Origin of the sequence: Pseudonocardia zijingensis (assembly GCF_042657305.1) — a bacterium.
GTDB lineage: Bacteria > Actinomycetota > Actinomycetes > Mycobacteriales > Pseudonocardiaceae > Pseudonocardia > Pseudonocardia zijingensis.
The window spans coordinates 229,137-286,807 of record NZ_JBHSKO010000003.1; the positions used below are offsets into that span (position 1 = coordinate 229,137).

39 protein-coding genes (2 of these 39 cut by a window edge) are annotated in these 57,671 nt (G+C 73.6%); 16 read left to right on the plus strand and 23 right to left on the minus strand.

The window, feature by feature from the left end:
* The 6 genes from ACFPL3_RS08220 to ACFPL3_RS08245 all read left to right on the plus strand — a co-directional run.
* Positions 1 to 25,146: the 3' portion of a sigma-70 family RNA polymerase sigma factor gene (locus ACFPL3_RS08220; RefSeq protein WP_343943264.1), read on the plus strand. Its footprint begins 18,792 nt before the window's first position; the window shows 25,146 of its 43,938 coding nt (coding positions 18,793–43,938); its start codon lies off the left edge, out of view; its stop codon occupies positions 25,144 to 25,146.
* 175 nt (positions 25,147 to 25,321) lie between these two features.
* Positions 25,322 to 26,026 carry a hypothetical protein gene (locus ACFPL3_RS08225; protein WP_343943263.1) on the plus strand — a complete coding sequence of 235 codons (705 nt, stop codon included), beginning with the start codon at positions 25,322 to 25,324 and terminating at the stop codon, positions 26,024 to 26,026.
* Positions 26,027 to 26,416: 390 nt separating this feature from the next.
* Positions 26,417 to 26,893 carry a chorismate--pyruvate lyase family protein gene (locus ACFPL3_RS08230; protein ID WP_343943262.1) on the plus strand — a complete coding sequence of 159 codons (477 nt, stop codon included), beginning with the start codon at positions 26,417 to 26,419 and terminating at the stop codon, positions 26,891 to 26,893.
* Positions 26,890 to 28,155, plus strand: coding sequence for a flavin-dependent oxidoreductase (locus ACFPL3_RS08235; protein ID WP_343943261.1), 1,266 nt, complete (start codon positions 26,890 to 26,892; stop codon positions 28,153 to 28,155). Before ACFPL3_RS08230 ends, ACFPL3_RS08235 begins: the two co-directional genes overlap by 4 nt.
* A gap of 118 nt (positions 28,156 to 28,273) precedes the next feature.
* Entirely contained in the window at positions 28,274 to 29,260 is a 987-nt protein-coding gene (locus ACFPL3_RS08240) for a hypothetical protein (RefSeq protein ID WP_343943260.1), read from the plus strand.
* A 128-nt stretch (positions 29,261 to 29,388) separates the two neighbouring features.
* Positions 29,389 to 31,311, plus strand: coding sequence for an ABC transporter ATP-binding protein (locus ACFPL3_RS08245; protein ID WP_343943259.1), 1,923 nt, complete (start codon positions 29,389 to 29,391; stop codon positions 31,309 to 31,311).
* A 350-nt stretch (positions 31,312 to 31,661) separates the two neighbouring features.
* Here ACFPL3_RS08245 and ACFPL3_RS08250 read toward each other — a convergent pair whose 3' ends face one another.
* The 4 genes from ACFPL3_RS08250 to ACFPL3_RS08265 all read right to left on the minus strand — a co-directional run bounded on the left by ACFPL3_RS08250 (position 31,662) and on the right by ACFPL3_RS08265 (position 34,677).
* Entirely contained in the window at positions 31,662 to 32,186 is a 525-nt protein-coding gene (locus ACFPL3_RS08250; RefSeq protein WP_343943257.1) for a peroxiredoxin family protein, read from the minus strand.
* A gap of 49 nt (positions 32,187 to 32,235) precedes the next feature.
* The gene (locus ACFPL3_RS08255; protein ID WP_343943256.1) at positions 32,236 to 32,751 is read right to left on the minus strand and encodes a MauE/DoxX family redox-associated membrane protein; all 516 of its coding nucleotides are present in this window, start codon (positions 32,749 to 32,751) and stop codon (positions 32,236 to 32,238) included.
* 115 nt (positions 32,752 to 32,866) lie between these two features.
* Positions 32,867 to 33,781, minus strand: coding sequence for an NADP-dependent oxidoreductase (locus ACFPL3_RS08260; RefSeq protein ID WP_343943255.1), 915 nt, complete (start codon positions 33,779 to 33,781; stop codon positions 32,867 to 32,869).
* Complete coding sequence (locus ACFPL3_RS08265; RefSeq protein ID WP_343943254.1) at positions 33,778 to 34,677, minus strand: LLM class flavin-dependent oxidoreductase; 900 nt, start codon at positions 34,675 to 34,677, stop codon at positions 33,778 to 33,780. Before ACFPL3_RS08265 ends, ACFPL3_RS08260 begins: the two co-directional genes overlap by 4 nt.
* A 53-nt stretch (positions 34,678 to 34,730) precedes the next feature.
* Between ACFPL3_RS08265 and ACFPL3_RS08270 the strand changes: the two genes are divergently transcribed.
* Entirely contained in the window at positions 34,731 to 35,375 is a 645-nt protein-coding gene (locus ACFPL3_RS08270; RefSeq protein WP_343943253.1) for a TetR/AcrR family transcriptional regulator, read from the plus strand.
* Here the strand turns inward: ACFPL3_RS08270 and ACFPL3_RS08275 are convergent, their stop codons facing one another.
* From ACFPL3_RS08275 to ACFPL3_RS08310, 8 genes are all read right to left on the minus strand, one after another.
* Positions 35,376 to 35,726: a DUF202 domain-containing protein gene (locus tag ACFPL3_RS08275; protein ID WP_343943252.1), complete on the minus strand. Its 351-nt coding sequence runs from the start codon at positions 35,724 to 35,726 to the stop codon at positions 35,376 to 35,378.
* A complete protein-coding gene (locus ACFPL3_RS08280; RefSeq protein WP_343943251.1) occupies positions 35,723 to 36,097 on the minus strand; it encodes a YidH family protein in 375 nt (124 codons plus the stop codon). The genes ACFPL3_RS08275 and ACFPL3_RS08280 overlap by 4 nt, the downstream gene beginning before the upstream one ends.
* Before the next feature lie 72 nt (positions 36,098 to 36,169).
* Complete coding sequence (locus ACFPL3_RS08285; protein WP_343943250.1) at positions 36,170 to 37,309, minus strand: acyl-CoA dehydrogenase family protein; 1,140 nt, start codon at positions 37,307 to 37,309, stop codon at positions 36,170 to 36,172.
* 1 nt (position 37,310) lies between these two features.
* Positions 37,311 to 38,132 carry a class I SAM-dependent methyltransferase gene (locus tag ACFPL3_RS08290; RefSeq protein WP_343943249.1) on the minus strand — a complete coding sequence of 274 codons (822 nt, stop codon included), beginning with the start codon at positions 38,130 to 38,132 and terminating at the stop codon, positions 37,311 to 37,313.
* Between the two features lie 7 nt (positions 38,133 to 38,139).
* Positions 38,140 to 41,094 carry an AfsR/SARP family transcriptional regulator gene (locus ACFPL3_RS08295; protein ID WP_343943248.1) on the minus strand — a complete coding sequence of 985 codons (2,955 nt, stop codon included), beginning with the start codon at positions 41,092 to 41,094 and terminating at the stop codon, positions 38,140 to 38,142.
* 54 nt (positions 41,095 to 41,148) lie between these two features.
* The gene (locus ACFPL3_RS08300; RefSeq protein ID WP_343943247.1) at positions 41,149 to 41,406 is read right to left on the minus strand and encodes a hypothetical protein; all 258 of its coding nucleotides are present in this window, start codon (positions 41,404 to 41,406) and stop codon (positions 41,149 to 41,151) included.
* 78 nt (positions 41,407 to 41,484) lie between these two features.
* Entirely contained in the window at positions 41,485 to 41,805 is a 321-nt protein-coding gene (locus tag ACFPL3_RS08305) for an AzlD domain-containing protein (protein ID WP_343943246.1), read from the minus strand.
* Positions 41,802 to 42,488, minus strand: a complete 687-nt coding sequence (locus ACFPL3_RS08310; protein ID WP_343943245.1) for an AzlC family ABC transporter permease — start codon at positions 42,486 to 42,488, stop codon at positions 41,802 to 41,804. The genes ACFPL3_RS08305 and ACFPL3_RS08310 overlap by 4 nt, the downstream gene beginning before the upstream one ends.
* Positions 42,489 to 42,618: 130 nt before the next feature.
* Between ACFPL3_RS08310 and ACFPL3_RS08315 the strand changes: the two genes are divergently transcribed.
* From ACFPL3_RS08315 to ACFPL3_RS08335, 5 genes are all read left to right on the plus strand, one after another.
* The gene (locus ACFPL3_RS08315; protein WP_343943244.1) at positions 42,619 to 43,014 is read left to right on the plus strand and encodes a helix-turn-helix domain-containing protein; all 396 of its coding nucleotides are present in this window, start codon (positions 42,619 to 42,621) and stop codon (positions 43,012 to 43,014) included.
* On the plus strand, positions 43,011 to 43,472 hold the full coding sequence (locus ACFPL3_RS08320; RefSeq protein WP_343943243.1) for a protein-tyrosine phosphatase family protein: 462 nt from the start codon (positions 43,011 to 43,013) through the stop codon (positions 43,470 to 43,472). Before ACFPL3_RS08315 ends, ACFPL3_RS08320 begins: the two co-directional genes overlap by 4 nt.
* 182 nt (positions 43,473 to 43,654) lie before the next feature.
* A complete protein-coding gene (locus ACFPL3_RS08325) occupies positions 43,655 to 43,945 on the plus strand; it encodes a DUF1905 domain-containing protein (RefSeq protein WP_343943316.1) in 291 nt (96 codons plus the stop codon).
* Between the two features lie 51 nt (positions 43,946 to 43,996).
* The gene (locus tag ACFPL3_RS08330; protein ID WP_343943242.1) at positions 43,997 to 44,323 is read left to right on the plus strand and encodes a TFIIB-type zinc ribbon-containing protein; all 327 of its coding nucleotides are present in this window, start codon (positions 43,997 to 43,999) and stop codon (positions 44,321 to 44,323) included.
* A gap of 7 nt (positions 44,324 to 44,330) precedes the next feature.
* Positions 44,331 to 44,987, plus strand: coding sequence for a P-loop nucleotide/nucleoside kinase family protein (locus ACFPL3_RS08335; protein ID WP_343943241.1), 657 nt, complete (start codon positions 44,331 to 44,333; stop codon positions 44,985 to 44,987).
* Position 44,988: 1 nt separating this feature from the next.
* Here the strand turns inward: ACFPL3_RS08335 and ACFPL3_RS08340 are convergent, their stop codons facing one another.
* Both ACFPL3_RS08340 and ACFPL3_RS08345 read right to left on the minus strand, forming a co-directional pair.
* A complete protein-coding gene (locus tag ACFPL3_RS08340) occupies positions 44,989 to 45,381 on the minus strand; it encodes a DUF4189 domain-containing protein (protein WP_343943240.1) in 393 nt (130 codons plus the stop codon).
* Between the two features lie 72 nt (positions 45,382 to 45,453).
* Positions 45,454 to 46,020 (minus strand): dihydrofolate reductase family protein, encoded by a 567-nt coding sequence (locus ACFPL3_RS08345; protein ID WP_343943239.1) that lies wholly within the window; start codon positions 46,018 to 46,020, stop codon positions 45,454 to 45,456.
* An 82-nt stretch (positions 46,021 to 46,102) separates the two neighbouring features.
* Between ACFPL3_RS08345 and ACFPL3_RS08350 the strand changes: the two genes are divergently transcribed.
* On the plus strand, positions 46,103 to 46,672 hold the full coding sequence (locus ACFPL3_RS08350; protein ID WP_343943238.1) for a TetR/AcrR family transcriptional regulator: 570 nt from the start codon (positions 46,103 to 46,105) through the stop codon (positions 46,670 to 46,672).
* Here the strand turns inward: ACFPL3_RS08350 and ACFPL3_RS08355 are convergent, their stop codons facing one another.
* Both ACFPL3_RS08355 and ACFPL3_RS08360 read right to left on the minus strand, forming a co-directional pair.
* Positions 46,673 to 47,221 carry a TetR/AcrR family transcriptional regulator gene (locus ACFPL3_RS08355; protein ID WP_343943237.1) on the minus strand — a complete coding sequence of 183 codons (549 nt, stop codon included), beginning with the start codon at positions 47,219 to 47,221 and terminating at the stop codon, positions 46,673 to 46,675.
* A complete protein-coding gene (locus ACFPL3_RS08360; RefSeq protein ID WP_343943236.1) occupies positions 47,218 to 47,541 on the minus strand; it encodes a DMT family transporter in 324 nt (107 codons plus the stop codon). Before ACFPL3_RS08360 ends, ACFPL3_RS08355 begins: the two co-directional genes overlap by 4 nt.
* Positions 47,542 to 47,633: 92 nt before the next feature.
* On the opposite strand from ACFPL3_RS08360, the gene ACFPL3_RS08365 reads away from it, so the two are divergent.
* Positions 47,634 to 48,917, plus strand: coding sequence for an adenosylmethionine--8-amino-7-oxononanoate transaminase (locus ACFPL3_RS08365; protein ID WP_343943235.1), 1,284 nt, complete (start codon positions 47,634 to 47,636; stop codon positions 48,915 to 48,917).
* Between the two features lie 75 nt (positions 48,918 to 48,992).
* Here the strand turns inward: ACFPL3_RS08365 and ACFPL3_RS08370 are convergent, their stop codons facing one another.
* From ACFPL3_RS08370 to ACFPL3_RS08400, 7 genes are read right to left on the minus strand one after another with little or no spacing between them, the layout of a single operon-like run.
* Positions 48,993 to 49,682 (minus strand): RraA family protein, encoded by a 690-nt coding sequence (locus tag ACFPL3_RS08370; protein WP_343943234.1) that lies wholly within the window; start codon positions 49,680 to 49,682, stop codon positions 48,993 to 48,995.
* A complete protein-coding gene (locus ACFPL3_RS08375) occupies positions 49,679 to 50,833 on the minus strand; it encodes a mandelate racemase/muconate lactonizing enzyme family protein (RefSeq protein WP_343943233.1) in 1,155 nt (384 codons plus the stop codon). The genes ACFPL3_RS08370 and ACFPL3_RS08375 overlap by 4 nt, the downstream gene beginning before the upstream one ends.
* Before the next feature lie 45 nt (positions 50,834 to 50,878).
* Positions 50,879 to 51,628 (minus strand): SDR family NAD(P)-dependent oxidoreductase, encoded by a 750-nt coding sequence (locus ACFPL3_RS08380; RefSeq protein ID WP_343943232.1) that lies wholly within the window; start codon positions 51,626 to 51,628, stop codon positions 50,879 to 50,881.
* A 30-nt stretch (positions 51,629 to 51,658) separates the two neighbouring features.
* The gene (locus ACFPL3_RS08385; RefSeq protein ID WP_343943231.1) at positions 51,659 to 52,540 is read right to left on the minus strand and encodes a carbohydrate ABC transporter permease; all 882 of its coding nucleotides are present in this window, start codon (positions 52,538 to 52,540) and stop codon (positions 51,659 to 51,661) included.
* Positions 52,528 to 53,448 carry a carbohydrate ABC transporter permease gene (locus ACFPL3_RS08390; protein WP_343943230.1) on the minus strand — a complete coding sequence of 307 codons (921 nt, stop codon included), beginning with the start codon at positions 53,446 to 53,448 and terminating at the stop codon, positions 52,528 to 52,530. Before ACFPL3_RS08390 ends, ACFPL3_RS08385 begins: the two co-directional genes overlap by 13 nt.
* Positions 53,449 to 53,465: 17 nt before the next feature.
* Positions 53,466 to 54,761: an extracellular solute-binding protein gene (locus ACFPL3_RS08395; RefSeq protein WP_343943229.1), complete on the minus strand. Its 1,296-nt coding sequence runs from the start codon at positions 54,759 to 54,761 to the stop codon at positions 53,466 to 53,468.
* Entirely contained in the window at positions 54,751 to 56,049 is a 1,299-nt protein-coding gene (locus ACFPL3_RS08400) for an AGE family epimerase/isomerase (protein WP_343943228.1), read from the minus strand. Before ACFPL3_RS08400 ends, ACFPL3_RS08395 begins: the two co-directional genes overlap by 11 nt.
* A gap of 134 nt (positions 56,050 to 56,183) precedes the next feature.
* Here ACFPL3_RS08400 and ACFPL3_RS08405 point away from each other — a divergent pair, with 134 nt between their 5' ends.
* Positions 56,184 to 56,960: a FadR/GntR family transcriptional regulator gene (locus tag ACFPL3_RS08405; RefSeq protein WP_343943227.1), complete on the plus strand. Its 777-nt coding sequence runs from the start codon at positions 56,184 to 56,186 to the stop codon at positions 56,958 to 56,960.
* Between the two features lie 55 nt (positions 56,961 to 57,015).
* Positions 57,016 to 57,671 carry the 5' portion of a Gfo/Idh/MocA family protein gene (locus tag ACFPL3_RS08410; RefSeq protein WP_343943226.1) on the plus strand. Its footprint extends 478 nt past the window's final position, so only the first 656 of its 1,134 coding nucleotides appear in the window; its start codon is at positions 57,016 to 57,018; the stop codon falls past the right edge of the window.

Below are 57,671 nucleotides of genomic sequence, written 5' to 3' on the forward strand. Positions count from 1 at the left end.
GAGGAGATCACCGCCGAGGTGGGGCGGCGCCGGGCCGGTGTGCTGGCCGCGCTCGACGAGCTGGCGCAGCGGCTGTACCCCGACGACCCGGACGAGTTCGCGCAGAAGCTCCGCACGATGGCGGAGGAGCCCGCGGCGCCGGCGGTCGGCGAGATCGCCGGGGAGGAGGTCCCCGCGCTGACCGACTGGCTGATCCTGCCGACGCTCGAGGTGCTGCGGCGGCTGGGGCAGCGGGTGACCTTCCGGGGCAGGAGCATCGTCCTGCAGCAGCCTGAAGGCACCGAGGTCGACGAGCGCGTGCTGCGCACCGTACTGGGCGTCACGCGGTTCGCCGACGGGCACTACCACCTGCACGGCTACCCGTACCAGCGGGAAGTCCGGATGGGCACGCTCGTCCGGCAGCACCTGCACGAGGGCCGCGACGTGGTGATCACCTACCACCCGATCCCGCAGCGGATCAGGGGGCTGGCCTACTACGGCGACGTCGACGCCCTCCAGGCGACGAACCTGTTCGGCGTGAACATGCTGGACATGCGCGGGAAGCTCACCGACGCGCACCTGTTCCGGCAGCTCAGGGACCTGCCCGCGCAGCAGCGCCGGCGGGTCGTCGCCGGGATCACGGGTGGGCGGTTCGACGTGCCCGGCCTGCGCCGGTACATGCTGGCGATGCTGGTCATGGAGGGCGACGACGCGTTCTTCTTCGGGGAGCAGACCCTCAACAAGGAGAACGTCGCCCCGCAGCTCGCGCTGCAGTCCGCCGGTGTGCTCGACCCGGAGTACATCCGGACGCTGGACCGGCTCCGGGTGATCGCCACCCACCTGCGGGAGCAGCTGGCGGCCGGCTCGTACCGGGTGGCGTACCCGCAGCTCGCGGTCGCCGTGGACGACCTCTTCGCCGCCGATCCCGCCGACGTGGTGCTGCGCCTGCACGAGCTGGCCGATCCGGAGCGGGCGGACCCGGAGACGATCCGGCAGCTGCGGAACATGCTGATCGAGCAGGAGCTCGTCGAGCCGGCGCACGTCGACCGCTACCTCATCGGCCGGACCTACGGGCGCGGGCTGGAGGAGTACCTGCAGGCGCTGGAGGAGTCCGGGGCGGCCGGGGTGATCCACAACGACGCGGGCAAGCCGAGGCTGGACGAGAACGGGTTCCTCGTCGCGGGCGAGCCGGACATGCGGTACCTGATGGCGTTCCTCGCAGCGCTGCGCGAGCACCCCCGGGTGCGCGTGATCATGGCGCACGTCGGCGTCGGCAAGTTCACCACGCTCTCGCCGGCGTACCTGGAGTTCCTGGACCGCGAGGTGTTCGCGGTGCGTGCGGAGCGCTTCCCGAACCTGCACGTCGACGTGTCCTGGAACGACCTCGCCCAGCACATCAAGCGGGACCCGGGCATCCGGCAGCGGTGGGTCGAGATGGCGGCGCGGAACGCCGGGATGCTGATCTTCGGGACCGACAGCATCAAGTCCCCGACCACCCACCACCACATGCGGCACGTGCGGGACATGACGGACCTGCTCGCCGAGATCGAGGCCGTGGCGCCGGGCGCGCGGGACGCCATCCTGTACGGCAACCTCATCCGGTTGCTGTCGGCCGCCAAGGACGACGTGCGGGCCTGGCGGTTGCGCAACGTGCGCTCCGGGCTCTGGGACGGCGTCATCGACGAGTTCCCCCGGGAGTACCGCGACCGGGTGCGCGACGAGGTGCACCTGCGGTGGTTGCAGGGCTACCGGTACCGCCAGGCTGTGCGGCTGCCCGAGTCGCAGGCCCGGGACGCCGACGCCTCCGCTCTCCCCGCCACCCCCTTCGCCGGGGACGACGGCCGGCAGCTCGCGGACATGTTGGGCTGGCGCAAGGTGATCAACGACCGGACCATGGTCGGGCGCAACACGCTGCGGCTGTGGCGGCGCGGCATCCAGGACTCGCTCAGCGAGCGGCGCAAGTTGCGGCGTGCGGCGGCGCTGCGCACCCCGATCCGGGAGGCCAGGCCGGCCGGTGAGGCGCTGCCCGGCGGCTCCACGTCGCTACCCGCGCTGCTCGCCGCGCACCACGTGGCCCGGGTCGTCGAGCCCGAGCAGGCGCCGAGGTGGCAGGCGACGGTGCTCGAGCTGGTGTCGGAGCGGGACGCGAAGATCGAGGACGTTCGCGAGACGATCGCAGGGCGGTCGGCCGCCACCAGGCGCGCCATGAAGCGGCTGGTGGTCGTGGACGCGGTGGCCATCACCGTGATCGTCGTCGTGGCCGTGGTGTGGGTGCCCGCTGTGGCGCTGGCGTGGGCTGCCGCGATGGCGTTCGTCGTGCGAGGGCTGGTGACCCTGTGGCGGGTCTGGGACCAGTCCGAGGTCCGCGTGACGCACGAAAGCATGATCGAACGCGCCGACGTCGCCCCGTGGAAGATCGCACGCCTGCGCGACATGGTGCTGCGCAACGCCCGCTGGTTCGGGATCGACGAGTGGCGGATCGAGATGTTCCGCGCCATCGTCGACCGGTTCCTCGTGAATGCCTTCCACCCCGTTCACGGGCTGGCGAACCGGCCGCTCGGGCCGGGGGAGACCCGGCACGACCGGAACGGGCAGCTGGTGGCGGAGTACTCGACCACCGCGGACGAGGGCACCCGGGCGCTCGGACCGACGTTCACCTCGCTGCTGTCCACCGCCGCGCAGACCCCGCTCGGCCGGGTGATCAACGCGATCATCACCGTCACCTACGTCGTGCACATCGCCTACCACGCCGACAGCACCCTCGCCGGTGGGTTGCTGCTGGCCGTAGCGACCTTCGGCCTGTACGCGGTGGCCGACGTGCTCCTGCTGCTGCCCGCGCGGGCCTCGCTTCGCTCGGGCAGGTTCAAGTTCAACTCGGGGGCGTGGCCGTGGGCGCGGACGCTGACCAACCTGTTCGCCTATCCCGTGGTGACGGTGGCCAACCTCGGCCTGACCGCGATCTTCGTCGGCAGCGGGCTCGACGCGCCTGCGTTCACCGCGGGTCTCCTCGCCGCGGTCGGCGCGGTGATCTCGGCGAAGGTGGTGGCCGCGTTCGTCCTCACCGGCTCCACCGGCTACCTGACCCACCTCGCCTGGCAGACCGAGCTGGGGCTGGGCGCGAAGCCCAGCAACCACATCCCTTCCGCGACCGCCTACTTCGGCCTCACCCTCGTCCTGCTCGGGCTGATGACCGCGCCGATCCCGCTCATCCCGTCGTTCGGGGCGCTCATGCCGCTGCTGATCACTGCGGCGATGGTGGTGATGGTGAACCTGGTGCGCCAGGGCCGGCCCGACGTGAGCCGTGGCTGGGCCGGCGCGCTCCGCTCGCTGCTCGACCGTCGCATCGCCGGGGGCGCTCTGCGCCTCCTCCTCGTGGCACTGCTCGTCGTGCAGACCGTGCCCATCGGGCCGGGCGTGTCCTGGGCCACGGCGATCACGCTGGTCGTCGTGCTGCCGGTGGCGCTCGTGGTGCTGGCCGTGGCACGCCGCGGGTTCCACAAGGCGCGCGCCGCAGCGGCCGGCAGGCACCTGATCCGGGCCGACCCGCACGGCTACGCGCGCAGCGCGCTGCGCGGCGGCCTCTCGGTCGACGTCGTCGCCCGCCGGACGGGCCTCGACCCCGTCGAGGTCACCGCGATCGCCGAGACCGCCGCCGAGCGCGCGCGGTACCTCGGCGTGGTCGGGCCCGCCGCTCTTCTGGTCGCGCACACCTCGGTGTCGAACGCGACCGCGAGCGGGGAGCGGACGATGATCGGGCTGGCCGCCATCGCGGCGATCGGCCTGGTCGTCGCGGTCCTGCCGCAGCGATCGACGGCCGATGGGCAGCGGTCGTGGATCCGTCGTGCACTGCCGGGCCTGCGGAACGCGATCTCGCGTCGGGGTCCGCCGGGTGGGCGTTCGGCCGACGAGGCCCGGTCGAGCCACCAGGAGAACAACCCGAACGCCGCGGTCCTGTTGCCGTTGTCGCTGGGCGCCGCCCACTTCGGCGCGCAGACCCCGATGACGGACGTCCTGGTCCCCGAGCGGGTGATCGGGATGCTGATCATCGCGGCGGTGGCTGGCGTCGTGCTCTGGCGACACCGCGCGGAGGTCCGCGCGCGTCTTGCGGGCGTCACGAGCTGGGCGCGCGCACGTGTCCAGGCCGTCTGGCGCAGCAAGCCCGAACGTGCGCTCCGGCGCACCCTGACCGCGGCGGCGCGGCTGGACTCCCGGATCGGCAGCGCGCTACCACGCGGTCTCGAGCGCGACGACGTCGCCGAGGTCGCGCTGGCGAACCGACAGTCGTTGGCGCCGCTCCAGGAACACCTCTCCCAGCTGGTGTCGGACAGCCAGGTGGGGTTCGCGGACAGTCTGCTGGGCACCGAAGAGCCGCTCGCGCGGGCCACGGTGGACGCCGACCTCGAGCGGCTGTGGCGGCTCGGCGAGTACGTCGACACGCTGCAAGAGATCGACGAGGTCCAGCGGCAGAACCCGGAGCGCCTTCCGGCGAAGATCGACGAGCTGCGGTCGACGATGGACGAGGCGCAGCACGCGGTGGAGGACGGTGTCGACGAGAAGCTCCTCGCCGAGAACCTGGCCGTCCACCTGCACCGCCGGAGGGTGGCACGGGTCAGGTGGGAGATCGCCGCCGCGTACGCGAGGACTCCTCCGGAACCGGCGGTCACCCGTGAGCTGCTCCTGCTCGGGGTGCGCCAGCGGCACCGGGTGCTGTCCGCGCTGAGGACGAAGCTGGCGGATCCCGTTCTGCGGGGCCGGGTGGCCGCCGGGATCGCCGACTACGAGTGGGCGGTGTTCGACGCGACCTTCCCCGACGGCCCGTTCGGGGACGGCGCGCAGGCACACCCGCTGGGCGACCTCCCGGCCGAGGACGTCGCACTGGCCGCGGCGGCGTTCGGCGCGGTGTGGGCCGCGAGCGGGCGGCCGGCGGTGCACCGGCCGCAGGAGCGGCGCGCTCGGGCGCCGCCGGCGGAGGTGTGGACGCCGGACCTGGCGGAGGTCGCGCACGAGCTCCGGCGGCGCGACGCCACGCCGGAGCAGGTACGCCGGATCGTGGGGCTGTGGGCGTTCCGGTGGCGCGCGGGCGACGGCACGGTCGTGGTGGCGGTGTCGGAGCGACGGTTGGCGGTGCTGCGGCGGATCGGGATGTGGGAGGAGGTCCTCGACCACGAGCTGCGCGACACCGACGCGGGCGGCGATGCACACCGTGCCGACGTACTGCGGTTGATCAGCCGGATCCACCGGGCGATCGTCGCCGAGTACCGCGCGTACGCCGGACCGGAACAGGTCGCCGGGGTGGCGGTGCACCCGCTGCACGGGGGGCGCTACACCGCGGAGCGCGTCCTGACGGAGGTGGTCGACGAGCACGGCCGGTCGAAGGTCCTGCTGGTGGTCGACGGGAACGGGACGCGGGAGGTGGTCAAGCGCCTCGGCGAGATCGCGGTGCCCGCCGTGACGGCGGCGACCGTCTACCGGATGGTCGGCGGGGACGTGGTCGCGCCCGTGGACGTCCGGCTCGCGGTGGTCCTCGATCCCCTCCGGGATGCGGCGGGCAGGACGGTGGCCGAGGTGGGCGAGATCGTCACCGTCGAGCCGTACCTCGACGGTCCGGCACCCGACTTCGACGCCGCCGCGGACGTTCCGATCCGGGACGCGCTGGCCGCGGAGTACGGGATCACCGCCCTCATGGCCGATTTCGACGGGACCAGGCCGCGCAACCTGGTCACCCAGCAGCCGGAGGCGGCGGTCGCCCGCCGTATCGACTTCGACGTGGCGTTGCGCAAGACGAACCGGTTCGCCACGCCGCGGCCCGTCGACAGCGTGATCTTCCACCGGCTCACGACGGAGGACGTCCTGGCCCAGTTCGCGGATCTCGTGGCCGAGCACGAGGCCCTCCTGTCGGTGCTGCCCAGCGAGGACCTGGCGGCGCGCGTCGCGGAGCGGCTGGACTGGTTCGCCGACGTGCTCGAGGCAGGGCACCTGCCCTCGGACCTCGACTCGGCCTTCGGGTGGGCCGAGGAGATCCGCGCGCTCACCCGGCCGGACCCGACCGTTCCCGCCGGCTCCTACCGCCTCCCGCCGGTGCGGGACCCGGAGGCCGTCATGGCCGACGCCCGCCCGGTCGGGGAGCAGCAGGACGTCACTCGGGAGGAACTCGCCGACCTGGTGCGGGCGTCCCGGCGCGTGTGGGTGCACGGCCGGTTGAGGAACGACCTCTGGGAGGTCACCCTCGCGCCCGCCCCGGAGATCTCGGCTCGGGCTGCCTCCGGGCTCGTCGCCTCAGGGGGCGATCCGGTCCGACGGTGGTCGTCGAACGGCGAAGCGGGCCGGGCGCCGACGGCCGACGGGCTGACGCCGGACGAGCGGGCCGACCTGGAGTCGGTGTTGCGGGCGCACCGGCACCGGATCCGCAACGGCCGCGCACAGCGGAAGGTCGTGGCGGAGATGGACGCCACCACGCAGAGGCTGCAGGAGCGAGGGCTGCTGCACAGGAGAGAGGAGCTCTTCCTCCCGACCGCGTGGGACGTGTACCGGGACCTGCGGCGGATGCGGCGCCCGGAGCTGTCGGCGCGCAAGATCGCTCTGGGGCTGGTCGAGTACTCGTTCTGGGACGAGGCCGACGAGGTCGGGGTGCATGCGATCACCCGGGAGCGCCTGGCGGATCTGGAAGAGCTGGAGCTGCTCCGTCGGGTGCTGCGGCACGGCCGCGAGCACCACGTCGTTCCCGGGCGGACCGGGGTTGCGGTCGCAGGGCACGACGAGGACGCGGGTCGCGTCCTCGCCCGGTTGGAGGCGGCGGGCCGGCTCACCCTCGGTTCGGCGGTACTGGCGCCGAGGCAGCACGCGTCGCAGGGCTCCGAAGCGGAGCTCGAGGCGGCGCGCGAGTCCGCGGTCGTCGTGACGTCGGGCGGTCGGGTCGTGGGCGCAGGCGTGGTCGTCGGGCGGCAGCTGGATCGTGCGTACGTGCTGACGATCCGAGACCTCCTCGACGCGGTCGACCTCGAGCGGTTGCGGATCGACGGGAGACCGGTCGATCGCTGGGTGGCGGAGTCCGACATGTCCGAGTTCGGTCTTGCGGTCGTCGAGGTGCGGGGACTGAGGAATCCAGTGGCACGCGTGGTGCACGGGGCGCGGGCGAAGGTTCCGCACCGGCTGGTGCTGGCCGGGCCGGATCCGGTCACGGCCTGGACGGAGTCCTCCCACGCGAAGGACGGATTCTTCCGGGCCCGGTTGCGCGGCCCGGCCAGGCTCGGAACACCGCTGTTCGCGCCGAGCGGCGCCCTGGCCAGCCTGGTCGCCCGCATCGAGGACGGAGGCAGCTTCGGCCACGCCGTACACGTGCGGTCGGTGGCCGATTTCGTCCGCCGGGCCCTGGCCGGCCCCGCCGCCACGACCGACCCGTCGGGTCGCGTCGAGCCGATCTTCCGGCATCGCGGTCGTGAGCTCGGTGCGGGCGTGTTCCGGTGGGTCGAGGACGGGCGGGGCCTGGTGACCACCCGCACGCTCGTGAATGGCGTCCCGCTGGACGAGATCACGATCGACGGGTACGAGGTCCTCGACCGGATCGTCCTCCCCGAGGTCGATCGCGGCCGGGTCGACCTGGCGTTCGTCGTGGACACGCCCGACGGTTCGGCCGACACCCGAGGGCCTCGTGACGAGGCCGGCCGTGCTCGTCCGGATGTGCTCGTTGCGGTTCTGGGCATCGCGACCATCGCGGCCGGAGCGTTCTGGTCGGCCGGGCCGTCAGCAGCTGCCGTGGCGACGCTGCTGGCGGCCGGGGTGGCGGGCGCCGTGGCGTGGCCGGCCCGACGCGGGTGGATCGGGGGCCGGGGTGCTCGTTCCCCGCCCTCGGATCCGGCCGACCCCGCCGGTGCGCGGGCGCGGGCCTGGCTCGACGGGCTGTCCGCAACGGCCACGCCGGCGCTGACGCGCGCGTTGCGTGGGCCGCTGAGCCCGGGGATGCGAGCGGGCGCGCACGCGATCCAGATCCTGCTGCGCCGTCGCGGCGTGCGGCTGCTCAAGCTCGACACCGTCGGCCGGGGGCACACCGTCATCGCGATCGGGGACGTCGCCACCGCACAGAACGTGGTGGTCGGGCTCTCCGGGATGGGCCAGCGGCTGCCCAGGATCGGCACCGAGATCGAGTACGCCCGCATGGTCCTCAGCTCCGTCGATCGGGCCGACACCGCGTACGTCATCTGGCAGGACGACGACATGCCGCGGCACCTCGCCGCAGCGGCACGGCTGGCTCCCGCTGTGGATGCGGCGCCACGCCTGCACGCGTTCCTCACCGAGCTGCGGGACGTGCGTCCGGAGGCTCACCTCACGGTGGTCGCGCACAGCTACGGCGCACTGGTGGCCGGGTACACCGCGCGGACCCTGGGCCTCCCCGTCGACGATCTCGTCGCCGTCGGCACGGTCGGGCTGGCCGTCGACCGCGTCTCCGAGCTGCAGCGGGTGCCCGGCGAGCCGTTCGAGACCGACCACGTGTTCGTGACCGCTGCGGCCCGCGACCCCGTCTCGGCGGTGGCGCCGTTCCGGTTGGGCGCGGACCCGCTGCACCCGGCGTTCGGCGCCACGGTGATCGACGCGGGGACCGGGAGCTGGAGGCGTCCCATGGACACCCACAGCAGCTACTTCCGCGTGTACTCGGAAGCCCGGGGATCCATCGGGCTGGTGATCGCCGGGAAGGGGGCGCAGGCGCTCGTCCGTCCGCGGTCCGTCGACCCCGTCACGGTGCCGGCCGCGCTGTCCCGCGACATGGCCGCGTTGCGGGAAGCGGTGGCGAACCCGATCCGCCGCCCGGTCGCCCGAAGGGGCGAGGGCGAGGTGCGGTGGGAGTTCGTCGGTCCGTCCGCGACGGTGACCCTGCGGTCAGCTCGCGGGCCGTCCGAGCCCGGTGCCGTCTTCGCGTCCGGGACGCGCGTGCACCACCCGGTCCGGCGGGGTGCGCTGACGGTGCCCGCACGGCTCGGCCCACGCGGTCAGGCCCTCGCGATCGGCGGGTTGATCGCGGTCCTGCTGACCCGGGTGGTGCGCGCAGGCCTGCACCACCGGGGTGCGCGGTCGACGACTGGTGAGGCGCTGCTGCAGGCCCGGCCCGACAACCACCCGGCGGTGGCCGGCCCCGCGCTGGTGGCCGTTGCGGCCTGGCTCGGCGGCGCGGACGCGGTTGACGCCGCACCGGCGGTGTGGATGGCTGGTGCGTTCGCGGCCGCCGTGGCGGCGCTCGTGGCTCGGTGGGTACGTGGCCGGCCGGCCGGGCCGGCGGGCGCCGCGAAGCGAGGTGGACCCGCGGAGCCGTTGCGGGAGCGGCAGGTCCGGGCGGTCGCCGAGGCGTTCGGGATCACGGCGGCCGAGGTCGAGGGGATTCTGGCCCGGTACGGGGTGCCCGCGGACGCCACGGCCGCCCCGGAGAGCTTCGACGCGCGGCTCGCCGACCTCGTGGCGCGGTACGAGGCGCACATCGCCACGACCGAGCGGCGGCTCGCGCAGACCCGGGCGGCTGCCGCTCGGGCGACGGTGGCCGCAGCGGATGACACCACCAGCGGCGGTGGGCCGGGCGGCCCGGCCGCGGATGTGCCCGACGAGGGCCGGGACGGCTCGGCGGCGACGGGGCACACGTTCGGAGGAGCACGCAGCGGCGCGGCGAACGCGCCGGCGGACGTGCGGGCGCGGGGCCCGCCGGCCTCACGTGAGCTGGTCGGCGGTGTGACGCGGCTGAAGGCTCTGGTGCGGGCCGCGCACCGGCGGCTGCGCGCAGCTGAGGCCGGCACGGCAAGGTCCGTCTTGCCATGGGTTCTGCACCGGCTGACGCTGATCTTCCGGGGCGCCCAGGCCGAGCACGCCTCGGTGCACCGGCTCGGTGTGGCAGCGCTGGTGGTCGGAGTCGGGGTGGTCGCCGGGCTCGCCGCGGGATCGTGGTGGGCCACGGTCGGAGTGGTCCTCTTCGCAGCGGTGAGCTCGGCGCTCGTGCTCGGTGCGTCGGCGGCCGTGACGGCCGGGTGGCGCCGACTGAGGTCGGTGGTCCACGGGTGGGCGTCTCGGGCGCCGCCGGGTGGTGTCGACTACCGCCCGGCCTACCGCCTTCGTGTCGGTCTCCTCGGGGCGATCGCGGTCAGCGCGATCCTGCTGTCGCACGTCGTTGTTCCGGCGTTCCCCGGTCTTCGGACCGTGGTGCCCCTGCCGTTCGACCTGTTCTCGCACGCCAGAAATCTGGCGGAGCCGGCGGGGTCGATGGTCGTCTCGTTCGCGTTCGCCGTGCTGGTGAAGTTCGGTACCGGGTTCGTTCATCGCCTGCGAACGGGTCTGACGGGTGCCACCCGCGATCAGGTGCGCTACTTCCGCTTGGTCGTCGCCCCGGCCGTGGTCGTCCTGGTGCTGGCGGCCAACCTCATGGCCGAGACCAGGTGGGGTCTCGAATTCATGGGACATCAGGTGCTCGGTTTCCGGTCGGACACCGTGCCGGACATCTGGGATCTGATCTACAGCGTCGGCATGGCGGCCGTGGTGTTGGCGCTCGCGTGGAAGCGGGCGCCCGCGGAGATCTCGACCCGGCGTCGCATCGGCGATGCCGTGATCTTCTTCGGCGCGGGGGTGGTGGCCGTGGCGTTCCTGGGCTACGCCCTCGCGTACGGGGTCGCGACCGTCGCGGCGGCAGTGCCGCCCCTCGGGTGGCTCGCGGCCGTGACGGCGGTCGTCGCAGACGTCCGGTGGCGGGCGCCGATCCGACGGCTGGTTCGGGCCTGGCCGGCTGCGTTCACGGGTGCGCTCCGCAGCCGGCTGTCCGGGGCGGGCTCTGCGCACAGCCCACCGGCGCCGGCCGACGGCGACCTGCGTGCCCAGATCGACGCGCGGGTGCGGGCGATCCAGGCGATCCGCGAGGACCGGTGGACCGACGAGCAGCTCCCGCTGACCGAGGACGGTGCGCTCGACCTGAGCGGTGGCCTGGTCGGCGGGTTGCTGTCGCGCCTCGACCGGACGCCCGCGGAGTCGCCCGCGCAGGACGCCGAAGTGCTGGCCGAGCTGGACCGGCACATCGAGTCGGCGCGGACGGCCGGGTGGAACGCGCGGTGGCGCGGCGGCACGTCGAGGTCGCATTCGTGGGCGCACCTGGTGGTGAGCTCGGTCCTGATCGGGATCACGATCTCCGTGCTCCACCTGATGAACGTGTTCGGTCATGACGCGGTGTTCGAGCACGTCCCCGGTGGGTCGCTGTTCGCGACCGGCGCCGCCGGTTACGCCGTCGGGTCCTTCACGCTGGGGCTGTTGTTCGACCGGGTGCAGGACCGCAAGGTGATCATGGGGGTGCTGCTGCTCGGGGCGGTCGCCGTCGCGCTGTTCGCGTCGGGTACCTCGTTCCTGCCGCTGTACTACGTGGCCGCCCTGCTGGTCGGGTTCGTCATGAGCGCCAACTCCCCGCTGTTCGGCAAGCTCGGTGACGAGATCGCCGCCATGCCCGCGTTCGCGGGGCACCGGGGCCGTGCCACGGGTGTCGCGAACGTCGTCGTCGTCACCACGCTCGGGGTGGTGCTGAACGTCAGCCACCTGCTGGTGCCGGTCTCGCTGACGCTCGCCGCGGGTGTCCCGGCGTTGATCGCCCTGATCGCGGTGATCGGGGCGTGGTGGACCACACCGCCGGACCGGTGGTGGGACCAGCAGCAGGCCATGCCTGCGGTGAAGGCGTGGCGCACCGTGCTGACCAGCGGTCTCGCGCTGTTGCTCGTCGCCGCCTATGCGGCCTACCCGTTCGCGCTGGCGATCCCGGACTCGGTGTGGCGCGACCACCTCGAGGAGGTCGGCGCCGCGGCCTGGGTCTTCACCGTGTCGAACTTCGCGTTCCTCGGCGGCGGGATCGTCTCGCTGGTGATCCTGGAGATCGGTGACCGGGCCAGGGGCGGCGGCATGATGGAGAGGCGGCCGTACGCGCTGGCGGCGGTCTTCGCGGTGGCGATGGTCGTCGGTGCGGGCCTGATGTTGTTCGTCCCGACCCCGCTCGGGGTGGCCATCGGTCTCTACCTTGCGGAGTCGGGCTCCACCGGCATCCTCGTGACGCTGAACCGCGTCTTCAAGAACCCCGAGTGGGTGGCGCCCGGGCATCAGGGAGCGATCGAGCGTGCGCTGGGCCAGACCAGGGCCGTCTTCTACGGGCTCGGGGGCATCAGCGGGGCCGCGCTGTTCAACGTCGGTGGCTGGGGGCTCGCGGCAACCGTCACCTTCGCCGCCGCGGCGATCACCCTCGCCTCGGTGGCCGGGGTCGCGCGGCGTGTCGCGGCCGGATCCGGGAAGGCCGCGGGGACCACGCGGACCGGTGACGGGCCGGGCTCCGCACCGGTGGACGGTGCGCTGGCCCTCGAGCCGCTGGACCGGGCGGAAGAGGCGGCGCTCGTCGCGGTGCTGCCGCGGCTGGCGAAGCTGGATCCGCTCGCGTCGGGGTGGTCGGGCCGCGGTCCACCTCCGGCCCACGTCGCCGTCGTGTCGGCCGAGGCCCTTGCCGACGCGCTGGCGGCGTTCTCCACCCTCCAACCCGTCGCCGCCGGCGGCTGGACGACGATCGGCAAGGTCGGCGCGTACACGGTCGACGGCACCGTCCACCTCACCGACGAGCGGCTGCGGCACCTCGACGCCGACCTGCTCGCGGACGTCCTGGCCTACGAGGACGAGTACCGGGTCCGGCCGACCGGCGACGTCGCCGACCTCGAGAACCGGCGCCGGGAGCTGGCGGCCCGGGTGCGGCAGGCGGAGTCCATCCGCCCGGCTTCGCACGGGGTGGAGTCGGCCGAGCGGATCGGCCGGGACCGGTGGCACGGCGGGTCGCTCGCCACGACCCGGACGGGTCAGGTCGGGCGGCGGGTCCGGATGGCCCTGGAGGCCCCGGGCAGCGAGTTGCGGCAGCGGTTGGACGCCGCGTGGGCGTCGGCCGAGTGGGTCGGTGGCGTCCGGGTGGTGACGGTGCCGAAGGAGGGGCTCCCCGGCGCGCGTCACCTGCTGGCCTACACGCTGGAGCAGCGCGGGGAGCGGGTGATCGTGCTGTTCACCGAGGCGGTGGAGGAGATCGCCGACCTGACGGCGCGCGGGTTCCTGCCCCGGAACCACCGGGATCTGCTGATCTCCTTCGAGCGCAGGCACCGGGTGCCGGCCGCGCGTGACGGCTGGGTGGGTCAGCTGCGTGGGTGGCGGGCCCGGACCGAGATGGCGCAGCAGCGGGTCGCGGAGCTGCGCCGGGCGCGGTCCTACGCGAGGAAGGCCGAGCGGCCGAGGTCGGGCTGGCGCAACCCGTTCGTCCCGGTCACCGACAGCGCTGGCGCTCCGCAGGGCGTCCAGCCGGCCGTTGCCGATGTGTCGGCCGCGGAGCCGCAGGCCGTGGCCGACCTGCGGGACGCGGTGCAGGAGGTGGGCACGGAGATCGCCACGTTGGAGGAACGGGCATCGGCGGTCCCCGCCCGGGAGGACGCCGTTGCCGAGGCCCGGCGGCAGCGCGATCTCGCCTTCGGTCCGGGTGGCGCGTTCCTCGCCCGCGGTGCGGAGGCGCAGGCGAACCTGCAGGTGGCCCAGGAACGCCTGGCCGACGCCGAGCTGGCCCTGGCCCACGCCCGGGCGGCGGAGGAGGCGCTCGAGAACTGGCACTGGAAGCTGGCCCCGGCGATCCGGCGCGCGCGCACCGACGGCGTGTCGCCGCAGCTCATCTTCGAGATCGCCGCCGGGCTCACCGGCGAGCAGGTGGACCTGTTCCTCGCCGACCACGAGCAGGCCGCCCCCGATACGCCGTTCCGCGAGGGCCCGGTCGACGACGGCGCCCGCCGCGGGGAGCGGGGTGCCGCCGAACCGTTGGCGGTCCTGCACGTCGCGTCCGGGTCGGTCGTGCTCGGATCCGTGGTGGCGGCGGTGCTGCTGACCCCCTGGGCGGTCCCGGTTGCCGTGGGGGTCGCGGTGGTGTGGCTCGCGGTCGCGTTCGGTGGGAAGCGGCTCGTGGAGGCGGTGCAGGCCGGGCGGGCGAAGGGGTGGAGCGCGCGCGGACCGCCGGCGAGGTCGCGGTCGGTCGTGGTGCGTGCGGTGTTGGCGGCGGCGTTCGCGGTGCCGGTGGTGGTGGCGGGTTGGGGTGTCGGGGCGGCGCCTGCACACGGTGTGGAGCCGGGTGAGCGGGCCGTGTCGACGGCCGTCGCGGCTCCGGCCCCGATCACGCGGGCGTCCGACGAGGTGGTGGTGCGGCCGGGCGACTCGCTGAGCGGGATCGCGGAGGTCTTCGGCGGAGCATGGCCGCAGCTGGCTGACGTGAACGTCGGGCGGTACCCGTCGCTGGCGTGGAACCCGGATCACATCGAGCCGGGGTGGCGGCTCGCGCTGCCGAGCGGGTGGGGTGGTGCCGCGGTCCAGCGGTCCCCGTCGGTGGCTGCTCCGTCGTCGGAGCCGGTGATGCCGGTGATGCCGGTGCGGCCGGTGAGACCGGTGGATCCGTCGTCCGCGGTCGGCCCGTCGGTGCCCGACGGCGGGGTCGGCCAGCCGGCCGGTGGCTGGGTGACGTACATGCCGTTCGTGGTCGTCGGTGTCCACGCGGCCGCGGTCGGGTTGTTGCTGGCGCTGCGGAACGGGCGCGCTCGGGCAGGGCTGGGCGCGCAGTGGAAGCGGGTGCGTGCGCTCCTGGCCGGTCGTTCCGGGACCGGTGGCGGTGGAGCCGGCCCGGCGGCGAGCACGCCGCGCACGCCCGGCCGGGCGCGGCTGGTGGTCGCGGCGGCTGTGCTGGTGGTGGCGCTGCCGATGACGCTCACGGCCCTGTTCGCGGCAGCCATCAGCAGCGCGGCGTTCATGGTGCGGGGCGGGTTGAACCTGATCCCGCACCGGCCGGGCCCGGCGGGCGCGGTGCGGACGGTGGTGTTGCTGGGCACGTTCGTGGTGAACGTGGCGTGGACGGCCTTCTCCGCGTTCACGGCCTCCGGTACGGAAGCCTGGATCTTCGGTCTGTACGCGGTGACGGTGTCGCTGTTCGGCCTGTCCGCGGCGAACCTGGCCTACAACGACCTGCGTCACCGCGGGGCCGAGGTGCACCGGGTCGTCGACGGGTTGGTGACGTGGGTGGCGTACCCGGTGACGTCGAACCTCGGGAACCTGCTCTACATCCACCAGGTCGGTTGGGTGGCCTTCGACCCCGTCCTGCTGTCGGTGACGGCGGCGCTGGCGGTCGCGTTCGGCTACGTGAGCGTGCTGGGCATCGTGGACGCGCTCCGCCCGGGCCGGATCGCGCCCCGCTACCTGGCCGTGATGGGCGGCGCGGGCTCCGTGAGCCTCCTCTACTGGGGGGCGCTGGCCATGTGGCCCGGGCACTGGGGGCCGCTGGTCGTCATGGGGCTGGTCGTGGTCCTCGGGGTGGTCGCGGTGCTCGGGGTGTCGCGGTTCGCGCAGTGGCGCGCCCGGTTGGTCCACAGCCCGCCTGCGGTGCTCCGATCCCTGCTCGAGACGGTGGTCCCGCTCGCGGCGGTGGCGGTGCTCGGCGCCGTGGTCGTGGCGTCGGTGCCGAGTCCGCCGGTCGCGATCACGGTGGTCTCCGGGCTCGGTGCGGCTGCCGTGCTGTGGGGCCTGCACCGGTTGGCCGGTGGCACCGGCGTGATCCCGGTCGTGCGGGCGTGGCCGTTGCGGTTGCGGCAGGTGGGTGGGATCGGCGCCGAGGGTGAGCCGTCCCTGGGCCCGGTGCTGGCCGGCATGGCCGTTCTCTCGGGGATGTTGGTGGGCTGGGCGACCGGGACGCTGCACGCCGTGCTGGTCGGGGATCTCCTGCTCGGCGGCTGGCTCGCCCGGCACCAGGTGGTGGCGTGGATTCGTGCGAGATCCCCGCGGCCGGTCGCGCCCCCGTCGGTCCGGATGCCGGGGTCGGAACCGCTCTGGGGCGACCCCACCGGCCTGCGGCCGCTGACCACCGGGCAGACGGCGGCGCTGGAGGCGGTCCTCGTTCGCCTGGCGCGCATCCCCTCGTCGGCTCGGGGCCCGGAGGAGCGCGCGGTGGTGGCCCGGCTGGCCGAGCTGGTGCCGCGGTTGCGTCGCGGCTCCGACGTCGTGTCCGGCGAGCGCGGGTGGCTCGAGGTGTTCGATGCAGGCAGACCCGCGTGGGTCGCGGCGGACCCCGCCCGCGGTGGCGCCCCGTGGATGCACGACTACCTGCTCGGCGCGACTCCGGCGAAGCGCGCCGCGCTGACGATGGCCGTGCTCGCCGCAGGCCCGGACGTCGCCCGGCTGCCGGGGACCCGCCGCACCCCGGACGAACTGTGGGAGCTCGCGGCTGCCGATCCGGCGAACCCGGTGCACGCCGGGCCGTCGGCCGCCGCCACCACCCGTTCGGCGGTGCGTCGGGCCCTGGCCCGGCTGCGGCACGCGATCTGGCCGCAGGGCCCACCTGCTTCCGCGGAACCGAACGTGGACGTGCGGTCCGGGGAGGAACTGCGGGCGGCGATCGACCAGCGGCGGGCCGCGATCACCGCCGTCCCGGCGGACCGGTGGACCGACGCGCAGCTGCCTCTGACGACGGGCGGCGAGCTGGACCTCGGATCGGGTCAGGTCGGTGCGCTGCTGAAGCGGCTGGACACGCTCGCGGGCCGGATCGGTGCCGGGCTCGACGGCGACCAGCTCTGGTACCTCCGGACGGCTCGGACGCATCTCGCCGCGCTGGACCGGCACATCGCGGTGGCCCGGACCTCGGGGTGGAACGCCCGGTGGCGCGGCGGCACGAGCTTCGCGCACCGCTGGCTGTTCACGCTCACCGCGGGCGCGTCCAACGCGATGCTGCTGATCGGGATGTACCTGATGGCGGTGTTCCAGGAGGCGCCGGTCCTCGAGGACGTCTCCCTGCTGATCTCGCTGGCACTCGCGGGGACGATCGGCCAGGCCGTCGGGATGTTCACGCTGACCCCGTTGTGGAAGCGCTTCTCCCCGCGCGCGATGACGGTGGGGTCGTTGCTCGGCGGTGTCCTGGTGTTCACGGCGATGGCGTTCGTGGGCACGTGGGCGCCGGGGTGGGTGGTCGTCGGCCTGCTCGGAGGCGTCGTCGGGTCGATGAACTACGGACACCTGAACGCGGCGGAGATGCAGGTGCTGTGGGCCACCGAGCAGCGCAGGCGCAACGGGGACCGGATCGTCGTGGGCGAGGCGCACGCCGGTGTGCTGGAGGCCGTCCTCGGTGCGGTGGCGGGTCCGGTGCTGGCGCTGGTCGGCGTGCTGGTCGTGTCGTCCGTGGTGCGGGCCGACATCGTGGTGGCGACGGCGTACGGCGTGCTGCTGGTGCTGTCGTGGTTCGTCACCCCGCCCCGGCGTGCGGACGCGGCGGCGGCCGAGCGGGTCCGGTTCCTCCCGGCGATGCGCAGGCTCCCCGGCACCCTGCGGCGCAGCCCCGACGCGGTCGCCTTCATCGGCGGCCTGGGGTTCTACGCGGCCACGCTCGCGTTCCCCGACCCGGTGTGGCGGGCGTTCTTCGGCGAGACCCTGTCCCCGTCGTCGTGGCAGACCCTGCTGGCGAACCAGGCGTTCGTCATCGGCGGGTTCGTCGTCCTCGGCTGGTTCGTCGTGCAGGCGGCGAAGCGCTGGGTGCTGCACCGGCTGGGGCGCGCGCCCGCCGGTGAGGTCCTGAGCACGAATCCGGGGCGCTTCGGCTGGGCGTTCGCCGTCGGGATCCTCGCGGGCGCGACGATCATGACGGGCGCGCACCTCCTGGGCGTCCCGACGGACGGTGCGGCGTTCGCGCTGCTGCTCCTGGAGGCTTCCACCACCGGGATGCTGGTGGGCCTGTTCGCGCTCCTCGAGAAGTCCCGGGAGCTGAGCCACCGGGACAAGGCCGAGCTGCTGTTCCTCGGGGGTCTGGTCAAGGCGCTCGTCTACGCGGGTGCCACGGGCGTCAGCGAGCGGGTGTACGAGGCGTTCGGGTGGAGCGGCACCGTGACGGGCGTCCTGGTCGGCGCCGTCCTCACCTACGGGGTGCTGCACGGCTACGGCCCGCGCCTGCCCGGCCGGCTGAAGAACGCTGTCCGACGTGCGTGGGAGGCGCCGGGGATCCGGCGCGCTGCGGTGGTGGTCGCGATGCTCGTGGCGGTGTTGTTCCTGGAGGCGGGGGCCGCGAACGCCGCGTCGACGCGCCTGGGCGCGGACGGGCGCGAACGCCCGGCACAGGTGCTGGTCCAGCCCGGCGACTCGCTGTCCCGGCTCGCGAGCGCGCTCGGCGTCTCCGTCGATGCGCTGGCTGCGGCCAACCCGGACCGCTTGCCGCCGGGTGCGGACCCCGACCACATCGAGGCCGGGTGGCGGCTGCGGCTTCCCGCGGGCTGGGACGGTACGTGGACCGTGCAGCCGGGCGACCACCTGACCCGGATCGCGACGGCCCTCGGCACCGAGCCGGACGTGCTCGCGGACGCGCAGGGCGAGCGGTTCGCGGGGAGGAGCCGGGACCGCATCCGGCCGGACGAGGTCTTCGAGTTCCCCGCGCCCCGGCCGGGACCGGCCCAGCCCGCGCCGTCGGGGTCGCCGAGCCCGCAGCCGGGCGAGGGCGGGACACCGGCCGGGCCGGACGGCGGCGGGGCGACGCAGACTCCGGACGGTTCAGCGGAACCGCGGGCCCCACCGAGCGGGGGTGACCGCTGGACCCGGGCGCTGCCGGCGCTGGGTGCCGCGCTGCTCGCGTTCGGGGCGGGGGTGTTGCTGATCGGTGGTGGGCGCCGCTGGATCACCGCTCGCGTCGCGCGGCGGATCGTGCACCGGGTCCGGTGGCGGGCCGTCGAGGTGCGGGCGGCAGCAGCGCTCGTGCGGGGGCGGGAGCGGTTCGCCGCGCAGCCGGCCGGTGCTCCGGCCGCCCGGGCGGCGGATGGGGTCCTCGAGGAGCTGACGTCGCTGGTCGATGACCTACGGGCGGGGCGGGCGGCTCGGGCGCAGGTCGCTCGGGCGCAGGCCCTGCTCGCGGAGCTGGACGCGCTGGTGCGCGGCACCTGGCCGGGTCTGCAGGCCTGGACGGCGGCTGCGGAGCGCCTGGAGTGGCGGGCCGACGGCGGCGCCCGGGTGTGGGCGGCGGGCGGCCGGCCGGTGCGGCTGCCTCCGTCGCAGGTGGACGTGGCGCAGCTGGCGCTGACCGAGCAGATCGACCGGGGCTTTCCGGACGAGCGGATCGCGCTGGAGGCGACGGCCTGGGTGGCCGGTCAGGTCGCGCAGGCGCGCGGTGAGCCCGCGCTCACGGGGGCGATCGACGCGCTCGCGGTGGCGACCGGCGCGGAGCGGGACCTGGCGCGGGTGGTGGCCGAGGACGTGCTGGCGCACCACGGCGGTCTGGCCGCGGCGCGGGCGGGGCGGTTGACGGCGGCCGGCACGCGGCTGGTCGACGAGGTGGCGGCGCAGGTCGAGGAGGCGGATCGGCGGCGCACCGCGTTGCACGAGGACCTGTCGCCGCGCGTCGCGGAGATCGACCGCGCGGTGGCGGACCTGGGTGTGCCGCCGGCGAGGGCACGGGCGGTCGCGCTGCAGCGGCTGGACGGTGCGGTGGCCGAGCTGCAGACCGTGTTCGCGCACGCCGCTTCCGCGCTCGACGAGCTGGCCACGGCCAAGGAGGCGCAGGCCACGGCGCCGGTTGCGCAGGCGTCGGCCCGCGGGTCGGACCGGGGAGTGGCCGAGCGGAGCCGGAAGGCCGCCGTGGACGCGGCCGTCGCGGCGGAGGCCCGGGAGCGGGCCACCCACGCCCGGGACGCCTACCTGGAGGCGTGGACGGCGGCGGACGAGGCCGCGCGGGCCTACGAGCGGCTGGCCGCCCGGTCGGCGCGGGTGGCCGGGGCGCCGGACGGCGACGACGTCCGCGATCTCGCCCGGCTGGTGCGGTCGGCGGCGGGTGCGGCGCAGGCGTACCGGGAGTCGTGGGAGGCGGCGCGGCCGTCGCGGGACGTGATCGCGGCCGGAGTGCCGACCGGGCGGCTGCCGAGCCTGTCCGACCTGACCGAGACGGTGAACGCGCAGCTGGTGGCGCAGGGTGCGCGCCGCCGCTACACCGCGGAGGAGCTGGACGCGACGTTGCGCGCGAGCTTCCGCGACGTGGCCTCGGCGGAGGGCCTGGTGCTCCGGGAGCCGGTGGTCCGGCGTCCGCTGCTCGGGCGGGTGCCGCCCGGCGCGCGCCCGGCTGTGGCGGAAGTGCGGATCGAACTGCGTGCCGACGGGCTCGTGGAGGTGGCGGATCCCGTCTCGGATCACGGCCGCCGGGGGTCGGAGGTCATGCTGGGCGCGCTCGTCCAGGGCCTGCTCTCCGGTGCGGGGACGTCCGCGCGCAGCTTCGGCGTCACCGTGGGCGCCGCCGGGGTGACCGGGAGCCGTGGCCGCACGGAGTCGTCCACGGGCTCGGCGAGCGGGTACGCGCTCGGCGGTGGCGTCACCGACAACCGGGGTGACTCCCTGCTGTTCGAGGCGCGCGCGAGGTGGTTCGTCGGCGTGCGCGGCGACGACCCGGGAGCGGGCTGGGTGGTCGTGGACCGGGTGCCCGGGCGGGACGCTGACCGTGCGGATCCGGCCCGGGCGGTGGCGACGGATCTGCTGGCGCTGTGGGTGTCGCACGCCCACCAGGCGCGCGCGCCGCCCTCGACCACGCAGCTGCCGGCCGGGCAGCGGCAGCAGACCGAGCTGCCCCACCACGCCCCGATCAGCGTGGACGGACGGCAGGTGCTGGCGGACCGGACCGTCGCCGCGATCGGTGGCGGCGACGATCTGACGCGAGCGCAGGTCCAGGCGTTCCTGGTCGACGAGCTGCCGGGTCGGCTGGCCACGCCGGTGAACGACCCGGCCGGGCTGCAGCGCACCGTCACCGACGGCGCGGGCCGCCCGCTCGCACACCTGACCGCCCGGGCCGGGGTGCAGGTCGTCCCGACCGACCGGGACGGGAGTTCCGGCCTGCTGGTGGGTCTGCCGACGCCGAAGGAGTTCCTGGAGGACCTGCACGTCTGGTTCAGCTCGGTCGGCGGGGCGCAGTCGGCGGGCCGATCGCGAGCGCTCACGGCGTCGCTCGCGTTCGTGCTGGCTGCGGCGACGGCCGTGGCGGTCGCCCTGTTCGGCGCCAAGGGCGCCCAGCTCGTGGCCGGGGTGGCCGACTGGCTCGCGGCCGGCGGGGATGCGGGTGGTGAGGGCAGCCGGTCGTGGTCGCGTTCGGTCGGGTCGAGCGCGGGCGAGGTCACGATCCACCCGGGTGTGCACCGGTACTCGGGGCACACCCAGAGCTACCGGCTCGGACTGACGTTCACGGTGGACGTGCGGCGCCTCGACGAGCCGGGCCACCCGCCGACCCGGGTGGCGGCCGACGGGCACGCCCTGCTGCGGATGCCGGAGGCGGCGGCCTACCGCTACGGCCTCCCCGTGGCGGCCGACGCGGTGACGACCGCTGCCGGGACGACCGCTGCGGGGACAACCACTGCCGGCTCGACCGTCCTGCGCGGTGACCTGGTTCCGGAGGCGCCGGCGGGCCGCCGGGCCGAGCTCCCGGACTGGTTCGGCCCGCGTGGCGTCCGCGACCCGGGCCACGCCCTGGTCCGCGACATGACCGGGGTGCGCGCCGTGCGGGACCAGGTGCTCGACCTGTTGCGGGAGCAGCAGCTCGTCCCGCCCGAGGACCCGGCCGGGTGGTCGAGCGACCGGCGGGTGCTCGGTGCGCAGCTGGCCGACCAGCGCGCGGTGCTCGAACACGTCTCCGCGTTGAGCCTGGAGACCGGGTACAGCCAGGCCGTCACCTCGGAGCTCGCGCTCACGCTGTCGGACGGCTCGGTGCTGCGGACCCGGCTCGAGCAGCGGTGGGAAACCGTCGCCTACCAGGGGCACACGACGGCGTGGACGATGGTCGGCCTCGACATCAAGTCCAGCACGGTGGGCCAGTCCGGCGGTCAGTCCGTCGGCGGTTCCGGTGCCGTGGCCGCGACCGCGCAGGGCCAGGAGGGTGCGGCGGCGACCGGCGGGCTGAACGCCGGCGGGGGCCGCAGCTCCGCGCGCAACGGTGGCGCCACCGGCAACGCGGTGACGCTGGTGGAGGGCACCGGCCCGACCGCGGTGTTCCGGATGGGGCACGTGCTGGTGGTCGAGCTGCAGCGCCCGGGCGGGCAGGTCGTCGAGGCCGGCCGCGGCGACGTGGCGGCCGACCTGCTGTTCCCGCACGACCTGCTGCCCGACGCGACGCCGTACCGCGGGATCGAGAGCCACCCGACGCCGGCCCGGACGCTGCGCCGGATGACCACGCTGGCGCTGGACGCCGACGGGCTGCTCGACCAGGTCGTGGCCGCGACCCAGGCCCGGCTGCCCAGCGACTGGAGGCTCGACCCGTCCGCGGTGCACCAGCTCCGGGAGTTCACGACGGCGCTGAGCCTGCGTTCGTCGCTTCTGGAGCTGCTGGAGGCGGACCTGCGGACGCGGGTGCGGGCGGTGCACGCGGCCACCGGCGCCAGCCGCTGGGTGCCGGTGGTGCTGCGCGGGCACGCGGGCGAGTCCCGCTTCGTCACGGCCGCCGACCTGGTCCTCGGGGACATCAACCTCACGCTGGGCAGCAATGGCGCCGAGTCGGGCGGCTCCCGCGATCACGGGTTCAGCGGTGTGCTGCAGGGCGCCTCCGGGTCGTATTCGGGCTCGCGAGGCCGGTCGTGGTCGTGGCTGTCGATCTGGGGCCGGGAGCGGCTGCTGATCGAGGTCGGCAAGCAGCACGTCCACCGGATGGGCCTGTCGATCGAGGTGGAGGTCGGCGGGCAGCGGTCCGCACCGGTGGACGGCACGGTGCTCTACGCCCTGCCGGAGCGCGACGCGTTGCAGGTCTACGCCGAGACCGGCGAGCGGACGATCCCGCTGGAGCAGGTGTCCGACGCGGTGCAGCGCTGGCTGCAGCGCGACCTGGCGCTCGATGACCTGCTCGCGCACCGGCTCGTGCCGGTCTACCTCCGCGACCTGCGTGCCGCCCGCCGGGACGGCGTGCCGGCGGCGGGCCATGCGCCGGCTGCCGTCGCGGCCCGGCTCGTCGACCCGGCCGGCACGCACACCGGCGAGGTGCCGCCGCTGCACGAGGTGCTCGCGGCCGGGCGCCGCCGCCACCGCGACGCGGAGCGCGTCGTCCTGCCCGAGACCTTCTCGACCGGCATGGCCGAGAGCCTGTTCGAGGACGCCGAGCTCGTCCGGGGCGGGCGTCCCACCACGCTGTTCGACGAGGTCCACCGGGTGATCGAGGACGTCGTGCCCGGCGCCTTCGGCCGCGACGCCGTGGCCGGGAACTGGCTGGCCGTCAACCTGGCCGGGACCCGCTGGCGCGGGCACGTCGACGCGATGCTCGGCCCGGACGGCTTCGGTACCCGGCTCCCGGTCCGGGTGCGTCCGGGCGTCGGGTCGAGTGGTGTCGAGTGGGTCGACGTGCGGATCCGGGCGAGCTTCGCCGACGACGCGGTCCGGGTGGGGCGCGCGGACACCGTCGTGATGCTGCTCCAGGACTACGCGTACGCGCAGCGCGGGCTCGGCCGCTCGGCGGGCCGCCGCATCGGCGGCGGGCTCTCCGTCGCGGGCGACGCGGCCGGGCAGGGCGTCTCGGGCAGCGTGTCCACGGACCGGTCCCGCACCAGCACCGGCGACGCGGGGGACCAGGTCACGACGCTGCGCGGGCAGGGTTCGTTCGACGGGGCGGACCGCATCCGGCACGGCATCGCGTTCGAGATCACCGTCGAGCGCAGCCCGGCGTTGCCCGGGCTGCGCCCCGACCGGTTCCGGCGCACGCCCGCCGCCGCGGACCCGATCGCGTCCGGGTCGACGGCGCCGGTGACGGTGTCCGGGACGATGGTCCGGCTGGTGCCCAACGGGCTGGTCGCCGCCGCCGGTCGGGTGGCCGGCCGCGCCCCGCCGGGCGGCACCGTCACGCCGGCGCGGCCGTTCCGGATGCCCGAGCAGGGGCGCGTCGACGCGCGTGGCAGCAGCGCGCTGGGTTCGCGGCTGCGGACCGCGCTGGCGCATCCGCGGCTGCTCGGCCCGCTCGGGGTGCACGAGAACCGCGCCGAGCTGCACGCCGCACTGTCCCCGGTGGCGTTGTCGGTGTTCCTGCCCCGCATGGTCCGCGGCGACGGTCATCTCGTCGGGCGGTTCCCGGTGCCCGGCCGGCCCACCCGGTACGTCGAGGTGCGGCTGCGGGCCGTGCTGCACGAGGAGCACGACGTGGTCGCCGGCCGGGCGGGGGTCGAGATCCGCACGGTGTTCCGCGAGCAGGGCACCGCGGGCGCCGGCGAGACGACCGGGCAGCTGCGCCCGGTCGGCCGCGGCGTCGGGGTCACGCCGGCCGGTCTCGGTGTCACCGTCGGCACCTCGCACGGGGAGCAGGGCTCGCGCCGGATCGCCGGGGCCGGTGGTCTGCGCCGGGAGACCACGCTCTACGAGAACGGCACCGTCGACACCACGCGCGTGCGTGCCGATTACGAGCTCGTGCTGCGCCGGGTGACGATGCGCGACGGCCAGGTGCGCCGGACCGGGGGCGAGGTGCGGGTCCCGGCAGGCCACGGCACCGCGTACGTGACGCTCTTCGCCGCCGACCACCGGGCGCCGGTCACCGGGGTGCGGTTCGACCGGACCGCACCCGCCGAGGTGCACCTGGCTGCCCGGTCCCGGGCGGCGTGGCCGGTGCCGCTGTGGGATGCCGACCCGTCCGAGTGGGACGGCGGGGCGACCTACAGCAGCGGCGGGGCAGGCGGTGGTCTGCTCGCCGACGGCCTGAGCCCGGCGGTCGAAGCACGGGTGCACGGCGTGCTGGTCCGGCAGGCGCACCGGCTGCGGGTGGCCCGGTGGGTCGCCGGAGTCCTGCGGGTGCGGGGACCCCCGCTCGCCGTGGGCCGGGGGGAACGGCTGTGGACGCCGTCGCGGGCCCGGCTGGCGCGGTGGCTGCGCCGTGACGGCATGGACGCGCAGGTCGCCGACGTGGTGGCGGGCCGGGTGTGGGCGGCCGGCCTGCGTGACGGGCGCGGCGGCCGGGTGTTCGTGGTGGTCGCGGACGGGGTGCCCGCGGTGCGCGCGTCCGGGTGGTGGCCCGCGGTCCGGGACCACGAGACCCACCACTTCGAGGCACCGGCCTGGCCGGCCGAGGAGCACGGCCGGCACTCCGCGGAGCTGATCTCCGCCATCGAGGCCGCGGTGCGGGACTCCGGATCCGGGAGCAGCTCCGCCGGGGACGTGCCATGACGCGCGCGGGGATGCGGACGAGGAACCGAGGACCTCCCGGTCCTGCCGTCCATCCATCGGCCGGCAGGAACCCGAAATCGTGGAGGTGTTCGGAGTGAGCAATTCCCAGGAAATGCTGATCGTGGACCGCATTCGTCGCCAATGGTTCTGGCTTGGGTCGGCCGTGGTCATGCACGTGGCGACGGTGGTCGCGGTGCTGACGTTGGTCGTCCGGGGCCGCGTCGCACCGGTCGAGGCGACGTGCGCCGTGGCGCTGGTGATCGGGGCGCCGATCGCGGGCGTCTGGCTGGAGCGCCGTGATGCGGTGTGCCATCGGCCGGCCCGCTGGCTGCGGAGGGCGCTGGGCGTGGTCGTGCCGACCGCCGCGGCGTTCGGGCTGGTGAGCGGTGCAGCCGTCGGCGGATCGGCGCAGGTGCTGCCGGCGGTGGGCCTCGCCGTGACGCAGGTGGCCTGCGTGGTGCTGGCCGCCCGAGCGCTGAGGTACCCGGTGGGGCCGGAGCTCGGCGAGATGGCCGTCGAGGTGGTCGAGAAGGTCCGGTCGCGCCACCAGGTGGGCGTGCCCGCGTGGGCGTTGCCGGACGAGGTCCGACTGAACGGCCAGGAGATCGTCGTGGTGCTGAGCCCCGGCCCGGGGACCGCGATCGGGATCGTTGTCCGGCTCGACGACGTGAGGGACGTGGCGGTACGCCCGGGCCGGCCGGATGAGGGCCCGTGGATCCGGCTCGACAGCGGCGGGCAGTACTTCGCGGGCGACGGCGACGTTCTCGAGATCCGGCACCGGGACGGCGAGCTGGTCGTGCCCGTGTGCGGCGCCGCGGCATTCGCGGAGGTGATCCGTTCCCGGATCGCCGCGCAGCGGGGTGTGCCGGCGCGGAACTGACCGCCACCGCGGATTCATCGAGCACTCGGAGGTGGTCATTCCAAAGCACAACTTAATGCTCACCTAAATCTGCATCTATGCAGGTCAGCACGCCGGTGGAGGCTCGTCGCCACTCGGCGATCTCGGCATGTGCGAATTAAAGCAGGGGCAGCGGAAAAATGTGCTGTAGATCACGACCGAACGCTCAGATCGCCGTTGCCGACGTGTCGTAGCCTCGTTGATCAACTCGATCGGAATCGTTCCGCAATGACGGAACTCGACTCGAGGTGACGTTTTCGCTCCGCAGGGACGAGTTGTGTGTCCGACGTCGGAGTGGGCCGACCACTGAATCCAAGGACTCGCATGTCTCACCCCGCATCCAGCACAGGCCTCCGCCGGGATCAGGACCGGTTGATCAGGCTGCTGCGCGACTCCGATTCCGCCACGAAGACGCTCTCGGGCTGGACCGGCAGCCCGATCAACCTCCGCGTGGTGAGCCGCCGGGACGGGATGCTCGCCGATTCCGAGTTCGCGGATCTCGACCTGTGGAGCGCCGCGCCGGTGCAGCGCCGCGAGGTGTGCCTGCTGGACTCGCGCGGCACCGTGCTCTCCGCGGCGACGTCGGTCGTCGTGCTCAGCCGCCTGCCTCGTGCGGAGGCCTCCGAGCTGTGCGAGACCGACACCCCGCTCGGGCTGATCCTGGCCCGGCTGCAGGTGCGCCGGCACACGCTCAGGGTGATCCGGCGGGCGTGGGCGGGCGGCCAGGAGACCGAGGTGCTCTTCGAGGTCACGGCCCGCATGGACGTGGGTGGGATCCCCGTCGCCATGGTGCACGAGAAGTACATGGAGGACGCCGTCCACTCCGCGGCGCCCGAGGTGCAGCCGTGACCGACGTCCTGGTCGTCGGCGCGGGGATCGGTGGGTTGACCACCGCGCTCAGCCTCCACCACGCGGGAATCCGGTGCACCCTGGTGGACCGGGCGAACGAGCTGGCCCCGCTGGGCGTCGGCATCAACCTGCAGCCGCACGCCGTACGCGAGCTCACCGAGCTCGGCCTGGGGGACGACCTCGCGGCGATCGGCGTGGCGACCGCGGAGCTGATCCACTACGACCGTCACGGGAACCGCATCTGGGGAGAACCACGTGGCCTCGCCGCGGGCTACCGGTGGCCGCAGTACTCGGTGCACCGCGGCGAGCTGCAGATGCTGCTGCTGCGTGCGGTCCGGGAACGGCTGGGACCGCACGTGGTCAGGGCCGGTACGGCACTGGAGAGCCTCCGGGAGGACGAGGCGGCGGATGCGGTGATCGCGACGCTGCGCGACCGCGTCACCGGCGAGGTGCGGCGGGAGCCCGCGAGCATCGTGATCGGGGCGGACGGCCTGCACTCCGCCGTCCGCGCGCACCTGCACCCGGACGAGGGCCCTCCGGTCCGCAGCGGCATCCGGATGTGGCGGGGCACCGCACGACGAGCCCCGTTCCTCACGGGACGCACCATGATCATGGCGGGCTGCAACTCCGTGGCGAAGTTCGTCGTCTACCCGATCTCGCCGACGGTCGACGGCACCGTGACCGTCAACTGGGTCGCTGAGGTCTCCGCCCCTGAGGATGCGCGTCCCGCCGACTGGACCGCGGCCGGGCGCCTCGACGACGTTCTCCCGCACTACGCGGACTGGGACCTCGGCTGGCTGGACGTGCCGGAGCTGATCCGGGCGAGCGAGCCCATCCTCGAGTACCCGATGGTCGACCGGGATCCGCTGGACCGGTGGGGCACCTCCCGGATCACCCTCCTCGGCGACGCGGCGCACCCCATGTACCCGATCGGCTCCAACGGCGGCTCGCAGGCCGTGATGGACGCCCGGGTGCTGGCCTACCACCTGGCCTCAGCGCCGGACGCGCCCACCGCGCTGGCGCGCTACGAGGCCGACCGGCGCGAACCCACCGCGGCGATCGTCCTGGCCAACCGCGCCCTCGGCCCCGAACGGATCCTGCGCACGGTGGCCGAGCGGGCCCCGGACGGGTTCGCGCGCGTCGAGGACGTCCTGTCCGTGCCGGAGCTCGAGGAGATCGCCGCGGCCTACCGGCGCACGACGAGCTCCGAGGTGGCGGCCCTCAACTCGCGTCCTTCCTGGACGCCCGTGATGACCCACTGATCGCCCGGCGACCCCGATTTCGCCCGGTCGATGACGACGAACACCGGAGGATGCAATGAGAACTCGAGTCGGTCGAATGCTGGGAGGTGCACTCCGGCGCGGCAGAGTCGCGGCCGGCGTGGTCACGTTCCTGCTGCTGGGAGGTGTGGCCATCCCGGCCACCGCGCAGCCCGCGTTCGGTGAGGCCGCGTCCCGCGGGCCGTTGGTCACGATGTGCAAGGTGCTCAAGGGCACCCCGGTGGAGCTCACGGTCAGCGTGCCGCGGCAGGTGGCCGACAAGTTGCTGACCGACACCGACTCGTACGAGGGCCCGTGCGCCCTGTACGGGAAGAGCGAGTCGCTCGGGAACGGCAAGGTCACGGCGTTCTCGCAGAGCGTGGGCCTCGAGCCGAAGGTGATCGGGCTCCTTGCGGAGGACAGCACCTTCGACGGGCTGCCCTACCACCCGATGTCCAGCCAGCTGTGGTGCTACGACAAGGACCAGGACGGCACGATCGGTGAGATGGAGTGCGCCGGCGGGCACGAGCGGGCCCTCCCGCTGAACCCGATCTTCACCACTGCGGTGGACACCACCTTCACCTACGTGCTGGCGAACTGGAACCCCATGGGGCACATCCCGCCGGGTGTCTGGGACACCGCGCACTTCGACGTCCACTTCTACATGAACCCCAACCGGGAGCGGACCGCGATCCGGCCCGGGCCGTGCCCGCAGCTCACCAACTGCGACGACTACAAGCTGGGCAAGATCCTCCCGGAGGAGAAGTACCGCCACCCCGACTACGCCGACCTGGACGCCGTCGAGCCGGCCATGGGCAACCACCTCCTGGACACGAAGACCCCGGAGCTCAACGGGGGCGAGTTCACCAGCACCTTCATCTACGGCAGCTGGAACGGCAAGATCACCTTCTACGAGCCGATGGTGAACCTCGAGCAGTACAACGGCCTGCGGAGCGGGGAGATCGAGGACTCCTGCACCGACATCAAGGCTCCCCAGGCGTGGCAGCGCTCCGGCTGGTACCCCACCAAGTACTGCCTGCGGCACCGCGACAACCGCGGCGAGACCCTCACCACGCTCGAGGACTTCGTCTACCGGAAGGCCGGCTGACCTGCGGGGCGCCTGCTCGGTGACGCATTCTCCCGACGCAGGCGCGATCTATCGTCCTCGCATGACCATCCATGCGCGGCCGCCCCGATCGCGCCTGCTCGGGAGTCTCCTCCGGGATGTGACGCCTCGTGGCGGATAGCGCCGTTCCCCGGCCGAACGGGCGGGAGATGCTGGTCAACGCCAGGTTGGCGTTCACCCACGTGTGGTCGGCCGCACCGGGCGCCCTGCTCGGCTACCTCCTGGCGACCGCGGCCGCGGCCGCAGCTCCGGTCCTGGTCGCCTGGTTGACCAAGACCGTCCTCGACGGGGTGGCCGCCGGGATGGCATTCGGCGATCTCGTCGCGGGGGCGGTCACGCTCGCGGTCGCGGGCGCCGTGGTGGCGGTGGTCCCGCAGGTGAGCCGGTACCTGACCGGCCAGCTCGAGCGGACGTCCTCCCTCTACTCGACCGAGCGGCTGTACCGGGCGGTCGGGCGGTTCATCGGGCTGGGCCGTTTCGAGGACCCGGAGTCGCTCGACCGGCTGCGCCTGGCGGACAACAGCACCCGGGCCCCGGCCGCGGTCGTGAACTCCGGCCTGCAGGTGGTCGGCGGCGCGATGACCGTCACCGGGTTCGTCGGGACGCTGGTCGTGGTCAGCCCGGTGATGACAGCCATCGTCCTCGCCTCGTCGATCCCGGTCCTGCTCGCCGAGCTCGGGTTGTCGCGCAAGCGCGGGGCGATGGAGTGGCAGCTCGGCCCGGCCGAGCGCAGGGAATTCTTCTACAGCAGCCTGCTGACCGAGGTGAACGCCGCCAAGGAGGTCCGGCTGTACGGGCTGTCGGACTTCCTGCGCGGGCGGATGCTGACCGAACGCCGTGCCTCGGACGCGGCGCGCCGCGCGATGGACGTCAGGGAGACGTGGACCCAGGGCGGGCTGTCGCTGCTGGGCGCCGTGGTCGTCGGCGGTGGGCTGATCTGGGCGATCCGCGCCGCCGCGCAGGGCGAGATCTCCGTGGGCGACGTGTCGCTCTTCGTCGGCGGTGTCATGGCGGTGCAGGGTGCGGTCGGCGGGCTGATCTCGGGTTCCGCGGAAGCGCACCACCAGGTGCTGCTGTTCGACCACTACCGGCGGATCGTCGAGGCCGAACCCGACCTCCCGTTGCCGGCCCGGCCGCGGCCCACGCCGCCGATGCAGCGGGGCATCGAGCTGCGGGACGTGTGGTTCCGCTACAGCGACGACCACCCGTGGGCGCTACGCGGGATCTCCGTGCACATCCCGCACGGCCGGGCCGTCGGACTCGTCGGCCGCAACGGCGCGGGAAAATCCACTCTTGTCAAATTGCTCTGCCGGTTCTACGACCCCACGAAGGGGGCCATCTACTGGGACGGTATCGATCTTCGGGAGCTCGATCCGGACACCTTGCGGCGCAGGCTCGCGGGTGTGTTCCAGGACTACATGGAATATGATCTGACCGCTGCCGAGAACATCGGGATCGGCGACCTCGACGGTCTCACCGACCGCAATCGGATCGTCACCGCGGCCCGCCGGGCCGGAATCCACGACAAGCTGGTGAAACTGCCGCGCGGTTACCAGACCCTGCTCTCGCGGCTGTTCATGAGCGAGGCGGACAAAGAGGATGCCGAGACCGGCGTCGTCGTTTCCGGCGGCCAGTGGCAACGGCTTGCACTGGCCCGCGCGCTCTTCCGCGACCAGCCGGATCTCATGATCCTGGACGAACCCAGCTCCGGGCTGGACGCCGAGGCCGAGGCCCGCGTCCACGAGCAGATCCGGCGGCACCGCGCGGGTCGCACGAGCCTGCTGATCTCGCACCGGATGAGCACCATCCGCGACGCCCAACACATCCTCGTCCTCGACGAGGGCATGCTGGCTGAGCAGGGAAAACACGATGATCTCATGGCGTGCGGCGGGATCTACGCCGGGCTGTTCCGGATGCAGGCCGCGGGCTACGGCGACCTGGTCGATGACGCCGACGCCGACGCGGCGACGGAACTGATCCGAGCCGTCCAGCCGGCCACGGTACCGATCCGGGTCGTCCGGCCGAGGCGGTAGTCCGCACACAGAACCGGCGGTAGTCGAATCCACGGATCAGTGGGTCCGACTACCGCCGAACTACCAGCTAGCAGTGCGGCCCGCAGCCGATGCCCTTGCGGCAGAAGGTGGGGCGCCCACAGCCGTAGTAGCAGGTCCGGACGTGGCAGCCATCGCTGTAACGGGTGCAGACGCTGCGCTCACTGCACGCGGCGGCCGGAATCTCCGGCGCGATCTTCGCGAGCACGCGGTCGGCGATTCGGTACAACATACTCACTCGATGTCACCTCCTCTAGTGGTGAATGGTGCGAATGCACCCTAGCGATCATGGACGGCCGGCTGCAAGCCGGGCACCGGCGACCGATTTCCGGCTACTTCGCAACCAACTCGCGGGTCTCTTCCACCGAGAGGACCGCCGACATCACCATGTCGCCCTCGACGACGAAGAACGACGGGAAGGTGTCGACTTCAAATGCGGACGCGATCGGGCCACCGGAGTCCGGCTCCCGCACCACGGGCACCGACTCGAGCATGCGGAGCAGCTCGTCGCCGCCGTCACCGGACACCACGGCGAACCCCGACGTCCCGGACGCCACCGCGGCGGCGAAGTCGGGCGCCTGCTCCAGGCACCCGGGGCACGTGGTCGAGAAGAACCCGATCACGCCAGGCTTGTCGCCGAGGAAGCCTTCGTCCACGGTCCGGCCGTCCACCGTCTCCCCGGTGAACGCCGGCACCTTCGCGCCTGCGGGCAAGCCGCCTGGCCCGGCGAAGACCGGCCCGAGCGTGGCGAACTTCCGCTCGTGCGCGGCGAGCCGCCGCACCATCGCGCCCGTCAACAGCAGGTTGGCGACCACCAGGACCCCCAGCACCACCAGGGCGACCACGACGAGTTCCACGGGAACACTCCTTCAACGAGTCAAGGGCAGCGGCATCGGCCGCGCGGCCTCAGCCGGCACGCGGAGCGACGACCTCGACCAGGTCGTCGAAGCCGGCGACGGCGGCGAGCAGGGCGGCGGCGAGCACACCGGTGACCACGAACGCGCCGATCGTGGGTGGCGCTGCCTGGGCCGCCGCGAGGATCGCGCCTGCGGTGGCGACCGCCGCGAGCACGAGGTTGCGGGCGACGTGCGCGCCCCGCAACGGCGCCCCGACCGCACCGAAGCAGCGGCAGCGTGGACGGCTGCCGCGCCGCAGGGTCAGGCCGATGACGGCGGCGAACCCGAACAGCAACACCGCGCCGAGCGCCAGACCGGCCACCGCGGTGGCCGGCACCAGCGCGAGCGGGACGACGGCGACCTCGGCGGCGGTCACCGCCGCCGCGACCGGAACACGGACCCGCGGCGGCACGTGGAAGCCGGCCAGCGACAGCACGAACGCCTGCTGCTCCCGCAGCTTGCCGTAGGCCGACATCGCGAACACTCCGGCCGTGACGAACTGGCTCGTCAGCAGCAGGTAGATCACGTGGCGGCGCTCCGGATGGCCTCAGGCCCCGCGGCGCGCGAGACGGCTGTCAGCGGGTGTGCACGATAGCCGAGGATGATCAAAGGTTTCAACATCGCCCGATATGAGGCGGCTCTCAGGACGCGACGACGAGCACGACCTTGCCGCGGCCGTGGCCGCTCCCGACGTCACGGTGGGCATCGGCGGCGCGATCGAGCGGGTAGGCCTGCCGGACGTGGACCTGCAGCTCGCCCGCCTCGTGGAACGCGAGCATCTCGGTGAGGCGGGCCGTGGACCGCACGCCGGCCCACTCGCGGATCCCGAGCTGTGCGACCTCGTCGGAGAACACCATGGAGACCACGCGGTCGGGGTCCGCGGTGACCTCGAGGGTCGCCCGCAGGCCGTCGGCCTCCCAGCCGAGCGCCGCGTCCACGCCGCCGGGCGCGACGGCCCTGATCCGGTCGGCGAGGCCGGGGCCGTAGGTCACCGGGACGACGTCGAGTGAGCGCAGGTGGTCGTGGTTCTCCGGCCGGGCGGTGCCGATCACGGTGCCTGCGCCCCGCAGCCGCGCCAACTGCACCGCCATCGTGCCCAGGGCGCCGGCTGCGCCGTTGACGAGGACGGTGTCGCCGGGGCGGATGCCCATCTGCTCCACCGCCATGTGCGCGCCCTGCGCGGAGCCGGAGAACGCTCCGGCGACCTCCCACGGCATGCCGTCCGGCTTGGGTGCGATCTGGTCGGCGCCGACCACGACGTGCTCGGCGTAGCTGCCGAGCGTGCTGAACCCGACGACCGCGGTCCCGGTGGTGACGCCGTCGACGCCGTCGCCGAGCTGGTCGACCACCCCGGCGAACTCGTTGCCGGGGATCACCGGCATGTCGAACGTCCGGCCGGGCGGGAACCCACCTGCCCGCACCCGGCAGTCGAACGGCTGCACGCCCGCGGCGCGGACCCGTACGCGCACCTGCCCCGGTCCGGCCTGCGGCTCGGGCACCTCCATCGTGCGCAGGACGTCCGGTGGCCCGAACGAGGTCAACGCGGCGGCCCTCACAGCAGCTCCCTCGCCTGCGCGACGAGCTCCCACTGCCGGCGCCAGTCGCCGGCGGCGGTGCCCAGGACGACGTGCCGGACGCCCGCTCCGGCGTACTCGGCCAACCGATCGGCGACCTGCTGCGGGCTGCCGGTGATCGGCACGCGCCGGGCCTCGTCGAGCGGGAGGCCGTAGCCCTCGTGGAGGCCGCGCACCAGCTCGTCGACCCCGGAGGACGCGTCCGGACCGAGCGCGACGGTGCCGCCGACGGCGACGCCCGGCGTCGGTCGACCGGCCTCGGCGGCGAGCTCGGCCAGCCGTCGGGCACTCGCGGCGACCTTCTCGGGCGTGATCATCGAGGGGTACCAGGCGTCGCCGTGCCGCGCGGCCCTGCGGATGGCCACCGTGCTGTTCCCGCCGATCCAGATCGGCGGGACCGACGCCGACGGGGCGATCGTGATCTCCGCACCCCCGACCCGAGTGGGCTTGCCCGCGATCAGCCCGGGGAGCAGCGCGAGCGACTCGTCCGTGCGGCGTCCGCGCTCGTCGAAGGGCACGCCGACCGCGTCCCACGCGGCGCGACCGTGCATCTCACCGCTGGACCCGATGCCGAGGACGACCCGGTCGGCGCTCATCTGCTGGAGGGCCGCGACCTGCTTCGCCGCCCACGCGACGGGGCGCAGCGCGAGCACCATCACGCCGAAACCGACGCGGATCCGCTCCGTGGCGGCGGCCGCGGTGGCCAGCACCGTGACGCTGTCCGGGTACGGGACCGCGGGCACGAGGTGATCGCCCATGAACACCGCTTCCATGCCGAGCTCCTCGGCGAACCGCGCGGCGTCACCGATCTCGCGGCCGGTGGCCACTGCCAGGTCGTTGAGGATGACGCCCACCCGCAACTTGTCGGAGTGATTCACTCCGACAAGTTATATCGGAGCGTTGCGATCCGACAAGCGGGTAGCGTCGTGCCATGACCGGAACACCGGAGGTCGCCCGCAAGCGGGGGAGGTACAACGAGGCGGCGCGCAACGATCGCGCCGTGCTCGAGGCCGCGCGCGAGGTGTTCACCACCGAGGGATTCGACGCACCGGTGTCCGCCGTCGCCGAGCGCGCCGGGTGCGGGGTGGGGAGCCTCTACCGCCGGTACCCGACGAAGGAGGCGCTGCTGCAGCGGTTGTGCGTCCTCGCGATGGAGCAGGCCGTCGAGGCCGCGGAGGCCGGGCTGCGCTGCGCGGACCCGTGGACGGGATTGCGGCAGTACGTCGTCGACTGCGTCGCCTTCGGCTCGGGAGCCCTGGCTCCGATCGCCGGGCGGATCGAGACGACACCGGAGATGTGGGAGACGAGCGAGCGCGGCGACCGGGTGATCAACGCCCTCGTCGCACGCGCCCGCGGCGCCGGCGCGCTGCGTGCCGGGGTCACACCGCTCGACATCGCCCTGCTGATCGAGCAGTTCAGCCGGCGGGGGAGCGGCGCGCTGCCCGCCGACGACGACAACAACCGCAGCCGCCTGCTGGCGATCGCGCTGGACGGCCTGCGGTCCCACAACACCGATCCGTTGCCGGGTCGCCCGCCGGACCCCGACGCGTACGCCGCCCGCTGGCAGCGCAGCTGATCACCGTGCCAGGTGCGCCAGCACCACCACCACGAGCGCGGCCACACCGGTCAGGGTGCAGGCGATGCAGACGGCCGCCACGAGCCTCCCGCCCGGCCCGGAGGCGAGGTCGCCGTCCTGGAGCAGGCAGGCCTGCGCCCGGCGGGCCCGGCGGGTGGACCCGAGGACGAGTGCCCCGGCCAGGCCCAGCCCGAGCAGCCCGATGACCACGGCGCCCGCGCCCAGCGTCGGGACCAGCAGGCGGGTGCCGGCGATCGCCCCGACGGCCACGGCCAGGCCGGTGCGCCGCCAGGCCAGCGCGGTGCGCTCGGGCTGCAGCCCGGGGTCGAAGACCTGCGCCCCGCCGGTCATCGCAGGAGCAGGGCCGCCAGGAGGAGCGCGCCCGTGATCGCCGTGCCGACGGCCAGCGGGACCATCAGCGACGGCGCGGTGAGCGGCCTGCCGTGCCGCATCGCCCGCTCGTCCCGGCTCCAGGCGAACCAGGCCTGCACCGGCGTGAGCAGGCCCAGGACGATCAGCAGCACCGCGGCGGTGAGCCGGAGCTGGGGCTGCATGGGTGGGGCGACGGCCTCGAGCGCGACGCCGCAGGCGATCAGGGCGAGCGCGGTGCGGATCCACGCGAGGAACGTGCGCTCGTTGGCGAGCGTGAATCGCGGGTCGGGTTCGCTGCCCTCGCCGAACACCCAGCGAGGGAAGCGACGGGACGCCACCGGACTGCTCATCACCGCCAGTCTGCACCACAATGTCCGGTCATATCGAACGATCTCCCAGCTCGTGAGACGGAGATCTCCTGGTCACAGGAGCACGGACTCGGGCACGTCGGCGCCGAGGAGCAGGCCTCCGGCCAGCTCGAAGATGCTCGGCGCCGCCTGGACGTGCGCCGCGGCGGTGCGCAGGTCCTGGAAGCGCCGTTGCAGCGGGTGGTCCTCCGCCACCGCGGTCGCGCCCGCCACCTGCTGCAGGACGTCGGCGACCCCCACGGCGGCCGAGATCGCGTGCGTGATCGCGAGGCGCACCCGGATCCGCTGCTCCCGGCTGGGCGGGTCGCCGGCCAGGATGGTCGCCCACACCTGCGCCACCGCCTCCCGCAGCCACGCCCGGGCGGAGGCGACCTTCGCCTCGGCCCGCGCCGCCGTGATCTGCACCATCGGCCGGTCGCGCAGTACCGCCCCGCTCAGCCAGCGGGTGGTGCCCTCCGCGACCTCGATGAACGCGCCGAGCGCTCCGCGGGCCACCCCGAGCGCCTGCGCGGCCTGCAGCACGAAGACGAGGTTCTGGTAGCCGTCGCGGTACAGCGGCCCGTCGTGCGGTGCCGTGCCCGGTGCCGGCATCGGCAGGGTCCAGTCGTCGGCGACGGTGACGTCGTGGAGCGAGAAGTCGTGGCTGCCCGTGGCGCGCAACCCGACGGAACGCCAGGTGTCGTGCACCGTGGCCGCGCCGGCGGGCACGTAGACGAGCCGCAGGGCGCGGGCCTGCTCCACCACGCACGTGCCGTACAGGTGGTCGGCGTAGGTGCAGCCGCTCGCGAAGCCCCACCGCCCGCTCACCCGGTAACCGCCGTCGACCCGGACGGCGCGGCCGCCGGGGCGCAGCACGCCGGCCAGCGTGGCCGCCGGCCTGCCGACGACCTGCGCGGCGACCTGCGGTGGCAGGAACGCCGCGAACCACGCGGACTGGGCGCCGATCATGATCGCCCACCCGGCCGAGCCGTCCACCCGGGACGCGGCCTCCACCACGTCGGCGGCGGCGAGCGGGTCCAGCTCGAGCCCGCCGAGCGCGCGCGGGACGAGCAGGGCGAACAGCCCGGCCTCGGCCATGGAGCGGGCGAGCTCGTCGGGGAGCCGCCGCTGCGCCGCGCTCGCCGCCCTGGTCTGCTCGATGCGCGGCACGAGCAGCTCGAGGGCGGCGAGCGGCGCGGGTGCCGTCGCGGTCATCTCACCGCTTCCGGGCGGTGACGAGCAGGTACTCGGCGTCCCAACCGGCGCCGGTGCTCGTGGACGTGAGGAACTCGAGGAAGTCGCGGTCGAGCGCTGCGATCCGGTCCGGCCGGTCGGCGTTGAACTTGTACACGGCGATCGTCGGGCCGTAGTTGCGCTTCCAGTACTCGCGGAACTCGAGCGGATCGGTGTGGCGCTTCATCCGCACGGTGCGGCGCTGCATCTCCAGGTCCGCGACCCGGTCGTCGAACAGCCCGCGGACGTGCTCCTCGTCGCCCCACTTCGGCGGCGGGGTGGCGCCGGGCGGCGGTGGCGGCGCGTAGGGGCCCATCGTCGCGAACAACTGCCCGATGAACCCCTGCGGCGTCCAGTTGATCAAGCCGATCGTCCCGCCCGGGCGCGTCACCCGGACCAGCTCGTCGGCCACCTTCTGGTGCCGCGGGGCGAACATGGCCCCGACGCAGGACAGCACCACGTCGAACTCGTCGTCGCCGAAGGGCATGGCCTCCGCGTCGGCCTCGGTCCACGTGAGCTCGACGCCCCGCTCGGCGGCGATCCGCCTGCCCGCGTCGAAGAGCTCGGGCGTCAGGTCCGACGCGACGACGTCGGCTCCCGTGGCTGCGGCCGGGATGGCCGCGTTGCCGGATCCCGCGGCGACGTCGAGCACCCGCCGGCCCGCGCGCACGCCGGTGGCCTCCACCAGCACCTGGCCGAGCTCGGGGATGAGCTCCGCCGCCACGGTCGCGTAGTCGCCGGACGCCCACAGCGCCCGGTGCTTGGCCTTGAGCTCGCGGTCGGTGTTCTGCACGGTCTCGGTCATGTCGTCCTCACAGAGACGGGATTTCCTGGGTGCCGCAAGCCTGCGCGTCCCCGCATCGGCGCTGTTTCGGCTGCCGTGAAATCCGCTGGTCAGGCTGGGCGAGCGCGGCGCGGGCATGCGACACGACCATCGATCCGGACAGCAGCGCCCCCGCCGCCGTCGCGGCCGCGTACCGCTCCTCGCCCAGCGCGCGGGCGAGGTCGGCGAGCCGGGCCGCGTCGAGCGGGGACGGCCTCCCCGCGGCGAGGAGCGCGGCGTGCAGCGCGACGGCGTCCGCCGCGGTGCCGACGCGGGCCAGCAGGCGCACGACGTACCGCAGGGCGATCCACTGTTGGCTCCAGTCGCCGACACGTTCCCAGTGGTCGAGGACGCCGAGGAAGTCCTGGCACGCGCGGTGCGGATCGGCGTGCACGGCCCGGGTGGCGGCGGCCTCCATCAGCGCGATGCCGTGCCACCAGAAGTTGCGCACCGAGGACGCGAGCTCTCCCGCCTCCTCGAACAGCGCCAGGGCGCGGTCCGGGTCGGACTTCTTCAGCACGAGGCCGAGCGCGTAGCGGGCCATCGACCTGGCGGTGGGGTTGGCGGTCGGCTCCGCCACCCGCACCGCTTCCTGTGCGGCCGCCAGCCCGGCCTCGGGTGTGCGCAGGACGGCCTGGCACACCGCGACGTAGTAGAGGGTCCAGACCAGCCGGATCGGGTCGTCGTCGCGGCGGGCCCGCTCCACCTCGGCGCGGTAGTGCTGCAGGGCCGTGGTGGCGTCGCCCTCGTAGAGGGCCACGTCGGCGAGGATGTCGGCGGGGTAGGCCACCCGGCCCGTGCCGCGCCCCGGCACCCGTCCGTGCGCCCGGCCGGCGAGCGAGCGGGCGCGCGCGAAGTCTCCGCGGTTCCACGCGCCGCGCGCCGCCGCGCCTGCTGCTGCCGCGAACAGCGGGTGTCCGGGGTCGGCGAGGTCGAGCGCGCGCTCGGCCCACCGCGCGGACTCGTAGCCCAGGCGCAGGTGCGCGAGCTCGGGGAGCGCGGTGACCAGCCGCAGGGCGAGGTCGGCGTCCGCGTCGGCCACGGTGCGCTCGAACGCGGCGCGCAGGTTGTCGATGTCGGGCAGCACCCGCTCCACCCAGATCCGTTCGTCCGGCCCCTGCACGGCCCGGGCGCCCCGCTCGGCGAGCGCGGTGAAGTACTCGGCGTGCCGCCGGGCGAACCGGTCGGCCGGCCCGACCTCCGCGAGGCGCTCGCGCCCGTACGCGCGCAGCGTCTCCAGCACGAGGTAACGGGAGCGGCCCGGCCCGTCGCGCGGAATGACCATGGACTTGTCGACGAGCCCGACCAGCAGGTCGAGGGTGTCGTCCTCGGTGGTCCCCGGGTCGGCGCACACGCCGTGCGCGGCGTCGAGGTCGAAACCGCCCGCGAACAGCGACAGCCGGGCGAACAGCGCGCGCTCCGGCGCGGAGAGCAGCCGGTAGGACCAGTCGATCGCGGCGACGAGGCTCTGGTGGCGCGGGTCCGCGCCGCGGGCGGTGCGCACCAGCCGCGAGGTGTCGAGCCGCTGCGCGAGCTCGGTGGCCGACATCGCCCGGATCCGGGCCGCCGCGAGCTCGATGGCGAGGGGCAGGCCGTCGAGCCGCCTGCAGATCTCGCCGACCGCCTCCTCGACGTCGTGGTCCAGGCCGAACCCCGGACGGTGCGCCTTGGCCCGGTCGGCGAACAGCGCGGCCGCGTCGGCCTCGGGGAGCGGGTGCACCGGGAGGACCTGCTCGCCCTCGACGCCGAGCGGCTCCCGGCTCGTGGCGAGCACCACCACCGCCGGGCAGTGGTGCACGATCCGGTCGACGACCCGCGCCGCGGCGTCGAGGACGTGCTCGCAGTTGTCCAGTACGAGGAGCAGCGCGCGACCCTCGAGGTAGTCGGTGACGGTCTGTTCGATGCCGAGCCCCTGTTGCTGCTGCACGCCGAGGGCACGGGCCACGGCGTGCCCCACGGCGGCGCCGTCGGACAACGCCGCCAGCTCGCAGAGCCGCACGCCGTCGGGGAACCGGTCGCCGATCCGGTGGGCGGCCTCGACGGCGAGGCGGGTCTTACCGACCCCACCGACCCCGGTGAGGGTCACCAGCGGGCCCTCCCGCCCGGCCGCGTCGACGCGCCGGACGTCCTCGGCGCGCCCGAGGAACCGGGTGGGGCGCCGCTCGAGAGTGCTCCGAGCCCGCCCGGCCGCGGGCCCCGCGGGCGGCGCGCCCGGGTCGGCCTCGAGGATCCGCTGGTGGACGCGGCGCAGCTCGGGGCCCGGTTCGCTGCCCAGCTCCTCGACGAGGCGGTCGCGGATCCGCCGGTAGGTCGCGAGCGCGTCGGGCTGCCGCCCGCTGCGGTACTGGGCGAGCATGAGCTGCCCCGCCAGGCGTTCGTCGAGCGGGTGCGCCGCGGCCGCGGTCTCGATCTCGGGGAGGAGCTCGGTGTGGCGGCCGGCAGCCAGCGCCGCGTCGTTGCGGTCGAGCACGGCGGCGAGCCGCTCCGCCTCCAACGCCGTGCGGAGGTCGGCGAACCACGGCGCGTCGACGGCCGGGAACGGTTCGCCGCGCCACAGGTCCAGCGCCTGGGTGAACAGGGCGGCCGCCGTGGCGGGGTGCTCGGCCGATCGTGCGCGGGCGACCAGGTGGCGGAACAGGTGCAGGTCGACGGTCAGCGGGTCGGTGCTGAGGAGGTAGCCGCCCGGTCCACGGGTGATCCGCACGCCGTCGAGGCCGGTGAGCAGGCCGCGCAGCCGCGAGACGTAGGCCGACAGGGCGTTGCGGGCGCGGTAGGGCGGCCGGTCCGCCCACACGCGGTCGATGAGCCGGTCGGTCGGCACGGGGCGGCCCACGTCGACCAGCAGGGCCGCGAGCACGGTGCGCTGACGGGTGTGCCCGGTGTCGACCGGGCTCCCGTCGAGGTACGCCTCGACGCCGCCGAGCAGCCGGAACTCCATCGTCATCGCGCCACCGCCGACTCAAGTCTGCGCCGCGGCGGCCCGCGGGAGAAGCGCCCGTCAGGCGGCAGCGCGCTCGTCCCCGCGTTCGAGCGCGGCCCGGCCCGCGCCGGTGAGCAGGGCTCTCGCCGATGCCCCGGCGGCCCGGGCCAGCAACCCGGCGGCGATGAGGGCGTGCGCGCGGGGCTGGTCGCAGAACCAGCGGCCGTCGACGCGCAGGTCGGGGGTGCCCGCGGGGGCGATGTCGCACCGGCCTGCGGCCACGGCGCGCAGCAGCGCCCGGTCGCGGCCGGTGAGGGTGAGCGTCATGGTGGTCATGGCAGTACCTCCGTTCCTGAAGACGCCTGCGGTTCGGTGGTGGTTGGCCCCGACCCCGAACGAGTTGCCGCTGTGCGCTCAGAGGGCGGTGAGCGCGCCGGCCACCGCCAGCCCGGCGACGACCGGGAGGACGAGGCCCCGGCGCCGCCACGCGATCACGCCGGCGACGAGCGCGCCGAGCAGCACCGGTAGCCGGGCCGCGAGCTCGGGCAGGGCGTTGCCGCCCGCGATCCCGGCGCCCACCATCGCCGCGATGGCCGCGGGCGCCGCGTGGTCGAGCAGCCGCCGCGCCGGGGCCGGGAGCCGGGCCGCGGGCAGCAGCGTGATCGGGATGACGCGCAGGAGCCAGGACACGGCGCCCGCCGCCACCAGGGTCGCGACGATCGCGAGGGCGTTCATGACGGCACCCGGTCGAGCAGGGCGCCCGCGGCGATCCCGGCGGCGATGCCGGCGATCAGCCCGACGCCACCGGGCAGTGGCGCTGCCGCGGTGGCGACGAGCAGCGCGGTGAGCGCGACGAGGAGCGGGCGCACGGCGGTGAGCCGTGGCCCGAGCATCCCGGCCAGCACCACGACCCCGGCGGCGTCCAGCGGGGAGCCGGCCGGGAGGAAGGGGCCGAGCACCCCGCCGAGCCCGACCAGCGCGACCCAGGAGGAGAGCAGCAGCCCGCCGCCCACCAGCCAGTAGCGGCGGAACCGCGCCGGGTCGTCGAGGTCGTCGCGGGCCAGGACCATCAGGTACGTCTGGTCGATCAGCAGGGCGGGGCCGAGCCAGCGGAACCAGCGCGGCTGGCCGCGGAACCGCGGCTCCAGCGCCGTGGAGTACAGCAGCAGGCGGGCGTTGATCAGCACGGCCGCGCCCAGCGCGGCGAGCACACCCGCGCCCGCCGCGAACATCGTCAGCGGGGCGAAGTGGGCGGCGCCGGCGAACACGGTGGCCGCCGCGGCCATGTCGGCGAGAGGCGGCACGCCGAGCTGGGTTCCGGTCGCGCCGACCACGAGGGCGAACGGCGCGATGCTCAGCGCGACCGGGATCGTGTCGCGGGCGGCGCGCAGTCCGCCGGTGGTGGTTGTGCGGGTCATGTGGCTGATGGTGGGCACCGCTTTGTCGGCAGCTCTGCCGCGCTCGTGAAATTCGCAGGTCAGCGGCCTGCTATCGCGGCATCGTTACCCATCACTCCCTATTCGCTCGTGATAGGGAATGATGCGGAACATGAGTGAGTGGTACACCCTGGAGGACGTCGCCGACCGGCTCGGCCTGCACGTCCGCACCGTGCGCGGCTACGTGCGCGACGGCCGGCTGGGTGCGGTGCGCATCGGCAAGCAGTACCGGGTCTCCCACGCCGACCTGCAGGCCCTCACCGGCGGCCCGGCCCGGCCGCGGCAGGTCGCGGTCACGAGTGTCGTCGACGTCGACGGCATCGACGCCGCCACGGCGCAGCGGCTGGCCGGCTTCATCACCGGGCTGCCCGCGCCGGCGGGGGCGCCCCACGTGGACGTCGTGCACGAGCCGGAACGCGACCGGCTCAAGGTGATCGTCGTCGGATCGGTCGAGGCGAGCGCCGAGCTGCTGCGCCTCGTCGGGGCGATGGCGCAGGAGGCGGCGTGACCGGCCCGCTCACCGGGGCGATCGCGCTGCCCGACGGCACGCTCGTGCGGGGGAGGGGCCGCCGGGAGCCGCTGCCGCCCGGCCCGTCACCCGAGTTCGGCCTCTACCTCGGGCGTCCGCCCGGCCGCCCGCGCCTGCTCGCCGGCCGCCGCGAGGAGTGGCGACCCGAGTGGCCTGCGGCCTGGATCGACTGGCCCGACTTCCGCACGCCGCGCCACCCGGGCGAGGCGGCGGCCCGGATCGCGGAGGCGTACGGGCGGGCGCGATCGGGGGAGCGCGTCGAGGTCGCCTGCACCGGCGGCACGGGCCGCACGGGCACCGTGATCGCCTGCATGGCCGTGCTCGCTGGCCACCCGGCCGGTGACGCGGTGGCGTGGACGCGAAGCCACTACCGGCCGCGGGCGGTGGAGACGCCCGGTCAGCGGCGCTGGATCGGCTGGTTCTCCGAGCACCGGTGACGTCGCCGCCGTCCGTTCCCGAGGTCTCGGCGACATTTTTCGGCGACATTTTTTCGGTGACCATGTCGAGGACGGCCCGCCCGTCTCGACGTCCCGGGTGTGAGCGGCCATCGCGGCCGTCCGCCGGAGGAGGAACGATGACCGAGAACCAGATGACCGAGAACCAGATGACCGAGAACCAGATGACCGGGAACCAGGCGCTCGACCACGAGTTCAGCGCCGTGCTGCAGAAGAGCGCGAGCCCGGGTGGCTGGACCTACGTGGTGATGCCCGGCTCCGCGGAGTTCTTCGGCACCCGTGGCCTGGTGAAGGTCTGCGGCACCGTGGACGGGCAGCCCTTCCGCAGCTCGTTCATGGCTCTCGGGGACGGTACCCACAAGCTCCCGGTGAAGGGGGAGCTGCAGCGGGCGATCGGCAAGGGCCCGGGCGAGACGGTCACCGTGCGCCTCACGGAACGGATCAGCGGCCGCTGACGGTCGGCGGACGGGTGCGCGGGCGGCGATCATGCCGCTACGCTCGGTTGGGTGATCTGTCCGAAGTGTCAGCAACGGATGCATACCGTCGACCGCCATGGCGTGCACATCGAGCAGTGCCAGGGCTGCCGGGGGATCTTCCTCGACCGTGGCGAGCTCGAGCAGATCGCCAACGCCGAGCGGAGCTTCTACGGGGGCCACGGGGGTGTGCCCGGCTACGCCGACTCGCCCCCGCCCTACCAGCGCCACGGAGGCGGTCACTACAGCGACTCGCCGCCCCCGTACCAGCGCGGCCGCTACAACGACTCGCCGCCGCCCTACGGCCACCACGGGGGCCACAAGCGCCGCAAGGGGTTCCTCGACGAGCTGTTCGGCTGAGCCGGGGTTGCCGAGCCACCCGGAGCAGCTCCCGGTCGACCTGCAGATCTGCCTCGGGTGCGGCACCCGGTTCACCGAGCCGGTGGTCGCCCCCGACGCCCCCGTGCTGATCTGCTCCTGCGGGCACCGGCAGCCGTTCCACAGGCTGCCGCTGTTCGCGCTCACCGGGCCGAGCGGGGCCGGCAAGTCCACGGTGGCCCGCCTGCTGCCGCAGGAGCTCGGGGACGTCGCCGTCGTGGTCGAGCAGGACGTGCTGTGGACCGCGGGCCTGCAGGACCCGGCCGGCGACTTCGCGGACTTCCGCCGGACCTGGCTGCGGATGGCGGCGATGATCCACCAGAGCGGCCGGCCCGTGGTGCTGGTGGGCACGGTCGTGCCGGAGCAGTTCGAGCGGCGCCCGGAGCGCACCTTCGTCGGCGAGATCCATTACCTGGGCCTGGTGGCCGACGCCGACGCGCTGCGGGCCCGGTTGCGCGCCCGGCCGGCGTGGCGGGGGTGGGACGAGGCGCGGATCGCCGAGACGGTGGAGTTCAACGAGTGGCTGCGCCGGGAGGGGCCGGGTCTGGAGCCCCCGGTCGAGCTGGTCGACACGACCGCGGTGGGGCTGGCCGATACCGCGCGCCGCGTCGTCGCCTGGGTGCGGGCGCGGGCGGGTGACCGGTAGCTCAGCGGTACGCGCCCGTGCACGTGTAGGCGATCACCCGCGCGCCCTTGCCGGGAGCCGAGCGCTTGGCCTCGCGCTCCGCCTCGGCGCGGGACGCGGCGTAGGCCCAGCCCCACGCGCGGTTCGAGGCCTGGGCCACGGCGGCGCAGCCGTTCGTCACCCGGACCACCTCCTGGCAGTCGCGCGCGTCGCAGCCGTCCACGGCCGCGCTCGCCGCGGCGCCACCGCTCGGCTGCTCGTAGGACCAGCCCACGTTGCCGGTCTGCACAGACACCGCGATCGCGGCCCACGTGCCGGGCGCGGCGCTCGCCGGGGTGGCCCCCATGATCGAGGCGCCGGCGGTGAGCAGCGTGACGACGGCCGCTCGGGTGATCGTGGAACGGATGGGCCCCATGGTCGTTCTCCCTCGGTGTCACCGGGCTGATGACGGGGACGACCACGGGAGGTGCGGATCGGTTGGGGCGGTTCACGCCCGGTCGTAGTGGAGCACCACGGTCCCGCTCTCGAGGCTGCGCGTGCTGGTGAGCGTGAAGCTGGTGGGGCTGAACCCGGCGGTGAACAGCGGGACGCCTGCGCCGGCCACCACCGGGTAGACCTTGAGGACGAGCGCGTCGATCTCCGCGAGCAGCGACCCGGCGAGCCGGGACCCGCCGATGAGCCAGATGTCCTTGCCGTCCTGCGCCTTCAGCTCCCGGATCCGGTCGACGACGCCGGTGGGGACGACCTCGACGGCCGGGTCGGCGCTCGTCGCCGTGGTGGACACGAGCAGCTGTTGCAGGTGCGCGTACGGGCTGGTCACGCCGATGTCGAGCGCGGGCTGGAACGTGGTGCGGCCCTGGATCCCGACGTCGAAGTTCGGGTTCGGGACGTCCACCCCGAGCTGTGTGCGCACGTGGGTGGGCAGGGTGTCCGGGTAGTCGGTGGTGATGAAGTCGATCACGTCCGGGGTGACGGGGTAGAAGTCGGCGCTCCCGTCGGGGGCGGCGATGTACCCGTCGATCGACATGCCGACGTAGTAGACGAGCTTTCGCACGGTTCGACCTTCCACTATGTATGTAGTGGTTTGACCGTAGTACTACAGTCGAAGTGGTGTCAACGCGAGGAGGGGTCGGCGGATGCGGCAGAACCCGGCGCGGCGGGCCGCGCTCCTGGACGCGGCCATCGAGGTGCTCGCCCGTGAGGGCGCCCGTGGGCTGACGTTCCGCGCGGTCGACAGCGAGGCGCAGGTGCCGATCGGCACCGCGTCCAACTACTTCAAGAGTCGCGACGAACTGTTGACCCAGGTCGGGTCGCGCTTCTACGAGCGGCTGGAACCCGACGCGGCCACCCTCACCGCCGCGCTCGCCGGTCCCCGCGACCGCGCGCGGGTCACCGAGCTGATGCACGGCATCGTCGACCGCGTCACCGCGTTCCGCTCCGGGTACCTAGCGCTGCTGGAGCTGCGCCTGGAGAGCACCCGCAGGCCCGCCCTGCGGGAGCTGCTCAGCGAGCGGATCCGCGCCGACGTCGACACCAACATCCGCTACCACGAGGAAGCGGGCCTGCCCGGCGACGCCACCACGGTGGTGCTGCTCTACCTGGCGCTGAACTGGCTGATCCTGGAACGGCTCACGCTCCCGGCCGTCTTCCCCGAGGACGGCGACCACGACCTGGTCGCCGAGCTGGTGGAGCGGGTCCTGCCCTGATCACGGGTCGAGGAGGCGGGCGAGCACGGCGCGCACCTCCTCGGTGCCGGGCGGATCGGCCGAGGCGAAGCAGCGCAGGAACAGCCCGTCCACGGCGGCGGCCACCCCGGTGCGCACGGCCGGGTCGGGGGCGTGCGGGGTGAGGAAGGCGTCCACCGCGGCCGGCCAGCGGTCGGCCTCGGCCCGCAGGTCCGGACGGCGGGCGGCCATCAGGAGCAGCTCGTACTCGGCGGCGACGTACGCGCGACCGGCCCCGGTGCCGTCGGTGATCAGCCGGGCGAGCGCGGCGACGGGGTCGGCGTCGCGGGCGCAGGCGTCGAGCCGGGCCAGGTAGGTGTCGTTGGCGGCGGCGAGGGCCGCGACCAGCAGGTCGTCCACGGCGGGGAAGTAGTAGGTGACGGCGCTGGCGGGCACCCCCGCCTCGCGGGCCACCACCCGCTGGCTCACGGCCACGACGCCGTCGCGCGCGATCACCCGCATCGTGGCGTCGATGAGCAGCCGCCTGCGCGCCTCGCCCTTGCGCCTGCGCCCGTCGGTGGTGGTGGTCACCGCGCGGCTCCCAGCTCGAGGGCGAGCACGCCCGCGATCACCAGCGCGATGCCGCCGATCTGGACCGGTGTCATGCCCTCGCCGAAGAACACCACGCCGGCGACGGCGACGAGCGCGACCCCCGTCGCTGCCCACACGCCGTAGGCCACGCCGATCGGCATCCCGCGGGCGAGTGCCTGCGAGAGCAGGCCGAACGCGGCGACGTAGCCGATCACGACCACCAGCGAGGGCACGAGCCTGGTGAACCCCTCGGAGAGCTTCAGCGAGGTGGTGGCCACCACCTCGGACAGGATCGCGCCGGCGAGGAAGAGCCAGGGCATGGGGACCTCCGGGAGGAAAAACTTGGTCGTTCGCTCCACATTCTAGCCGGGGGGTGCGTGCGGAGGCCGGGTGCGGGTGGCATCGTCACGGCGTGCTCACCCCGACCCAGCTGCTCGAGCTCGACCGCAAGCACGTCTGGCACCCCTACGCGCCGATGCCCGGTGTGCGCCCGCCGTACCTGGTGGAGTCCGCGCAGGGGGTGCGGCTGCGGCTCGCCGAGCCGGTGGACGGCAGGCACGAGCTGGTCGACGGCATGGCGTCGTGGTGGTCTGCGATCCACGGCTACGCCCACCCCGTGCTGGACGAGGCCGTGCGCGACCAGCTCGGGCGCATGAGCCACGTCATGTTCGGCGGGCTCACCCACGAGCCCGCGATCCGGCTGGCCACCACGCTCGTCGAGATCACGCCCGAGCCGCTGCAGCACGTCTTCCTCGCCGACTCGGGCTCGATCTCCGTCGAGGTCGCGATCAAGATGTGCCTGCAGTACTGGCGCTCCCGCGGCCGGCCCGAGCGGCAGCGGCTCCTCACCTGGCGCGGCGGCTACCACGGCGACACGTGGCACCCGATGTCCGTGTGCGACCCCGAGGGCGGGATGCACCACATCTGGGCGGGCGCGCTGCCGGAGCAGGTCTTCGCCGACGCCCCGCCCCGGGAGTTCGAGCAGGCCTACGTCGACCACTTCGCGGACGTGCTCGCGCGGCACGCCCACGAGGTCGCGGCCGTGATCGTCGAGCCGGTTGTGCAGAACGCGGGCGGGATGCGCTTCCACTCACCCCGCTACCTGCAGGCGCTGCGGGAGCTCGCGGACGCCCACGACGTGCTGCTGGTGTTCGACGAGATCGCCACCGGCTTCGGCCGCACCGGTGAGCTCTTCGGCGCCGACCACGCCGGCGTGAGCCCCGACGTGATGTGCGTCGGCAAGGCCCTCACCGGCGGCTACCTCACGATGGCCGCCACCCTGTGCACGCCCGCGGTGGCCGACGGGATCTCGCAGGGGGAGTTGTCCGTGCTGGCCCACGGGCCCACCTTCATGGGCAACCCGCTCGCGGCCGCGGCGGCGAACGCGTCGATCGGCCTGCTGCTCGACGGCGACTGGCGCGCCGGCATCGCCCGGATCGAGAAGGGGCTGCGCGAGGGCCTGGAGCCGGTGCGGGAGCTGCCCGGCGTGCGCGACGTGCGGGCGCTGGGCGCCATCGGCGTGGTGCAGCTCGACCACGAGGTGGACGTGGCCGCGGCCTCCGCCGCCGCCGTGCGCGAGGGGGTGTGGCTGCGCCCGTTCCGCGACCTGGTCTACACGATGCCGCCCTACGTCACCGACGACGAGGACCTGGCCCGAATCTGCACGGCCGCGGTGGCCGCGGCCGCGGCAGGCTGACCCGCGCCGTCGGACGAACGGCACCTTCGTACCGCTCTATCGTACGAAGGTGCCGTTCGTCCGGATCGCGCGTGGCTACAGCCGGCCGTACTTGTTGTAGACGTCGATCACCGGGACGCCGGCCTGCACCTCCTCGCGGACCTTGTCCTCGATGTCCTTGGCCTCCTCGGACTTCGCGAGCACCTCGTCGAGCGCGTCCGCCGGGATCACGAGCACGCCGTCCTCGTCGCCGAAGATCCAGTCGCCCGGCTCGACGCGCACCTGGCTGGTGAGCGAGCCGGTCATGGAGATCGGGACCTGGATGTCGTGGATCCGGGAGCGGCGCAGCGACTCGATGGGCGAGGTGTAGCGGGCGAACACGCCGAGGCCGTCGATCTCGCGGACGAGCTTGCCGTCGCGGATCCCGCCGTCGATGACGACGCCGGTGGCACCGCGGGCGCGGCTCGCGTTGCTCATGAGCTCGCCCCAGATCCCGCTCCGGCGTTCACCCGAGGCCCCCACCACCACCACGCAGCCGTCGTACATCTGCGTGAACACGCCGAAGTCGGCGAGCTTGGTGTTCGGCGGCAGCTCGTCGCGCTCGCGCATGTCGGGTCCCGCCATCACGGTGTAGGCGGGCCCGGCCACCTGCATCGAGCGGTCGAGGGGGGCGATGCCCAGGTCGAGGCACTGGTTGGGCAGCCCCATCTCGTCCATGATGTCGTAGACGACCGCGGTGTAGAGCGACGTGAGCCGTTTGGCCACGTCCGCGTGTGCGGTGGTCACTCGAAGATCCCGAACCCGGGCACGGCGTGCTTGCGGACGCCGTCCATGTTGAGCTCGACGCCGATGCCGGGGGTGTCGGGCAGGGTGATGTAGCCGTCCTTGACGATCGAGCCGCTGCCGTCGGGGGCGTACACATAGCTGTCCCAGACCTCGCGCTCCTCGAGCGCGTGCCACTCCTGCACGAGGAAGTTGGGGATGGCGCCGCACTGGTGCGCCGTGGCCATCGTGCCCAGCGGCGTGGACACCAGGTGCGGGGCGAACGGCACGTAGTGCATCTCCGCCAGGTTGGCGATCTTCTTGGCCTCGGCGAGGCCACCGCACTTCGGCACGTCCGGCTCGATCACGTCGACCGCGCCCTTCTCCAGCAGCTCCCGGAAGCCCCACCGCAGGTAGAGGTTCTCGCCCACGCAGATGGGGGTGCGGGTCTGCGCGCGCACCCGCACCAGCGCGTCGATGTTCTCGGCCGGGATCGGCTCCTCGAGCCACATGAGGTTGAACGGCTCGAGCTCCCACGCGATCTTGCAGGCGCTCGGCACGTCGTAGCGGGCGTGCAGGTCGATGGCGAGGTCGACGTCCGGGCCGATCGCCTCGCGCACGGCCCCCACCCGCTCCACCATCGAGCGCAGCTCGGCGGCGTTGACGGTGTGGTTGAACTCGTCGTACTTGGCCGGGTGGTGCAGGTCGTCGATGTCGAACTTGATCGCGGTGAAGCCCTCGGAGACCATCCGCTGGGCGCGCTCGACGCAGCCGGACACCGAGCCGTTGGGGTCGTCACCGTCGCCGCAGTCGGCGTAGAGGCGGATGCGGTCGCGGAACTTGCCGCCGAGCATCCGGTGCACCGGCTGACCCGCCGCCTTGCCCGCGATGTCCCACAGCGCCAGCTCGATGCCGGACATCGCGATCACGAACACGCCCGCCTGCGGGCCCGCGAAGACGCGGCGGCGCAGCTTCTCCCAGCACCGCTCGACGTTGCGCGGGTCCTCCCCGATCAGCAGGTGCTTGAACTTGTCGATCAGTCCCACCACGCCGCCGGCGCCCGAGTCCGGGTTCGCCTCGCCGTAGCCGGTGATGCCCTCGTCGGTTTCGATCTTCACGAGCGTGGCCTCACCGTGGTACGCGACCACGGCCGTCGTGATGTTGACGATTCTCATGCTGCTCCTTCTGACGGAACTTCCCCCAACAGAACTGCCCGTGCCCTAGCCGATCAGCTGGCCGCCGGACACGTTGATCTCGATGCCGACGGCGTGCCGGGCGCGGTCGGAGGCGAGGAAGACGACCCACGCGGCGACGTCGTCGGGCTGGCCGACGCGCCCGATCGGCGTGGCGTCGCGGATCCGGTCGTAGGCCCCCGGCTGGGAGAGCCATCCCTGGGTCATCGGGGTCTCGATGTTGCCCGGCGACACACAGTTGACGTTGATGTTGTGCGGTGCCGCGAACCGCGCCAGGTCCTTCGTGTAGGCGAGGATCCCGCCGAACGCGGCGTCGTAGCCGGGGATGTTCGCGACCGTGCCGTGCGCCGTGAAGGAGCACATGTTCACGATCTTCCCGTAGCGGCGCTCCATCATCCCCGGGAGCACGGTCTGGCAGCCGAGGAAGACGCCGGTGAGGTGCCCGTCGATCTGGCGCCGCCACTCGTCGTCGTCGGTGTCGAGGTGCCCGCTCACCGGGCCGGGCGCAGGGCCGGCGATGTTGCACAGGACGTCGACGGGGCCGAGGTCCTGCTCGACGCTGCGCAGCAGCTGCGCCCAGCCGTCGCGGCTGCTCACGTCGAGGTGGTAGCCGCGGGCGCCGGTCAGCTCCTTCATGGCGTCCACGACGCCCGCCTCGTTGATGTCGGCGCCCGCCACCAGCGCGCCCTCGGACGCGAAGATCGTGGCGGCGGCGCGGGCGAACCCGGAGGCAGCCCCCGTCACGATCACGACCTTGCCGTCGAGTGAGAGGTCCACGAGTCTCGATCTCCTTCCGGTCGGTACGGGTCAGCCGCGGACAGCGCCCGCGACGAGGCCCTTGACGAGGTAGCCCTGCGCGAACCACACGAAGAGCAGGGTCGGGACGACCATCAGCACGCCTGCGGCGGACATCGGTCCCCAGTCGATCCCGAACTGGGTGACGAAGTTGGTGAGGCCGACCGGCAGGGTCTGGGCGGCCTCGCTCGAGGTGAGGGTGAGCGCGAGGAGCAGGTCGTTCCAGGTGAACAGGAAGGTGAGCACGGCGCTGGCGGCGATGCCCGGCCCGATGAGCGGTGCCACGACGAACACGAGCTTGCGCAGCACGCCCGCTCCGTCGATCTCCGCCGATTCCTCGATCTCCTTGGGCAGGTCCTGGATGAAGGCCATCATCAGCCAGATCGCCACCGGCAGCTTGGAGGCCGCGTGGGTGAGCACGAGCCCGAGCACCGTGTCGAGCAGGCCGATCCCGGAGAACACGGAGAACAGCGGGATGGCCAGCGCGATCACCGGGATCATCCGCATGATCAGCAGCACCGTGATCACGACCTTGACCCCGGGCAGCCGGAACCGCGCGAGGACGTACGCGCACGGCAGCGCGAGCACGGTCACCAGCGCGACCGTCGACAGCGAGACCACGACCGAGTTCCAGACGTAGTCGGCCATCTCGTACTCGGTGAAGACCGTGACGTACTGGTCGAGCGTCACCGAGCTCGGCAGCAGCTGCACCGGCACCGCGAACAGCTCGTCCGAGGTGCGCAGCGACGTGATCAGCAACCACACCAACGGGAAGATCGACAGCAGCACGGTCAGCACGAGCACGACGTAGCGGGCGGCCAGGCCCACGGTCGCGCCCGTCCGGCGCGTGCGCACCGGTGCCGGCCGGGTGGCCTCGAGCGTCACGCCTGCCATGCCGACCCCCGTCCGGTGAGCCGCGGGAGCCCGTACAGGAGCGCGAGCACCAGCAGCGACAGCACGAGCGCCACGTAGGAAACGGCCGCGGCGTGACCGAAGTCGACGCTCTGGAACGCCAGCTTGTAGGCCTCGACCGTGAGCAGGTTCGAGGCGTTGCCCGGCCCGCCCTGGGTCATCAGCCAGACCACGTCGAACGTCCGGAACAGGTCGATGATCCGGATCATCATCGCGATCACGACGACCGGCCGCATCAGCGGCAGCACGATCGCCCAGAACGTGCGCCACGCGGACGCGCCGTCCACCGCCGCCGCCTCGAGCGGCTCGCGCGGGATGGCCTGGAGCCCGGCGAGGAACAGCAGCACCAGCAGCGGCGTGTTCTGCCACGCGCTGGCGATGATCACCGAGATCAGCGCCCACCCGGGGTCGGACAGCCACGGGATGGCCGGGAGCCCCAGCTTCACGAGCACGGCGTCGATCAGCCCGTACTGCTCGTTGAACAGCCACCGGAAGTTCAGGCCGACCACGGCGGGCGCCACCATCGGCGGGATCAGCAGGAGGGTGCGGGCCGGCCGCAGCCCGCGCAGCTTGCTGCTGAGCAGCACGGCGATCGCCATGCCGCCCACCACCTCGATCACGAGCGACGCCACGGTGAAGACCACCTGGTTGCGCAGCGTCTGGCCGAACGAGGTGCCGGTGAACAGGTCCGTGTAGTTGCCCAGGCCGAGGAACGGGCTCTCCGCGGAGTTCAGGTCCCAGCGGAAGAAGCTCATGACGAACGAGTGGCCGAGCGGGTAGAGGAAGATCACCAGCATCAGCAGGATCGCCGGCGCGGCGAGCGTGTAGCCGGTGAGCCACTTCGGCGTCACCCGCGAGTGCGGGGCCACCGGCGCTCGCGGGCGTGACATCTGGGAGGTCGCCATGGTCAGCGCAGCGCCCCCGCCTGCTGCAGGATCCGCGTGCTCTCCTCGGCGGCGGCGTCGAGCGCGGCCTGCGGGCTCATCTGGTCGCTCAGCGCGTTCTGCACCGCCGTCTGCACGACCGTGGAGACCTTGTCGAACCCGGGGACCTTGGGCCACTCCTTGCCGTTCTCGATCGTGGTGCGCAGGTCGGACAGCCACTGCTGCTCCATGCCCTGGGCCTGGCCGATCACCTGGTCGGCCGTGGACATGCGGCTCGGGTAGTTCTTGAACTCCTGGTACTGGTCGACCAGCGCCTCGGGGGTGACCGTGTACTTCAGGAACTGGGCAGCGGCATCCTTGTTGCGCGAGTACTTGTTGATCGCCAGGCCGTGCGAGATGGCGCAGGACGTGCCGGTCTTGTGGCTCGGCAGCGGCGCGGTGGCGAAAGCGTCCGACACGGTGGACAGCGACGGGTCGCTGAAGCTCGCGAACGCACCCGGCCAGTCGAAGACCGCGGCGCACGTGCCGTTGGTGAAGCCCGCGGAGTTCTCGTTCCACTGGTAGGTCACCACGTCCGAGGGCGTGATGCGGTGCTGCTGGATGAGGTCGCGGTAGAAGGTGAGCGCCTCGACGCCCGCGGCCGAGTTGAACGTGACGTTGTTGTTCTGGTCGAGCCATTCGCCGCCCGCCTGCCACAGGAAGTCGGCGAACTGGCGCTGGGCCGGGTCGCCCTGGCCGGGCAGGACCAGCCCGAACTCCCCGCCCGCCGTGAGCTGCTGACCTACGGCCACCAGCTCGTCCCACGTCTTCGCGGGTTGCAGGCCCGCGGCCTCGTAGCGGTCGCGCCGGTAGTACTGGGTGCGCGCGTCCATGTTGCGCGGGATCGCGGCCAGCTCGCCGGTGGCGGGGTTGGTCATGTACTGGATCGCGACGGGGAAGAAGTCGGCGAGGTCGGCTGCGTCGAAGTGGTTGTTGAGCGGTTCGAAGTGGGGGAAGAAGGCGCCGATCTGCGCCGTGTGCGTGCTGTAGACGTCGTACTGCGTGCTCCGCGCCGCCGCGAGCGTGATCTCCTTCGAGGTGAGCGGCGTGAACTGCAGCAGGTCGTACTTGACCGTGATGCCCGTCTGCTGCGTGAACGCCGAGGTGACCTTCTCCCAGTAGGCGGGGTAGCGGTCGCCACCCGTGATCAGCAGCGCGTTGATCTCGTTCTCGTCGCCGCCCCCGCCGCCGCAGGCCGCCAGGAGCGGCGCGGCCGCGGCTCCCGCGGCGAGCGCCATCGAGCCACCGAGGAACCGGCGCCTGCTCAGGTCACTGGACATGGTGCGTACCTCCCATGGGAACCTCCTCGTCGAGGTCTTTCCGGCCGAGGTCCTTCAGTTGTGCGTGCAGCTGCCCCGGCACGGCGCACGAGCGCAGGAACTCCGCGCACGCGCCTGCCGGGTGGTAGTCGGGCTCGAACCGGTCGCCCTTGCGGTGGTCGCGCCGGGCCGAGCGCGGTGAGGGCGCGACGAACCAGCCGCCGTGCTCGTGGTCCACCAGGTGGGTCAGCGCGTGTTCCCACGCGCGGTCGGCGAAGACCCGGTACCCCTCGTCGCCCGTGCGCTCGAGCAGCACGGCCGCCGCCCCGATCGCCTCGGCGGGCGCCCAGTAGGCCGGTTCCGGGTGGCTCGTGGTGAGGTCGCGGCGCAGGCCGCTCGCGAACCCGCCCTCCCCGGGGAGCCAGCCGTGGTCCCAGGCGAGCCGGTGCAGGTGCACCGCCTGCGGCAACAGCCAGTCGGCGGGGTGGTGGCGGGCGAGGATCCCGAGCAGCTTCGCCCACTCCACCTGGTGGCCGGGCGAGATCCCGAACGCGCTCTCGACGCTCGCCGGGTCGCGCGGCCGGTCGTCCCAGTCGGGGGACCAGTCCTCGCGGTAGTTCTCCCAGACGAAACCGCCGATCGCGGCCGGGATCTCGTGGGCGAGGGTGTCCGCGATGCGGTAGGCGCGCTGCAGGTCGTCCTGGTCACCGGTGGCGTCGTACGCGGCGAGGTAGGCCTCGCAGAGGTGCATGTTGGCGTTCTGGCCGCGGTAGGGCGACACCGCCGTCCAGTCCACCGAGGCCGAGTTGATCGCCAGGTCGCCGCCGCGCAGCAGCCGGCCCGCGCAGATCTCGCGGGCCTCGTCGAGGAGATCCTTCCCACCCGGCACCCCGGCCCGGGTGGCCATCGCGCCCGCGAGCAGCACGAACGCGTGCCCGTAGGCCTCCTTGTGCGGGTCGGCCACCTCGACGTCGCGGCCCGTCACCCGCAGCACCCAGTGGTAGCCGCCGTGCTTGCGGTCCCGGTGGGCACGGGTGAGGAACTCCAGCGCCTCGGCGGCGCACTCCGCCGGCTGCGTCCCCACGTCGTGCAGCACCCCGAACGCGAACTGCACGACGAACCGGGCGCTCGCCACGAGGTGGCGGGTGCCGTCGCCTGCGGGCGTGCCGTCGGCGAGCACCTGCGAGACGAAGCCACCCACCCCGCGGTCCTGCGTGCCCGACCAGAAGTCGAGGATCTCGCCCAGGTGGGCCCGCACGACGTGGGGCGCGCGGAAGGCGACGGCGGGGGTGGCAGGGTCCAGGTCCACGGGCGTGCTCGCCTCCTCGGGTCGCCGGCGCTGGGACTGGAGGCGGTGGTCGACCGCCCGGGGGGTCGCGTCCCGGCGGCGGGGTTTTCCGAGGCCGGGGGTGCGGATGTCAGCTTGTCCTATAAGCTGATGACATGCACAGGAGACAAGAGTCGTCGGACGCTGTCAAGGTCCGGACTCTCCCGGTGCAGGTGGCCGCTCACCTGACCCGGCGCATCGTCAACGGCGAGATCGCCGAGGGGCGCGCGCCGTCCGAGCTGGACATCTCCCGCGAGTTCGGCGTCTCCCGTGTGGTCGCGCGCGAGACGCTCAAGATCCTCGCGTCGCTCGACATCGTCGACATCGCGCAGGGGAGGCGGGTCACCGTCCGGCCGCGCGCCGAGTGGGACTACCTGAGCCCGCTGCTGGTCGAGTGGCTGCCCGAGGAGCTCGTCGACGAACTGCTGCAGGAGCTTCTCCAGGCGCGGGTGCTGCTGGAGCCGGAGCTCGCCGCCATGGCGGCTGCCGCCATCACCGACGAGACGCTGGCCCGGCTGCGCGCCGCGATCGACCGGATGGCGGGTCTCGAGGACGACCCGGACGCCTACCTCGAGGTCGACCACGAGTTCCACATGGAGATCTGCCGGGCGGCGAACAACCGGATCCTCGACCGGATCATGTACTCGGCCCGCTGGCTGGGCACCGCGAGCCGCCGGGTCACCAACCAGGCGAGCCCGGACAGCCTGCGCCGCGCCACCGAGGCGCACGCCGAGGTCTTCGCCGCGCTCGAGGCTCGCGACCCGGAGACGGCCCGGGCCACCATGCGCGCCCACCTGCAGCGCAACTCGCCGATCCTCGCGGCGAAGGAGCAGGAGACCAAGCGCGCGGCCACGTGGCGCGACGCGCCCGCCAGCACCGCCGACGAGGAGTAGCGGCCCACCGCGCTCGTCGGCGGTATCCGGATTCGAAGGGGAGGACGGAGCAGGGATGGCAGCGGTGAGTGGGGATCCGATCCGGCTCGGCCTGATCGGCACAGGGTTGGCGGTCGAGCAGTTGCACTGGCCCGCGCTGCGCCGGATGCCGGACCGGTTCGAGGTCACGGCGTTCGCCGAGCGCTCGCCGGAGCAGGCGCAGCGGTTCGCCTCCTACGCCGGGGTCGACGACGGTCGCCACCACGAGGATCACCGCGACCTGCTCGCCCGCGACGACGTCGACGCCGTGCTCGTGTCGGTGCCGATCCCGCTGTTGCTCGGGATCGCGCGCGACGTGCTGGAGGCGGGGAAGCACCTGCTCTGCGAGAAGCCCACGGGCACCGACGAGGAGCAGGCCAGGGCGTTCCTGGAGTTCGAGCGCGAGTTCCCCGACCGCGTGGTGCTCGTGGGGGAGAACTACTTCTACCGCGACGACATCCGGCACGCCCGCGCGCTGCTCGACGACGGTGCGATCGGCAAGCTCCACCTGATGGCCTACCGGCGGGCCGGTCAGACGGTGCCGCGCGCGGGCCGGTTCACCAGCACGCCGTGGCGGCAGCGCCCGCAGTACCGCGGCGGGGTGCACCTGGACGCCGGCGTGCACGACATCGCGCAGATCCGGGTGCTCTGCGGCGAGGTGCTGCGCGTGCACGGTGCGGTGCAGTGGGCCAA

What these genes read in the sequence shown, in the direction of transcription:
- ACFPL3_RS08270 (WP_343943253.1), top strand. Translation starts at nt 34,731, where the DNA reads ATGACCGGAACACCGGAGGTCGCCCGCAAGCGGGGGAGGTACAACGAG.
- ACFPL3_RS08275 (WP_343943252.1), bottom strand. Translation starts at nt 35,726, where the DNA reads ATGACCGGCGGGGCGCAGGTCTTCGACCCCGGGCTGCAGCCCGAGCGC.
- ACFPL3_RS08280 (WP_343943251.1), bottom strand. Translation starts at nt 36,097, where the DNA reads ATGAGCAGTCCGGTGGCGTCCCGTCGCTTCCCTCGCTGGGTGTTCGGC.
- ACFPL3_RS08285 (WP_343943250.1), bottom strand. Translation starts at nt 37,309, where the DNA reads ATGACCGCGACGGCACCCGCGCCGCTCGCCGCCCTCGAGCTGCTCGTG.
- ACFPL3_RS08290 (WP_343943249.1), bottom strand. Translation starts at nt 38,132, where the DNA reads ATGACCGAGACCGTGCAGAACACCGACCGCGAGCTCAAGGCCAAGCAC.
- ACFPL3_RS08295 (WP_343943248.1), bottom strand. Translation starts at nt 41,094, where the DNA reads ATGACGATGGAGTTCCGGCTGCTCGGCGGCGTCGAGGCGTACCTCGAC.
- ACFPL3_RS08300 (WP_343943247.1), bottom strand. Translation starts at nt 41,406, where the DNA reads ATGACCACCATGACGCTCACCCTCACCGGCCGCGACCGGGCGCTGCTG.
- ACFPL3_RS08305 (WP_343943246.1), bottom strand. Translation starts at nt 41,805, where the DNA reads ATGAACGCCCTCGCGATCGTCGCGACCCTGGTGGCGGCGGGCGCCGTG.
- ACFPL3_RS08310 (WP_343943245.1), bottom strand. Translation starts at nt 42,488, where the DNA reads ATGACCCGCACAACCACCACCGGCGGACTGCGCGCCGCCCGCGACACG.
- ACFPL3_RS08315 (WP_343943244.1), top strand. Translation starts at nt 42,619, where the DNA reads ATGAGTGAGTGGTACACCCTGGAGGACGTCGCCGACCGGCTCGGCCTG.
- ACFPL3_RS08325 (WP_343943316.1), top strand. Translation starts at nt 43,655, where the DNA reads ATGACCGGGAACCAGGCGCTCGACCACGAGTTCAGCGCCGTGCTGCAG.
- ACFPL3_RS08340 (WP_343943240.1), bottom strand. Translation starts at nt 45,381, where the DNA reads ATGGGGCCCATCCGTTCCACGATCACCCGAGCGGCCGTCGTCACGCTG.
- ACFPL3_RS08350 (WP_343943238.1), top strand. Translation starts at nt 46,103, where the DNA reads ATGCGGCAGAACCCGGCGCGGCGGGCCGCGCTCCTGGACGCGGCCATC.
- ACFPL3_RS08360 (WP_343943236.1), bottom strand. Translation starts at nt 47,541, where the DNA reads ATGCCCTGGCTCTTCCTCGCCGGCGCGATCCTGTCCGAGGTGGTGGCC.
- ACFPL3_RS08375 (WP_343943233.1), bottom strand. Translation starts at nt 50,833, where the DNA reads ATGAGAATCGTCAACATCACGACGGCCGTGGTCGCGTACCACGGTGAG.
- ACFPL3_RS08385 (WP_343943231.1), bottom strand. Translation starts at nt 52,540, where the DNA reads ATGGCAGGCGTGACGCTCGAGGCCACCCGGCCGGCACCGGTGCGCACG.
- ACFPL3_RS08390 (WP_343943230.1), bottom strand. Translation starts at nt 53,448, where the DNA reads ATGTCACGCCCGCGAGCGCCGGTGGCCCCGCACTCGCGGGTGACGCCG.
- ACFPL3_RS08395 (WP_343943229.1), bottom strand. Translation starts at nt 54,761, where the DNA reads ATGTCCAGTGACCTGAGCAGGCGCCGGTTCCTCGGTGGCTCGATGGCG.
- ACFPL3_RS08405 (WP_343943227.1), top strand. Translation starts at nt 56,184, where the DNA reads ATGCACAGGAGACAAGAGTCGTCGGACGCTGTCAAGGTCCGGACTCTC.